Raw genomic sequence first — 43,922 nt, forward strand, 5'->3', positions numbered from 1 at the left:
CAAAGCATTGCCGCAAGATCGGTGGGATTGCTGTCGGTCATTAAAGCCCCGTCGGGAATGGAAATTGGTTGCGGTCTTCTAGCGTTCGCGAACCACATAGGGAAGCGCCGTGAAGCCGCCATCCCCTGCCCGCCAAAAGGTGACTCGATCCGACGCGATTATCGCCCATACCGCCCCGTCGCCTGCCGCCATGGCCGCATCTTCCGCAGAAGGGCCGTCGCGGCCGTTGGGGTGCGAATGGTAATACCCCAGCACAGCCGGGCCGCCGCTACGGGCATTGCGATGGGCATCGACGAGCTGTTGCGGGTCGATCTCGAAATGCCGTTCGGGCTCAGGGTGAACATTGGTCGCGGGGCGGACTTCAGTGATCCGGTCGCCTTCTCCCAGCAGCACGCCGCAGCATTCGCGCGGGTGCGCCGAGGTTGCCTGCGATACCATGGCCTCGACAAGGCGGCTTGAGAGTTCGAGCGTCATCGCCCATGGCGATAGCATGTCTTCGCCGGAAATCCTCACTGGAGTGCTGACTTCGCCCGGAAGGCTCGACAAGGCGTTGGCCGAAGCGTCCGGCCTGTCGCGCGAGAGGATCAAGGCGCTGATCGCCGAAGGCGCGGTCACGATCGGAAAGACCGTGGCGAAATCGGCCTCCGCCAAGGTGCAGGGCGAGGAGAATTGGCGCATTGCCCTGCCCGCTCCGACACCGCTCGACACTCCGGCGCAAGACATTCCGCTGGTGGTCGTCTACGAGGACGACGACCTGCTGGTCGTCGACAAACCCGCCGGAATGGTCGTCCATCCCGCCGCGGGAAACCAGGACGGGACGCTGGTCAACGCGCTGCTCCATCATTGCAGGGGCAGGCTGTCGGGGATCAACGGGATCGAACGGCCCGGCATCGTTCACCGGATCGACAAGGATACCAGCGGCTTGCTGGTGGTGGCCAAGTCCGATGCCGCTCACGAAGGCCTCGCCGCGCAATTTGCCGACCACTCGATCACCCGCCGCTACCTGGCTATTTGCGCCGGACACCCAAACCCGCCCGCCGGGACCGTTTCCAGTAGGATCGGACGCTCCGACAGGGACCGGAAGAAGATGGCGGTGCTGCCCGACACCTCCTCCCGCGGAAAGCACGCGGTGACTCATTACGAGACCCTGCGCCTGCTCGATCACTGCGCACTGATCGAATGCCGGCTCGAAACCGGGCGCACGCACCAGGTCCGCGTTCACTGTGCATCAATCGGTCATGCGCTATTAGGAGACCCTGTCTACGGCCGCACTCCGAAGCCCCTTAGAGGCTTGCTCGACGAGCTGCATTTCGAACGCCAAGCCCTCCATGCAGCACGTCTGGGACTCAGGCATCCTATCAGCGATGAAAGCCTGGATTTCCGCGCCGAAATGCCTGCCGATATGCGGGAACTTATCGACGAAACCGCACGTTGAAATCGACGAAAGACAGATGCATTTTTCCGCAGATTGCGGTATAAGTAACCCAGTGGCCCGATAGACCGGATGCCCATCAGGGGTCCGGCAAACGAGGTCGACGCTAGAAAGGTCAGGAATAAGTGAGCAACACCAAATCTTTGAGCGTTCCGGCGCTCGGCGGGGAGCAGAGCCTCAACCGCTATCTTTCCGAAATCAAGAAGTTCCCGGTGCTGACGCAAGAGCAGGAATACATGCTCGCGAAGCGCTACGAGGAACACGACGATCCCGATGCTGCGGCGCAGCTCGTGACGTCTCACCTGCGACTCGTCTCGAAAATCGCGATGGGTTACCGCGGCTATGGCCTGCCGGTTTCCGATCTCATTTCCGAAGGTAACGTCGGCCTCATGCAGGGCGTGAAGAAGTTCGAAGCCGATCGCGGCTTCCGCCTCGCGACCTATGCGATGTGGTGGATCAAGGCGAGCATCCAGGAATATATCCTGCGCAGCTGGTCGCTCGTGAAAATGGGTACCACTGCCGCGCAGAAGAAGCTGTTCTTCAACCTGCGCCGCATGAAGAAGAACCTCGACGCTTACGAGGATACGGACCTTCATCCCGACGACGTGAACAAGATCGCGACCGATCTCGGCGTGCCCGAGCAGGAAGTGATCAACATGAACCGCCGGATGATGATGGGCGGCGACGGTTCGCTCAACGTCTCCATGCGCAACGGCGAAGAAGGCTCGGGCGAATGGCTCGACTGGCTGACTGATGATCGTCCGCTTCAGGACGAGACGGTGGCCGACGCGGAAGAAAAGGAAGTCCGCCACGAAATGCTCGTGGAAGCGATGGACAGCCTCAACGACCGCGAAAAGCACATTCTCACCGAACGTCGCCTGACGGACAATCCGCAGACGCTCGAGGAATTGAGCCAGGTCTACTCGGTCAGCCGCGAACGCATCCGCCAGATCGAGGTGCGCGCTTTCGAAAAGCTGCAGAAGGCGATGAAGGCCATTGCCGGCGAGAGGCTTCTGCCGGGCGCTGCCTAAATCGCGACCATATGACATCGAAACGGCGCGGGGCTTTCCTCGCGCCGTTTTTTTATCCAAGGGCAATCCATGCGTTTTCTCGTCCGTTTCCTGTTCAAGTTCCTGCTCGGCTTCGTGGCCCTCAGCCTGCTGCTGGTGCTGACGTTCAAGTTCGTACCGGTTCCGGTAACGGCGACCATGGTGATGAACGGTGACGGGATCACCAAGGACTGGGAGCCGCTGTCGAACATCGACCGGAACCTTGTACGGGCAGTTATCGCTGCGGAGGACGGCAAGTTCTGTACGCATGACGGCTTCGACCGCGAGGCTATCGAGAATGCCATCGAACAGAACGCCAAGGGTGGCCGGATTCGCGGCGGGTCGACGATCAGCCAGCAGACCGCGAAAAACGTCTTCCTGTGGCAGGGCGGAGGCTATTTCCGCAAAGGGCTGGAAGCCTGGTTCACCGTCCTGATCGAGAATATCTGGGACAAGCGGCGGATCATGGAAGTCTATCTGAATGTCGCGGAGACGGGCATTGGCACATACGGCGCCGAAGCGGGAGCGCAGCGCTATTTCCGTAAGTCGGCGGCGAGCCTCACGCCCCTCGAAGCGGCACGCATGGCCGCCGCCCTTCCGCTGCCGCAGGAACGCTCGGTGACAAATCCCGGCGGCTGGCTGCGCAGACACGGGAACACGATTTCGGCGCGCATTGGCGTGGTGGCGCGGGACGGGCTCGACAGCTGCATCTACGAATAGCCTCTTTCCGCTGACAGGATATCTCGCTGTAATGTTTGCCTTTCGAGGCCAGTGATGGTCTGAGGGCAGGAAGCAACGCAAGGAAGGCATTGGCAGTTGGGCATAGGCCACAGCCATGATCACGCAGGTGGGCATGACCACGACCATTCCGGGCACGGGCATTCCCATGCACCGAAGGATTTCGGCCGCGCATTCCTGATCGGCATCATCCTCAACACCGGCTTCGTCTTCGTCGAGGCGGTGTACGGATGGATTTCCGGCTCAATGGCGCTGATCGCGGATGCCGGGCACAACCTCTCCGACGTGCTGGCCCTGCTACTGGCCTGGGGCGCCAGCGTCGCTGCCAAGCGTCCTCCGAACGAGCGATTCACTTATGGCTACAAGAGCTCGACCATTCTCGCAGCCCTCGCCAATGCTGCGTTGCTGCTGATCGCGATCGGCGCCATCGCATTCGAAACGGCGCACCGCATTTCCAATCCCCAGCCGGTCCAGGGCATGACCATGGTCATCGTTGCGGGCATCGGCATCGCCATCAATACCGGCACTGCCCTCCTCTTCCTGCGCGGACGGGAGCACGACCTCAACATTCGCGGCGCTTTCCTGCACATGGCAGCGGATGCGTTGGTGAGCCTTGGTGTCGTCCTCGCCGGTATCGCCATTATCTACACTGGCGCACTGTGGATCGATCCGGCGGTCAGCCTCGTCATCGTTGCGGTCATCGCATGGGGCACCTGGGGGCTGCTGAAGGACAGTGTCGCAATGAGCCTTCTGGCGGTGCCGAAAGGCATCTCGGAAAAGTCCGTGCGCACTTACCTCGCCTCGCTCGACGGGGTGGAGGCCGTCCACGATCTGCATATCTGGCCGATGTCGACCACAGAGACCGCGCTTACGGCGCATCTCGTAATGCCAGCCGGCCATCCCGGCGATGAATTCCTCTACGAAGTCGCGGACGAATTGGAACATCACCACCGGATTCAGCACGCAACTATCCAGATTGAGAAAACACGGTCACAGAGATCGAATTTCTGCGCCTAGAAAACCGCAGAATTTAGCCGTTTCTCCGGAACGTCAGTCCTGCCGAGTGCTTGTGTCACTGGACGGGCAGAAAATTCGGAGAGTTTCCTTGCCTATTACTAAGAAAGTCAAAGCCGCTGCTGCAGCATCGGTCCTCGCCATGGGCGGTTTCGCCCTTGCCGCCGGCGCGCCGGCCCTCGCCCATAATCACGGCGCGAAGAAGTCCCAGCCCAATATCGTAGAAGCCGCCATGAGTACCGGCATCCACGAAACGCTGGTCACCGCCGTCGACACTGCAGGTCTTGTTGAGACACTGTCGTCGCCCGGCCCCTACACCGTCTTCGCACCGACCGACGACGCATTCGGCGAGCTGCCGGACGGCACGGTCGAGAGCCTGCTGCTGCCCGAAAACCGCGATACGCTGACCACCATCCTGACCTATCACGTGGTGGCCGGCCGCATCCCGGCAGCGCGCCTGTCGCAGGCCATCCGCCAGTCGGGCGGAAGCTATGAATTCGAGACGCTGGCCGGCGAAACTCTGACCGCCAGCTTCGATGGCAGCGCAATCGTCGTCACCGATGCCGCTGGCCGTGAAGCCGAAGTCATCCAGGCCGACGTGAAGACCACCAACGGCGTCATCCACGTCACGGACAGCGTTTTCCTGCCCGGTTAAGGTCCAGCTCCCGGCACTGCCGTGAGCGTTGTATCCCCTTCGCACATCAGTGCCGACTGTCCCGCCCGGTTCCGCAAAGCGCCGGGCGGGACTTTTATTTGCCCTTGAGCGTCAGCGACCAGTTTCGCGGCGCGGTTGAGGCGACGCCAACAGGCGTTTTCGGCGCATAGGGACTTTCGAGGCTTTCCACCTCTTCCTGGGTCAGGTCGAGCGACATCGCTGACACCGCCGCCGCAATGTGGCCATCCTTGGTCGCCCCGATAATCGGCGCGGTGATCCCGTCGACTGCGAAATGCCATGCGAGCGCCACGGTCGCCCGTGACACGCCGCGCCCCTCGGCGATCTTGCCGACAGCTTCGACGATAGCGCGGTCCGCATCGACATTCTGCGTGTAGAGCATCTTGCCGAAACCATCGGTTTCGCTGCGCACGGTGCTTTCGTCCCAGGCCCTTGCCAGCTTTCCGCGTGCCAGCGGCGACCACGGAATGATCCCGACGCCCTGGTCCCGGCACAGCGGGATCATTTCGCGCTCTTCCTCGCGATAGAGCAGGTTCACGTGGTTCTGCATCGAGATAAAGGGCGTCCACCCGTTTGCGCGCGCCACCTCCTGCGCCTTGGCGAATTGCCATGCCGCCATGGAGGACGCGCCGATGTAGCGCGCCTTGCCCGACTTCACGATATCGTGCAGCGCCTCCATCGTTTCCTCGATCGGCGTGCTCTCGTCCCAGCGATGGATCTGGTAGAGATCGACATAGTCCATCCCCAGCCGGTCCAGGCTGTCATCCATCGCCTGGATCAGGCTTTTGCGCGAAAGCCCGCCGGCATTGGGCGCCTGCCGCCAGGGCAGGAAGGCCTTGGTCGCCACCACGATCTCGTCACGCTTTGCAAATTCGGGCAGCAGCCTGCCGACCACTTCTTCGGACGCACCCATCGAATACATATTGGCCGTGTCGAAGAAATTGATCCCCGCCTCCACCGCCTCGCGGATGAAGGGGCGGCTCTCCCTTTCGGACAGCACCCAGTCGCCGTGCCAGCCCCTGCTGGTGTCGCCATAGCTCATGCAGCCGAGGCACAGGCGGGAGACCTTGAGGCCGGACCGGCCGAGATTGACGTATTCCATGTTCACATCCTTGCCGGGTGACGAAGGCGACAGTGTGTCGCCTTTGCAAATCGGCTCTTAGTGTTTGTTTTCAAACCTATTCTCAAAACGACATCCGGTTGACACCTCGATGCACAGTTTCGTCCGTCCCCACTCATCAGGACTGCCATTTACCGCCCGGGTAGGAAAGGAGAAGCGTCGGCGCGATCAGGCCAGCGACAACCCGCCGTCCACGCTGATCGTCTGGCCGACGACGTAATCGGCAAGCGGCGAGGAGAGGAACAGGGCCACCCCTGCCATGTCCTGCGGCAGCCCCAAGCGTCCCCGCGGCGTGCTCTTGATAGTGGCATCGCGGAACTTCTCGTTGCCGAGGAAAGCATCGTTGATCTTGGTGTGGACATAGCCCGGAGCAATGCCGTTCACGCGAATACCTTCCGCAGCGAAAGCCACGCCCAGGGATTTGACCATGCTGATTGCGGCCGCCTTGCTGGCGCCGTAGGCCGGATTTCCGATCAGTCCTCGATAGCCGCCGATGGAGCTGACGATGAGCAGCGAGCCGCCCGTATCGGCCAGCTTCATGCGCACCGCATTGGCGCAATCGAGCAGGGAGTCGAGATTGACCGCCATCACGGCATCCCACCCTTCGCGGGTGAATTCCTCGCGATTGTAGCGGGCGATGCCCTGGCACAGCACCACCACATCCAGCCGTTCGGGCCATTCGAAGGCATCGACCGCATCGCGGTCGCTGACGTCGAGCGAATGGAAAGTCAGCCCTTCCATCACGCTGCCGTCGGCCTCCGAGTAATCGTCCGCCTTGGCGCGCGTGCCGGTGACGTGGACGTCCGCGCCGTGATCGCGAAAGCCGTGGGCGATACCGTTGCCAATCCCACTTGTCCCTCCGATCACGAGGACGTTCTTGCCTGAAAAATCCAGCGGGTCGGTCATGGTATTCTCCTTAGATCGCGCGGCTGACGACTTCCTTCATGATTTCGTTCGTACCGCCGTAGATGCGCTGAACGCGGGCGTCGCGCCACAGGCGGGCAATGGGATATTCGTTCATGTATCCCGCACCGCCATGCAACTGCAGCGCCTGGTCGCAGCATTCCCATTGAAGGTCGGTATGCCACAGCTTCGCCGCGCTCGCCTCGTCCGTGGTCAGCTTGCCTTCCAGATGGCGCAGGATTGCCCAGTCCAGATGCGCCCAGCCGACCTGCAATTTGGCGGCAAGATCCGCGAGCACGAACTTGGTGTTCTGGAACTCGAATACCTTCCTGCCGAACGCCTTGCGGTCCTTGGTGAAGGCGACGGCCTCGTCGAAGGCGCGCTGGGCACCGGCCTGTGCGCCGACGGCGATGGACAGGCGTTCCTGAGGCAGCTCTTCCATCAGGTGAATGAACCCGCGCCCTTCCCCGCCGAGCAGATTGTCCTTCGGCACTCGGCAATCCTGGAAGAACAATTCGGATGTATCGGCTGCGTGCTGGCCGATCTTGTCGAGATTGCGCCCCCGTTCGAAACCTGGAGTACCGGCATCCACGAGAATTAGCGAAGTGCCCTTGGCGCCCTGGCTTGGATCGGTCTTGGCGACCACGATCACGACATCGGCATTCTGGCCGTTGGTGATGTAGGTTTTTGATCCGTTGATGACCCATTCGTCGCCGTCGAGAACGGCGGTCGTGCGCACGCCCTGCAGATCGCTGCCCGCGCCCGGTTCGGTCATGGCAATGGCGGTGATGATGTCGCCGGACACCATGCCGGGCAGGTATTTCGCCTTCTGCTCGTCCGTGCCGAGCCGCTCGAAATAATTGACCGTGATGTCGTTCTGCAAAGTGAAACCTGCAGATGAGCCGAGGTACGACAGCTCTTCAGCAATGACGCAGTTGAACCCGAAATCGAGGCCGAGGCCGCCATTCTCCTCAGCCACGGTGGGGCAGAGCATGCCAGCCTCGCCCAGCGCCTTCCACGCTTCGCGGCCGACAATGCCCTCTTCCTCGTGCTTGTCGAGGAAGGGGGTCATGTGTTCGGCAAAGACCCTGCGCACCGTGTCGCGAAAGGCCTCGTGGTCTTCGTTATAGGCGAAGCGCTTGGCGGTATCGAGCATGGCGGGCGGCTCCTAGGCGTCGATGAATCCGGCGAGGCGCTGGCGGATGATCTTGTCCGCATCGGCCATGATGCCGTCGATCAGTTCCTTGCAGGTCGGGATGTCGTTGATGAGCCCGGCCACCATGCCGCACGACCACGCGCCCGCGTCCATGTCACCTTCGGTCATGATCCGCGGATAAACGCCGGCGACCTGTTCGATGATGTCCTCGAACTTGAGATCATCGCCCTTCTGCTTCTCGATTTCGAGCAGTTCCTCGACCGCATCGTTGGTCATCACGCGCTCGGTATTGCGCAGCGGGCGCATTACGAGGCGGGTGTCGAGCTCGCTCGCCGCGACGATCGCCTTCTTCACGTTCTCGTGCACCGGCGCTTCCTTGGTGGCGATGAAGCGCGTGCCCATGTTGATGCCGTCGGCGCCCATGGCGAGGCTGGCGACGAGGCTGCGGGCATCGGCCTGGCCGCCGCTGGCGACGAAGGGGATTTCCAGCTCGTCCGCCGCACGCGGGAGCAGGATCATGTTCGGGATGTCGTCTTCGCCCGGGTGGCCGCCGCACTCGAAGCCGTCGACCGACACCGCGTCGCAGCCGATCGACTGGGCTTTCAGGCTGTGGCGCACGCTGGTGCATTTGTGGATCACTTTGACCCCTGCATCCTTGAAGAAGGGCAACACCTGCGCCGGGTTGTTGCCTGCCGTTTCCACGATTTTCACGCCGCCTTCGATGATCGTCCGTACGAGGCCCGGATAGTCGGGTGCATTGACCGTCGGCAGGAAGGTCAGGTTCACGCCGATCGGTTTGTCGGTCATGTCCTTGCAACGCGCGATTTCGTTCGCCAGCTTTTCCGGAGTGCCCTGCGTCAGCGCGGTGATGATACCGAGGCCACCCGCATTGGATACCGCCGCCGCCATTTCCGCAAAGCCGACGTAATGCATGCCGCCCTGGATGATCGGATGCTCGATGCCGAACATTTCGGTGATACGCGTTTTCATGATGGCTGCCTCTCCTGCTGGTTGCTTTTCGCAACCGGTATCGGGGCAATTGTGTCGAGTCTAGCGCTTCGACAGGCGTTGCAGCGCTTCCATCAGTTCGGCTCCGCGTTCCGTAAGGGCAAGGCCGCCGGAAGTTTTCTCGGCCAGCCCCTCATGCTCGAGGTCTTCGCCGGTGGGAGAGCGCATCACACGGCCGTAATTGCCAGAATGATAGATCAACGGCTCTGCTTCGCGCCGTTCGAAGTCGATTACTTCGCCAAGGAAAATGGCGTGGTCGCCGCCCTCGTATTCGAACCGGGCACGACATCCGAAGCGCGCGGCGTAGCCTTCGATCAGCGGGGCGCCCTCCGGCCCGTCTTCGGCGGCGAGTCCGTCAAACTTGTCCTGTCCCGGCTGAGCGAAGCGGTCGGACATCGCCTGTTGGTCTGCGGCGAGCACATGCACGGCCCAGCTCTTCGCTTCGCGGAAGACCGGCAGACTGCCGGAATGCAGCGACAGGCTCCACAGGACCATCGGCGGATCGAGGCTGACCGAGTTGAAACTGTTCGCCGTCAGGCCGATGGGGCGCCCGCCCTCGTCCCGCGTCGTCACGATGGTGACGCCGGTCACGAAGGAGCCGAGAGCGCTGCGGAAAGCCTGCGGGTCGAACATTGCCGGTGAGCGCTAACCCGCGCCGTGGCCAAGGGCAAGGATTACGCCGGAGCGGGGCCGTATTTCTGGACGTATTGGCCGTGACCCGGCATTCTTTCGACCAGCCAGCGGATCGATTTCTCCATCTCGTCGACCTCGCCCGCCATCTGGGTTGCGACATTATCGGCCATTGGGCTGTTGCCGACCATCGAGATGCCTTGGCCCATCATGACTGCCGCCCAGCTGGTGGTAGTAAAAAGCTCGTCTTCTTCGCGAAGCACCTGGCCATTCGCCTTGAATATCTCAACCTTCTCGGTGAGCGTATCCGGCACCTCCATGGTGCGAACATGATCCCAAAAGGGCGAATCGTTCCGGCGTGTCGCGTTGTAGTGCAGGACGAGGAAGTCGCGGATCCGCTCGTATTCCTTGCGCGTGATCCGGTTGTAGGTGCTGATCTGCGCCTCGTTGACCCCGTCCAGCGACAGCAAGGCAATCAGCTTGTTGACGCCCGTGTTGATGAGATGGATCGAGGTCGATTCCAGCGGTTCCATAAAACCCGATGCAAGGCCGATGGAGACGACGTTCTTGTTCCAGAACTTTTTCCGCCGCCCCGTCACAAAACGCAGGAAATTGGGTTCCGCCGTCGGCTTTCCCGCGAGGTTTTTGACCAGAATGTCATGCGCCTCGTCATCCGACATGAATTCACTGCAATAGACGTGGCCATTGCCGTTGCGATGCTGGAGCGGGACCTGCCATTGCCAGCCCGCAGCATGCGCCGTCGCCTTGGTGAAAGGCGGAGGCGGAGACCCGTCGTCGCGATTGCAGGGCAAGGCCACCGCGCGGTCGCACGGCAGCAAATGGGTCCATTCTTCGTATCCCGTCTCGAGAGCCTGCTCGATCAGCAATCCGCGAAAGCCGGAACAATCGACGAAGAAATCGCCCTCGATCGTCTGGCCGCTCTGGAGGGTTACCGACTTAACGAAGCCGCTTTCCGCATGCAGCGAAACATCGTCGACGCGCCCTTCCTGGCGCACGACACCGCGCTTTTCCGCATATTGCCGCAGGAAGCCGGCATAGCGCGTGGCGTCGATGTGATAGGCATAGTTCATCGGCGGCAGGTCATCACGGTTATAATCCTGCGTGCGCGAGAAGCGCCCGAAATAGGCTGCCATCGTCTCGAGATTGAACGCTTGCAAAGGCCTCTTGTCGCCGCGCTGGCGAAGGGCATGCCAGACCTGGTGGAAATTGATGCCACCAAGGTCATATCCGTAATTACCGAAGGGGTGGATGTAGCTTTCGCCGACCTGCCCCCAATTGCTGAACTGGATGCCCAGCTTGAACGTGCCCTGCGTCGCCGAGAGCATTTCGCGCTCGTCGATTTCCAGCGCCTGGTTGAATTCCACGAATGGCGGGATCGTCGCCTCGCCCACACCGACCGTACCTATCTGCTCGGATTCGATGAGAGTGATCTTCAGGTTACGTCCGTCACGGATGCGCGAAAGTGCGGCTGCGGCCATCCAGCCTGCGGTGCCGCCACCCACGATTACGATATGTTCGATAGCCATTAAGACCCCATGCCAGCAAAGGGCAGCTGTTGCCAGTCTGCCACGATTGTTGTGAACGTTCATATTGTATGTTGTGAACGCTAACAAGTAGCGATATATGACAGAATGAATGCAGGATTCGTCCTGACATATCGCTTGGGACCCAGGGAGGATACATGTCTCGCACCAACTCAGCCGCCGCCACGTATGGGCGCCGCATTGCCGCATTGACGACCGCGTCGAGCCTTGCGCTCGTCGCTGCACAGCCTGCTTTCGCGCAGGATGCGGATGAAGATCTCACCGAAGAAAGTGCCGGCGGCACTCCGGAAGAACTCGACGAGCAGAACGTCATCGTCGTCACCGGTATCGCTGCCTCGCTGCGCAGCGCGCAGGACATCAAGGAGCGGGCCGATACCGTCGTCGACGTCATCACGGCTGAAGACATCGGCGCACTGGCCGACCGTTCGGTCGCCGAAGCGCTGCAGCGTGTCCCTGGCGTCAACATCGGTCGCTTCGAGAAGACCTCCGATCCCACCCGTTTCTCTGTTGAAGGCACCGGCGTCATCATCCGCGGTCTGCCCGACAATTTCGGTCGCTCGGAGCTGAACGGTCGTGACATCTTCTCCGCCACCGGCGGTCGCAGCCTGAGCTTCGAAGACGTATCGCCCGAACTCGTCGGCCGCGTCGAAGTCTTCAAGAACGTTACCGCGGACATGATCGAGGGCCAGATTTCGGGTCTCGTCAATCTCGTCACGCGCAAGCCGCTGGACAAGCCCGGCCTGAACGTCGCCGGCTCGATCGAAGCCAACTATGGCGACCTGCGCGAAAAGTGGTCGCCGACCTACAACCTGCTGGTTTCGGACACATTCGACAGCGCGCAGGGCACCTTTGGTGTCCAGCTGAGCTACTCGAACTCGAAGCTCAAGAGCCGCACCGACTCCTCGCAGGCGATCGATCCCTGCTACCGTCCGGCCGACCTGAGCGGCGGATGCCAGCGCGTATTCGACCTCAATTCCGGCGGTTTCGGTGACGAACCGAACTTCCAGCCCAATGAATTCCCGCCCTCCGGCTCCGTCCTGGTGCCGCAGTACGCTGGCGTTCGCACCACCGATCTCGACCGCGACCGCGAAGCGATCTCGGGTGTCGCCCAGTTCGAAACGCTCGACGGCGGCCTCCTGATGACGCTGGAATACCTGCGTTCGGAAACGACTTTCTCGACCGAAGAATTCGCCCTGATCGGCCGCATGGACGATGGCGTTTCCTCGCCGGAACCGCGTTCGGACAGCAACTGGCAGTTCGAAGACGGCAAGTTCGTCAGCGGCATCCTCACCGACAATGTCGGCGATGCCTATGCAACGCCCTTCGGTCTCGGCGGTATTCCGCTCGACAGCCTGCGCTTCCTGCGTGACACCAAGAGCGTCACCCAGGACATCTCGTTCGATATCGACACGATCTTCTCGGATCGCTTTCGCGGTAACTTCGAAGCGCAGTACATCAAGTCTGACCTGACCCGCGATTCCGTATTCGGCGCGATGAGCACCTGGGCCGACATTGATCTGGACCTTTCGGGCGAAACCCCGAACGTCCAGTTCGTCGCACCGCTCGGCGCACCGGCGGACTACTTCAGCTCGGGCTTCTACACTTACTACTGGTTCGGCCTCGACAGCCGCGAAGACAACGATGCCGACATGTTCAGCCTGCGCGGCGACTTCGAGTACGACATCAGCGAAGATGGCTTCTTCAAGAAGGCCCGCTTCGGTGCTCGCTGGGCTGCCCGTGAGCGCACGACGCGGAACACCAACTTCAGCACCTGGGGCAACCTGTCGGCTCCGTGGGCCGGCCGTGGCGGCTGTGCGCCGTGGGGCGAAGGTCCGGGCTGTAACCCGGGCGGCGCCGGAACGATCTCCTATGACTGGGGTCAGCCTGGCTTCACTCCGGGTCGTTTCTACACGGGTCTTCCTGGTCAGGAATTCGCGATTGCCGGCGGTGCGTTCACGGATGAATTCCCGAACTTCTCGCAGCTGCGTTCGCCCTTCGCGGACGGTTTCCAGCGCGGCGAAGTTGCGACCCCGATCCCGGGCGGCGAAGCCTGGTTCTACGGCGGCGACGACTTCCTGCAGGATTACCTCGACGGTACGATCGATGGCCAGTGGGACGAGCTCACGACCTTCTCGCAGACGCCGGAACGCTTCAACCTTGGCGTGAACGGCCGCCAGCGCACGCTGCTCGATGGCCGCGTCGTCCAGTGTGACCCGTTCTGCCCGTCGGAAATTTCCGACGTGGCCGAAACGACTACCGCTGCCTATGCTCGTGTCGATTACGGCATGGACTTCGACAATGGCTGGTCGATCGGCGGTAACATCGGCCTGCGTTATGCCGACACGCTCGTACGTACCGATTCGCTGGTCGCATTCCCCGATCCGGCGCAGTTCGATGCAGTTGATAATGGTGGCAACGGCGACGGCATCGTGCAACCGGACGAAATCTCCGGCTCCTGCCCGGTCCTGCCGCCAGACGCGCCGATCGATCCGGACACGGGTTCCGCATTCGGACCGCAGATCCTCTATTGCGATTTGGAAGGTGCGCGCCTGGCCGAATATGCCTCGCTGTTCACCGGCGAAGTCATACGCGACAACCGCGACATCACCTTCGATCACTGGCTGCCGAGCTTCAATATCAGGCTCGACACCAACACCGGCTTCGTCCTTCGCGGCGCCGTTTCGAAGGGCATCGTCCGTCCCGATCTGAACAACTTCAGCGCAGGCGGGGTCTTCGGTTTCAGTGGCCGTGTCGATAGCGGTCCGCTGCTCTCGATCACCACGGGTAACCGCGGTGTTCGCCCGGTCGAATCGTGGAACTACGATGTGTCGGCAGAATGGTACTTTGCCGAAGTCGGCTCGCTTACGGCTGCCTTCTTCATCAAGGACATCACCGGCCTGATCGACCAGGGTACGGGTCTGCAGACCTACACCGCGGAAAGCGGCACGACGGCTGACGTCATCATCACTGGCCCTGCCAATGATTACGACGGCACGCTCAAGGGCTTCGAACTGGCTTACCAGCACAAGTTCGACTTCCTGCCTGGTCTGCTCGACGGCTTCGGGGTGCAGGCATCCTACACCTACATCGATGCCGGCGACTTCACGAACCCGACGCTGTCGGACATCGGCAACCCGTCGGTCGCCGACGGTGCCTCGCCGCAGAACGTCGGACCGTTCCAGGCACAGCTGCCGTTGCGTGGTTTCTCCGAATCCACCATCAACGGCGTGATCTTCTACGAGAAGGGACCGTTCTCGGCCCGTGCCGCTTACAATTGGCGTAGCGAGTTCCTGGTCACGCCGCGAGACGATCTCTTCCCGTTCTCGCCGACGTTCCAGGAAGCGGGCGGACAGCTGGACGCATCGATCTTCTACACGGTCAACGAGAACCTGAAGATCGGCGTGCAGGGCGTGAACCTGCTCGACGAAGTGACCAAGCTCTCGACCGTGGTCGATTACGACGGCACGCGCTTCATCAGTAACGCCTTCCGTAACGATCGCCGTTACACCTTCCTCGCCAGGTTCAATTTCTAAGAACCGGGGTTGAAGGCAGGAAAACACTACGGGCCCCGGTTGCGAGACCGGGGCCCGTTTGTCTTCCGACTCTTGAAAAAACGCATCCGGACCATTCCAAATCCTGACCGCCAGGATTAGGTTGGCTGTGGACCGGTCGATATCCAATTGACCATTCGGGGGTTTCGTTATGGGCAGGCGCCGTCAGGCCGTGACCATCAAGCACGTGGCAGCAGACGCTGGGGTTTCGCTCCAGACGGTCAGCCGCGTCATAAACAACGAGCCCAATGTGCGGCCCGCGATGAAAGAGCGGGTCCAGGCGAGCATCGACAAGCTCGGCTATGTCCCCTCGATCGCTGCCCAGCGGATGAGCGGTTCGCGGTCCTATCTCATTCTTGCGATCAACGACCGTGACCTGACCATTGCCGACTGGCGTGCGCGCGAAGGCCGCGACTGGGTCGACCAGATGCTGCTTGGCGGGATGCTGACCTGTGCAGAACACGGCTATCGCATGCTCATCGAGTTGGTCGATACGCACAACGACCATGTCGAGCGCGAACTGGGCGCGGCCATCGCGGCCCTGCAGCCAGATGGCGTGATCCTCACCCCGCCCCACTCCGGCAACCCGCTGATCACCGGCCTTCTTGCCGAACGCGGCATACCGTTTGCGCGGATCGGCTCGACCGACCCGGGTCCGGGCATCCCCATGACCATGGGCGATACGCACAACGCACGAATAGCGACCGAGCACCTGCTCGACCTCGGCCACGAAAGGATCGGCTTCATTGCAGGCCCATCCGAATTCAGCCTTTCCGACTGGCGTATCGCCGGCTGGAAGGAAGCCATGTTCGCCGCGAAACTTCCGACCGACGGCCTGTGCGAGCGCGGTGACTTCGGTTTCGACAGCGGGCTTGAAGCGGCACGAAAGCTGCTCTCCCTGCCCCAGCGTCCTACGGCGATCATCGCCAGTAGCGACCAGATGACCTTTGCCAGCATGCAAGTGGCGAAGGAAATGGGCCTGCGCATTCCCGAAGACCTTTCGGTCATCAGTTTCGACAATTCGCCGATCGTGCGGTTTACGCAGCCCCCCCTTACCGCGGTCGACCAGCCGATCGCCGCAACGGCATCGCGGGCGGTCGAATTGCTGATCGACGCCAAGAAGGGCCAGCTCCCTACCGAGCCGGTCCGCGTAAAGGGCGAATTGGTCGTTCGTGGTTCGACCGGCCCTGCTCCCGCCTGACCGGATGGAACTAGGCGACACCCGGCACCGGCAGACCAGCCGCTTCCTGTGGCTCTATGCGCTGGCAGCGGCAGGCGGTGCGGTCGCCTATGTCCCATTCCTAACCCTGCTGCTCCCGGTCCGGGTGGGCGAGCTGGAGGCCACCGATACGATCGGCGCCTTGGCCTATATTGCGTTCGCCGGGGCTATTTCGGCCAGCATTTCGAACATCGCATTCGGCTGGCTCAGCGATATCACGCGCAATCGCCGCGGATGGATTTTGGCCGGGCTTGCCCTTTCATCGGTTTTGCTCGTCAGCGTGCGCAGGACAGACAGCGCGGCCGAGCTACTGGGCGTAATCGTAGTCTGGCAAATCGGCTTAAACATGATGCTCGCCCCTCTTGCGGCCTGGGCAGGTGATTGCGTGCCCGATGAACAGAAGGGCAGGCTTGGCGGCCTGCTGGCATTCGCCCCTGCGCTCGGCGCGCTATCGGGTGCCTTGGTCACCATCCCCGGTGTTGCCGATGCCGATGCCCGCCTGAGCCTCGTCGCAGCCATCGTTGCGATATGCGTGCTTCCCGTCGTGCTTTTCGGAAAGCCGATTGCCATGCCGCACCTGACCGCGGCACCGGCGGCGAGCGAAAGCGACGCGGCAGTCGCCCACAGGCAGCCGAGGAGCACAGTCGCCCGGATGTGGCTGGCGCGACTGCTCGTCCAGATCGCTGAAGCCGCGCTATTCGCCTATTTGCTGGTATGGTTCGCAACGATCGACGCCGATTTCGGCGACAATCGAACAGCCACGGTTTTCACCCTTGTCCTGGGCCTGTCGATACCCTTGGCGATGCTTGCCGGTCGCTGGTCGGATCGCAACGACAGGCCGCTTCTGCCGCTGGCCATCGGATCGGGGATAGGCGCGGCGGGCCTGGTCATCATGGGTATCGCGGATACGCTGTCGAGCGCGATTTTCGGCTATGTCATCTTCGGCCTGGCGACCAGCGTATTCCTGGCTCTGCATTCCAGCCAGACCCTTCGGTTCCTGCCCAAGCCGGCAACGCGCGGGCGCGACCTCGGCATCTTCAACCTGACAAACACCGTTCCCAGCCTCATCATGCCGTGGCTGACGCTGGCACTCGTGCCCCTGTTTGGCTTCGATGCGTTGTTCTTGCTGCTTGCAGGACTGGCGGGCATAGCGACCGTGCTCCTCCTCACAGCCAAGCGTTGAATCTGATGGCTTGATTTTCCTTGAAAGTCGTGTCACTTCTCGCGATTGATAACGTTCTCAATTCAATGAGGGCGCGGAGGGAAAAGATGATCAAGGCGTATTGGACGGCATCGGCGGCGGCCCTTGCCCTGGCCGGTTGCTCGGCAATTCCGGCAGAGGTCGAAACCACCCCGGTGCCAGTTGCCGAAGTCCCAGAAGACGCGCGTGTCGCCGACCTGATTTCCCGGATGAGCGTGGAGCGCAAGGTCGCGCAGCTGATCCAGCCTCAGATCAATTCCTTCACACCCGAAGACATGCGTCGCTATCGTTTCGGTAGCTATCTCAACGGCGGCAATGGCGGCCCTTATGGCGACGAATTCGCCCCGGCTTCCGAATGGCTGCGCTATGCCGACGAGATGTATCTCGCCTCGGTCCAGCCGCAGGAAAATGGCGAACCGATTATCCCGACCATATGGGGCACGGACGCCGTCCACGGCCACACCAATGTCGTTCAGGCCACGATCTTCCCGCACAATATCGGCCTTGGCGCGACCCGCGATGCCGACCTGCTGCGACGGATCGGCCATGCCACGGCAGTCGAGATCGAAGTAACGGGCATCGACTGGAATTTCTCGCCCACCGTGGCCGTCGCGCGCGACGACCGCTGGGGCCGCACATATGAAAGCTATTCGGAAGATCCGAAGATCGTCGCCCCGCTCGGTGCGGCGCTGGTCGAGGGTCTGCAGGGCACCAAGGGCGATCCGGACCGTCTGGGCGCAGGCCATGTCATAGCCACCGCGAAGCATTTCTTCGGCGATGGCGGGACCGATCAAGGTGTCGACCAGGGCGAAGTGAACGGCGACATCGAAGAACTGAAGGCGCTGCACGCCTATCCCTATCCGGCAACGATCGACGCCGGTGTCGAAACGATCATGGCCAGCTTCAATTCGGTCAACGGTCGCAAGATGCACGGCAACGAAGCGCTGCTGACCGATTTCCTGCGCGGCGAACTTGGCTTCGATGGCCTGGTGGTCGGCGACTGGAATGGCCACGGACAGGTTAAGGGCTGCACCAACACCGATTGCCCGCAGTCGCTTCTCGCCGGTCTCGACATCTACATGGTCCCCGACGACTGGAAGGGCCTGCTAGAAACGCTGGTCGCACAGGTCGAAGACGGCACGATCCCGATGGCGCGCCTCGACGAAGCCGTGGGCCGCGTGCTGCGCATGAAAATGCGCGCGGGGCTCCTGGACGAATTCGTAAAGCCTTCCGACCGTCCGAACGCAGGCAATTATGCGCTATTGGGCTCTGCCGAACATCGCGCCATCGCGCGCGAGGCGGTCGCCAAGTCGCAGGTTATCCTGACCAACAACGGCGTCCTTCCCCTAAAGGAAGGGGCGAATGTCCTCGTTGCCGGTAGCGCCGCCGACAGCATCGCGCAGGCTTCGGGCGGCTGGACGCTGACCTGGCAGGGCGGCGGCGACCTTACCAATGCGAACTTCCCGGGCGCGACCTCGATCTGGTCGGGTCTCGAAAGCGCTGTCGAAGCAAGCGGTGGCAACGCCACGCTGTCGCAGGACGGCAGCTACACAGCCAAGCCCGACGTTGCAGTCGTGGTGTTCGGCGAGGAACCATATGCGGAATTCGCAGGCGACCGGAAGCACCTCGGCTTCCCGGACACCGAAGGGCTCGAACTGCTGCGCAAGTTCAAGGCCGAAGGCGTACCGACTGTGGCCGTATTCCTTTCCGGTCGTCCCATGTGGATGAACCGCGAATTGAACATCGCAGATGCCTTCGTGGCATCCTGGCTCCCGGGCGGCGAAGGCGCAGGCATTGCCGACGTACTGACTGGCGCAATGCCCGCGACCGGCAAGCTCGGTTTCAGCTGGCCTGCCACGTGCGACTTCGGTCCGCTCAACGGACCCGACGGGGCGCTGTTTACCGTGGGCTATGGCCGCACGCTGGCAGACACCAGCGCATTGCCGACCCTCGATGAAACCTGCGCCCCGCTCGAACAGGGCGCTGCGAAGGACTGGTATGTCAGCGGTCGCCTGGCCGACGGCGTGCTCGCCAACACGGCAACCGGCAAGCTCGACAATCTGCGCGGATCGGCAGGCGGCATCACCGCCCGCGGGATCGACCGCACTGCTCAGGAAGATGCCCGCGAGCTTACGTTCAACGCAGGCTCCATCCTCGAACTTGTCCAGGGGGACGGCGACGATGGCTATGGCTATCGCATCGTCTACGAAGTCGAAAACCGGCCGCTTGCGCCTTTCTATGTCAAGGTCGGCTCGGGCGAACCGCTCGACATCACGCAGCAACTGGCTGTCGCGGCAGGCAAGGGTTATCGCGAGATGATCATCACTTCGGCCTGCGCAACGGACCTCGGCCCGACGCTGGCACTGGGTTCCGAAGGCGATTTCACGATCAATATCGGATCGGTCGTGCGCGAAGAATTTGCAGAGGGGACCGACTGCTCGTTCTGACGGGCATTCGTATTTGCTTTGCGTGGCGGCTCTGTGCTGGCACACCGACAAGGATAATGGGTCGCGCGGCGTTTGACCGGCGACCATTGGGGAGAAAATTGAATGGCTTTGGCACCTGACGTTGCGTCAAGCACCGATCCCAATCCGATTGAGATCGACGATGACACTCCCCCGGTGGATGCACCGGGGCTGCAATATTTCGTCTTCGGACTGTTTTTTATTTTCGGCGGGATCACGTCGCTTAACGACGTCATTATCCCGAAGCTGAAAGAGCTGTTCACGCTCAGCTGGACCGAAGCGATGCTGGTGCAGTTCTGCTTTTTCGCAGCTTACCTCATCATCGGCATTCCGGGTGCAAAGCTGGTCAAGAAGCTGGGCTACATGCGCGGCGCGGTGGCGGGTCTGTTGACCATGATGTTGGGCTGCCTGCTCTTCATTCCGGCCAGCCAGACAGCGACTTATATCGTCTTCCTTGGCGCGCTGTTCGTCCTCGCCAGCGGGGTCGTGATCGTACAGGTCGTGGCCAATCCGCTGATCTCCTTGCTCGGCCCGCCCAGCACGACGCATAGCCGTCTTACCTTCGCCCAGGCATTCAACTCGCTCGGCACGACCGTCTTCCCGATCGTGGGCGCGGTCGTCATCCTCGGCAGCCTTGCAACCGTGAGCGCCGACGAATTGTCGGGACAGGCGCTGATGGAATATCGCCAGGCCGAGAGCGAAGCGATTTGGCAGGGCTATCTCGGTCTTGCAGCGCTGATCGCGGTCGTGGCCATCGCAGTCTGGCTGTTCCGTAACCGCCTGCCGCACGATTCCAAGATCATGGGTGATGGCGAGCTGGTTACTTGGGGGCGTTACCTCGTCGGCCTCGCGCTGGTCGTTGCCGGCGTCTTCGCGGCGATCCAGATCAACCCCTGGCTCGGCGTTGCGCTGATCCTGGCGGCTCCTGCCGTGTGGCTTTACGACAACCCGCTGCTGACCCGTACGCGCTTCAGCTTCGGCGCGTTGTGCATCTTCCTGTATGTCGGCGCCGAGGTCTCGATCGGGTCGGTCATCATCAATTACCTGTCGCAGGAACGCGTTCTGGGTGAGCCGGAAAGCGTCATCGGCTGGATGATCGGCCTCTACTGGGGCGGCGCGATGGTGGGCCGTTTCATCGGCAGCTATTTCCTGCGCATCTTCAGCCCGGGCAAGATTCTCGCCTTCAATGCGACGGGTTCGATCCTGTTGATCATCATCAGCGCGATGACCTCGGGCGAAGTGGCAGCTTACAGCCTGCTGGCGGTCGGCCTGATGAACTCGATCATGTTTCCGACCATCTTCTCGCTGGCCTGCGAAAAGCTCGGCCCGCGTGCTGCAGACGGATCGGGCATCATCAATGTCGCGATTTTCGGCGGGGCGGTGGTTCCGCTGCTCTACGGTGTGGTAGCCGATGCGACCGGCGGCGACCTGGCCTTCGCCATGATCATCCCGATCGTGTGCTACGCCATCATCGCAGCCTTCGGCATCTTCGCAAGAAGGCCTGCCGTAGCCTGACGCCGGCCATGACCGACACATTCGGGGGTTCGCATGGAGGCTTCGGTCTGCCATGCGGCCCCCGAACTGGTTTCTACTGACGGGATTTCGCATGACCGACGCCGAATTGGCAGCCCACCTCGCCGAATGCGCAGGCAAGATCCTGCTCGAAGTGCGCGCTAGTGGCATGTTCGAAGGCAAGGCACTGGGCAATGCCGGTGACGAGACTGCGAACCAGTTCCTGTGTCACGCCCTGCGCCGCCAGCGCCCCGACGATGGCCTCCTGTCCGAAGAGAGCAAGGACACCAGCGAACGCCTGTCCAAACAGCGGGTGTGGATCGTGGACCCCGTGGACGGCACCCGCGAATATGGAGAAGAGCGTAGCGATTGGGCGGTCCATGTCGCGCTATGCGTGGACGGCAGGCCGGAAGTGGGCGCGGTCGCCCTGCCCGGCCTTGGCAAGGTTCTTTGCACCGGCAAGCCGGGCGAACTGCCCGAAATGGCCGCAAAGCCCCGCATGGTCGTCAGCCGCACGCGCCCTGCAGCGGAGGCGGTTGCTGTCGCAAACGCGATCGGTGCTGAGCTTGTGCCGATGGGATCTGCCGGGGCCAAGGCGATGGCCGTGGTGCGCGGCGAGGCGGAAATCTATCTCCACACCGGCGGCCAGTACGAATGGGACAGCGCGGCCCCTGTCGCGGTCGCCCTCGCTCATGGCCTCCACGCCAGCCGGATCGACGGCAGTCCGCTCGTTTACAACCAGGCCGACACCTACATGCCTGACCTGCTCATCTGCCGCGCGGAATATGCCGAAACCGTGCTTGCCGAAGTGGCGAAGCTTTCCGCCTAGCCCTCGACCTGAGCCAGCAATTGGCGCGCGCGGGAGAGATGCGGACGATCCAGCATCTTGCCGTTATGGCCGATGGTCCCTGCCCCCGGGTTCGCGTCGAATAACGCCACGATTTCGCGTGCCTCGGCGATTTCCTCTGCGCTGGGCGAGAATGCCTCGTTGATGACCGGGACCTGCGCGGGGTGAATCGCCAGCATCCCGCGATAGCCGTCGCGGCGCACTTTCTGCGCGCGGTCCTTCAGACCTTCGAGGTTGCGGAAATCCCCGTCGATGGTCTCGATGGCCGGAATCCCGGCAGCCGCAGCGCCGAGCAGCGTGAGGCTGCGCGCGAGTTCGTAGGTGAAAGTATAGGCGCCGTCCTCGCCAAGGTTCGACATGGCACCGATGGAGTCGGCTAGGTCCTCTGCCCCCCAGGTCATCGCCGCAAGCCGCGGGGCACCGGCATAATCGCCGGTAGTGAACATGGCGGCGGCGACTTCGGTCACCAGCGCGATTACCGGGGTCGAGCCCGGTTCGATCCCGAGCTCCATTTCCAGCGGCGTCATCAGCGCATCGAGCGCCTCCACATCGTGCCGCCCGCGCGATTTGGGCAGCATGATCCCGCCTGGCCTGCCCGGCAGGATTGCGGCGATGTCGTCTGCCGTATGCGGTCCGTCGAGCGGGTTGACCCGCACCCACAGGCGCGTCCGCTCCCCTTCGCTGCGCGCCAGCAGGAAGGCGCGGATGGCCTCGCGCGCAGCGGGTTTGGCATCTTCGGCAACGGCATCCTCGATATCGAAGATGACAATGTCCGCCTCGCCCTCTGCCGCCTTGGTCATCTTGCGCTCGCTATCGCCGGGCGCGAAGAGCCAGGAGCGGAACCGGATGGGAAGCGATGGCTGGTTAGTCACTGGGACAATCCTCTCGTCACGGTAGGCATTCTACAGGCCCAGCTTGATGCCGGCCCATACGGTCCGCGGCACACCGAGATCGATGGAGCCGCCCTGGTTTCGGGTCACGATTTCCTCGTCGAACAGGTTTTCGCCGCGCAGCACCACGGCAAGGCGCCTGGTCACGGGCACCTGCGCGTAAACGCCGAAGGTGGTCGCGGCCGGCAGCAAATCGGTCTCGAGATCGTCCTCGAACTGGTCGCCGGTGTGGCGCAGCGATGCTGCGAGCAGCCAGTCCGTCGCGGGTCGCCAGCTAAGCGTCGCCCCGCCCGCCCAGCGCGGCGTTTGCGCAGGCCGGTTGCCGTCGAAAGCGGCGCCCGCATCGCGTGCCTCGGCATCGGTATAGGCGAGCGAGAGATCGAAGCGCAGCGTGTCGAGGGACAGGCCAGCGGAGACTTCAACGCCGCGCGCCCTGATCTCGTCGATATTCTGGCGCTGGCGGGTGGTGGCATCGAGAGTGACGTTCGCGATCGCCCCTTCGACCTTGTTGTCGAAAACCGTGGCCGACAGTTCCACGCCCTCTGCCGGGGTCAGGTCGAACCCGACCTCCACGCCTTCCAGCCGCTCGTTACGCAGGGAAGCATTGGCATTGGTCGTGACCGGAAACACGACGAAGGGCCGGTAAAGCTCGTTCAGCGTGGGCAGGCGCAGGCCGGTGTACCCCGCTGCACGCAGGCGCAAGGCATCGGAGGCCCTGAACAACACGCCGCCGCGATAAGAATCCTGCCATCCGGAGCGATCCTCGAACCGGTCCGACCGGACCAAGCCACCCGAGGCATCGCGGGCCTCGTAGAAGCCGTCCGAAATCGCAAAGCGGTCAACCCGCGCGCCGCCCGTCAGCGTGATGGGGCCGAGAAGCCATTCATGCTCCACGAAGAAGCCGAGATCGGAATTGGTCCCGCCCGCATTACGGCGTTCGCGCACCGTGCCGCTGAAAGCGCTGATGGCGGTTTCGAACAGCTCGCCATTGGAGCGGCGATAATCGACACCCAGCCGCAGGACCTGATCATCCTGGACCGGCGGACGCACCTCCAGCTTGCCGCCAAGCCCGGTCGAGGGGGTATTGCGCTGGTCGAGGACCGGCACGAACCGCGTCGAGCTTATGACCGTATTGGTGAAATTGCGCGCCTGCACGTATGCGAGCGCTTCATATTGCCAGTCGCCGCGCCCGACGAGGCGAATGCTGGCATCCTGGCCGGAGCTGGAACTGTCCGCGCCATCGAAGCGCAAGGTGCGGCGGTCGTCATAGACAAGGCCGCGCACCTGCAGCTCCGCATCCTCGCCCACGGGAATGACCTCGCGAAGCTGCGTGGACCAGCTGTCGTAAGCCGATTTGGCGCTGGCATCGACACGGTCGGTCTGCGGCGTGGTGAAAAAGCCCGGCCCCCGGTCCCAACGCGCGGAGATCACCCCGAAGCCGTCGGCGAGTTGCGAGGATGCGTGCAGCGCGCTCTCCGTACCGCCGCGATCATTGACCAGGACCTGGCCGCCGAAACCGTCGAGATCGACAGCACCGGCGCTCACCAATTCGATCGTTCCGGCCAGCGCGCCGGCGCCGAACGAACCCGCACCGCCCCCGCGCGTCACCCTGATTTCGCCCAGGCGTTCAGGTGCAATCGCGGTGAAAGGAATGAAGCCGAAAAAGGGATCGGCCATCGGCACGCCGTCGAGCAGCACCAGCGCGCGGCTGGTCGCATTGCCGCCGAGAGCACGCAAGGTCGCACCCTGTGCGCTGGGATTGGAAGAGCGGCTGTCCGAGCGCCGGAATTGCTGGAAGCCTGCGACCGAAGATAGCACGTCCTCTATCCGTCCCGAAGGCGCCGACACGATCTGTTCGCGCTTGATCGTCTGCGTATCGTAGGCCGGACTGGCAGGGGTTTCCTCCAGCCCTTCGCCGGTGACGACGATGACCGGCACCTCGGTATCCTGTGCGATTACAGGCGATGGGGGGGCGGCAGCCGCCACGAAAATTCCGGCGCGTAGCGCGAGAGAAGCTGGAGCGAGCAATTTCATCGGCGGTGCTTTCGGGGACCCTCGCCGGCCGGTCAAGCCAATGCTCTCAGTCTTCTTCGGATTCGAGCACGGCGGCCATGGGCGATGTGCGCGGAAGGCTTTGGAAAGGTTGCTGGTCGTCGGCTGCAACGGGAGGGGATGCGGCCATACGCCAGAGGCCGAACAAGCCACCGAGCAGCGCCAGGGCGCCGATCGCGAAGAACAGGCCCGCCGGACCGGCAACGCTCATCGCGGTCGATCCGATCAGAGGCCCTGCAACCGCGCCTGCCGAATAGGTGAGCACCAAGCCGCTGCTCGCCCCGATACGCTCATCTTCTTCGAGGTGGTCGTTCGTATGTGCGACGCATAGGGGATAAAGGGCGAAGGCGAAGCCGCCGAACATCGCACCAAGCAGGATCGTCCCCTCGTTCGGCAAATCGAGCAGGACAAGGCCCGCACAGATCGCCGCCGCAATCAGGCTGCACCACACGATTACCCTACGACGGTCGAACCGGTCGGACAGCAATCCGAGCGGGTATTGCAGCAGCACGCCGCCCGCGATCACGCTGAAGGTGAAAAAGGCGACCTGCGAAAGGTCCATGCCGATCCGCTGCACGTAAACCGCACCCATGGCGTAGAATGCGCCCAGCATGGCGCCGGTCGTCAGCGTGCCGACGATGCCGAGCGGGGATGCAGTATAGAGGCGCTTCAGCGAGAACGGCACGGTGCGTTCGATATGCGGCTGCTCCATCCGGGTCAGCAGGACCGGCAGCAGCGCAAGGGACAGCAGCACGGCCGAAACCATGAAGGGCAGGTCCGGCGAATTGTCGCCCAGGTTCAGCAGGAACTGGCCCGCTGCCTGCCCGCAATACAGGGCGATCATATAGGCCGCTAGGATCGTGCTGCGGTTATGCGGCTGGGCCTGCTTGTTGAGCCAGCTTTCGAGGCACACGAAGACGCCCGCCATGGCAAAACCGTCCACTAGCCGCAGCGCAATCCACAAATAGGGGAAGTCCACGATCGCATAGGTCAGGCTGCTTGCCGAAAACACAGTCACGAAAGCAGCGAAGGCGCGGATGTGTCCGATACGTGCAATCAGGGCTTCGACCTTGAGCGAACCCCAAGTGAGCCCCGCGAAATAGCCTGTACCCACGATGCCGATCAGCAGCGCCGCCGCGCCCGCCTCTTCCAGCCGGATGGCGATGAGGGTCGAAAGGAAACCGCTTCCCGCCATCAGGATGAAGATGGCGAACAAGAGGGACCGGATCGGAAGGGCCGAAGATAACATCGAATCGCCCCTAACACTCATGGCACATGCTTCAAGGTGCTGCGGAAATCGCAGGTCCGGAACTAGCATAAAAAACGCGGCCCTGCGGGACTTACCGCAAGGCCGCGCAAGGCGGGCCGGCTGGCGTGCGAGAGCCGGCCGATCCGTTTAGAAGCGGTAGGCGACGCCGGCGCTCAGCACCCATGGGTCGAGATCGTGTTCGGTCTGGATGGCAAGCGTGTCGCCTGCGTACCAGCTCGCCGTGGTGCCGACGAAATAGCGCTTCGCATCGACGCTGAAGGCGAGGCCGCTGTCATTGACCGGAAGATCAAAACCGGCCTGCAGCACGAAGCCGAATTCGTCCGACAGATCGGTCTTGGTCACACCCAGCGGCAGGGTCGCTTCGCCGGGGTCCACATCCACCCAGAGGAAATAGGTCGCGCCCGCGCCGACGTAGGGCTTCGCACCGCCGAGATCGAAGTGGTATTTCGCCGTGACGGTGGCCGGGATGAGCTTGGCATCGGACACCAGCTCGGCACCCGTCAGGCCAGAGACGGCGTCGACATCGTGCTGCGTCATGCAGCAGATCGTCTCCAGCGAGAAATTGGGCGAGACGAAATACTCGATCGCGAGCGTCGGCACGACATTGTCGTTGGCCTCGGTCTGCGTCCCGGCAGGCAGGCCGACGATATCGGTTTTCACCTCGGTGATCTTGCCATCGGGAAGCACGGCTGTGCCTAACAGCTTCACCTGGATGGCGCCCTTGGCGTCCTGTGCCTGCGCCTGGGCGGGGATGGCAAGCATCGCGAGCCCCGCGACGGTTCCGGCAAGCAGTTTCTTCATTTCGCATTCCTTGGCGCGATGCAGCGGCCACCCCATGCGGCCCAGGTTGTTGCATCGCGTGGCAAGGCAACTGCACCAGCTTTCCATGGTGCTCCTTGATCTGGATCAATGAGATACGCTTTTCGCCGCGCGATAGGGCGTGCATGCACACTTGCACCGACGCCTTCGACTGCTTCGTAAGCCGCGTTCTGCCCAAGCGCACAGGGCCGGAGACCGTGCGCCTGTTCCGCACGCTGGGTTCGCACGTCCACCTTAAAGCGGACCGTCAGCTCCACTACCCCGACGACGAGCCGACCCTCGTCTTCCTGTGCGACGGTGCGACGAAACTGGTCGCCCATGCCTCGGACCATCGCGAACAGGTGCTCGCCTTCCATTTCACCGGAGACCTGCTGACGCTGCCCGCCCATGGCGCGCACAGCTACACGCTCGAAGCACTGGTCGAGTGCGACCTCATGACTTTCCCCTACGCACAGTTCCTGCAAGCTGCCGAAAAGCACCAGCAGGTCCTCACCCAATTGCTGGAGCGCAGCACCGTCTCGCTGCAGCGCAGCCGAGAGAAGACCCTCACGCTGGGGCGCAAGTCGGCGCTCGAACGCGTGTCCAGCTTCCTGCTCTCCATGGCAGAGCGGATCGGACGCGGTGAAGGGTCCGAGGTGAAGCTGGACCTGCCCATGTCGCGCAGGGATATCGCCGACAGCCTCGGCCTCACCATAGAGACCGTCAGCCGCCAGTTCACCTTGCTGCGAGACCAGGGACTGATCCGGACGCAGGGCCGCTCCGGAGTGACGTTACTACGCGTCGACGAACTCGATCGCCGCGCAGGCCACCTCAGGGTCGCGGCGTGAAAAATCCATCAAATTTGATCCACATCAATGCCGGATCCCGGTGGCCACGTTAGGCGCGCAGGGATTGCACGGGAGGTAATATGCAAGCGGAAACCGCATTAGGCCGCACAATGCTGTGGTTTGTCCTGTTCCTGGTCTCGATCGTGGTCGTCGCCACGGCGGCCGACGGGGGCTTTGCCGCTCACGCGGTAATCGTGGCGCTGGTGTGCTTCGTCCTGATGTGGATGAGCGCATCGCGATACGATCCCGCGAGCAAGCTCAACAGCTTCTTCAAGATGCCCGACACGCCGTCGAAATATGACGACGACCCCATTCGCTGGGGCGTGCTGGCGACCATGTTCTGGGGCATTGCGGGCCTTGCCGCGGGCCTCTTCATCGCCTTGCAGCTGGCCTTCCCGCAGCTCAATTTCGAGCCCTATTTCAATTTCGGCAGGGTTCGCCCGCTTCATACCAGCGCCGTGATCTTCGCATTCGGCGGCAATGCCCTGATCGCAACGAGCTTCTATGTCGTCCAGCGCACCTGCCGCGCGCAGCTGGCCTTCCCCGGCCTCGCCCGCTTCGTATTCTGGGGCTACCAGCTGTTCATCGTGCTGGCTGCGACGGGTTACCTGCTCGGCGTCACGCAATCGCGCGAATATGCAGAGCCCGAATGGTATGTCGACCTGTGGCTGACCATCGTGTGGGTGGCCTATTTCATCGTCTTTGTCGGCACCATCGTGCGCCGCCGCGAACCGCATATCTACGTCGCGAACTGGTTCTACCTCGCCTTCATCGTGACCGTTGCGATGCTCCACATCGTCAACAACCTCGCCATGCCGGTGAGCCTGCTCGGCGCGAAGAGCTATAGCGCCTTTGCCGGCGTGCAGGATGCGCTGACGCAGTGGTGGTACGGCCATAACGCGGTCGGGTTCTTCCTGACGGCGGGCTTCCTGGCGATGATGTACTACTTCGTGCCGAAACAGGCCGAACGCCCGGTCTACAGCTACCGGCTGTCGATCATCCACTTCTGGTCGCTGATCTTCCTCTATATCTGGGCGGGTCCGCACCACCTGCACTATACCGCGCTGCCCGACTGGGCGCAGACGCTGGGCATGGTGTTCTCGATCATGCTGTGGATGCCCAGCTGGGGCGGCATGATCAACGGCCTGATGACCCTCAACGGGGCATGGGACAAGATCCGCACCGACCCGATCATCCGCATGATGGTCATGGCGCTCGCCTTCTACGGGATGAGCACGTTCGAAGGGCCGATGCTCTCGATCAAGAGCGTGAACAGCCTGTCGCACTATACCGACTGGACCATCGGCCACGTCCACTCCGGCGCGCTGGGATGGAACGGCATGATCACCTTCGCCTGCGTTTACTTCCTCGTGCCGCGCCTGTGGGGCCGGGAGCGGATGTATTCGCTGCGGATGATCAACTGGCACTTCTGGCTCGCGACGCTCGGCATCGTTTTCTACGCTGCCACCATGTGGGTTGCCGGGATCCAGCAGGGCCTGATGTGGCGCGAATACGGACCCGACGGATACCTCGTATGGTCCTTTGCAGACAGTGTCGCAGCGATGTTCCCGATGTACGTGCTGCGCGCTTTCGGCGGCCTGCTCTACCTCTCGGGCGCCTTCGTGATGACCTACAACATCTGGATGACGCTGGCCGGGAAGCTGCGCGACGAAGCGCCGATGCGCGACGCCGCCTACGACGCGGAGAAAGACCGTCCGATCGTCGACACTCCCACCAGCGCCGTTCCGGCCGAATAAGGGCTGACTGCCATGACCATGACCGAACGCCACAAGAAACTCGAACGCAATATCACGCTGCTGGCGGTGTGCACGCTGATCACGGTTGCAATCGGCGGCCTGGTACAGATCACCCCGCTCTTCTACCTCGACAACACCATCGAGAAAGTCGACGGGATGCGGCCCTATACCCCACTGGAACAGGCCGGGCGCGACATCTACATCCGCGAAGGCTGCTATGTCTGCCATAGCCAGATGATCCGCCCGTTCCGCGACGAGGTGGAACGCTACGGCGCATACAGCCTCGCTGCGGAAAGCATGTACGACCACCCCTTCCAGTGGGGCTCGAAGCGGACCGGGCCCGACCTTGCCCGCGTCGGGGGTCGCTATTCGGATGAATGGCACGTCCAGCACCTCATCAACCCGCAGGCCGTGGTGCCTGAAAGCGTCATGCCGCAATACGGTTTCCTCGCCGGAACCGAGCTTGCCGTGGGCGATCCTTCCGCGACCCTCACCGCGCTCAGCCGCGTCGGCGTGCCCTACTCGCAGGAAGACATCGACAACGCCCTGATGGACCTGTTCCTGCAGGCCGATCCGGATGCGGAAGGCGATTTGGAAGACTTCCAGCGCCGCTATCCCAAGGCGCAGGTGCGCGATTACGACGGCGATCCCTCGCGCATCACGGAGATGGATGCGCTGGTCGCCTATCTCCAGATGCTGGGCACGCTGGTCGATGTCGACAGCGCCGCCGCGCAGCAGGAACTCGCGCAGGAGAAAGGCCGATGACCTCCTACGAAAGCCTGCGCCACTTCGCCGACAGCTATGCGCTGATCGCCACCGTCGCGCTCTTCCTCCTGCTGTGCCTGTGGCCGTTCCGCCCTGGAGCAGGAAAGCGCAACGAAGAGGCAGCCAATTCGATCTTTGAAGGAAACGACGATGGCGAATAAGCGCATCGACCAGCCCACCGGCACCGAAACCGTCGGCCACGAATGGGACGGCATCGAAGAACTGAACACCCCGCTGCCGCGCTGGTGGCTGTGGACCTTCTACCTCACGATCATCTTCGCCATCGGCTATGTCATCGCATACCCGGCCTGGCCTATGATCGACCGGGCGACCGCGGGCATGCTCGGCTGGTCCAGCCGCGGCGCGCTGGCTCAGGAGATGACCGCCGCCGACCGCGCACAGCAGAGCTTCCGCGAACAGCTTGCCGCGATCGACGTGGTGAAGCTGCGCGACAATCCGGAACTCATGCAGCGCGCCGTCGCGGGCGGCGCAGCGGCGTTCAAGGTGAACTGTTCGCAATGCCACGGATCGGGCGCGGCGGGGAGCCAGACATTGGGCTATCCCAACCTCAACGATGACGACTGGCTGTGGGGCGGCGATCTTGCGGCGATCCACTATTCGATCGACCGCGGCATTCGCCAGCCGGACGATAACGAGGAGCGCCAGAGCGTGATGCCATCGTTCGACGGCGCTTTCGACAGCGCGCAGCTCGATGCAGTGACGCAGCACGTCCTGTCGCTGAGCGGCAATGCGGATGCCAGCGCGGCAGGCGCGCAGATCTACGGCGATAATTGCGCGGCCTGCCACGGTCCAGCCGGACAGGGCGACCGTGCGCAAGGCGCGCCGCGTCTCAACGACCAGATCTGGCTTCGTGGCGGAACTGCGGCGGACATCAAGCGCCAGATCCTCAATCCCAGGATGGGCGCAATGCCCGCATGGGGCGAGAGGCTGGACCCGGTGACGGTCAAGATGCTGACAGCCTATGTCTATTCGCTCGGGGGAGGCGAAGAGGCGCAAGCGGAGATTTCCGACAGCGCCGAGCCCCAACCCGAAGCGGAAGCCGGAAACGATGGGCAACCCTGACACTCCGGACGATGCGAAACGCGACTGGGCGGTGACCGTCGAGGACGGCATCGCCAAGTCGAACGAGCCTGTGTCCAGCGCCGTTGCCGATCCGGCAGCGACCACGCGCCGCCACGAACCGCACGAACCGCCGCGCGAGACGCTTCCGGAAAAGCTCTACGAGGCCCGCAAGTCGATCCACAACAAGCGTATCGACGGGCCTTTCAGGCGCTTCAAATGGTTCGTGATGCTCGTCACGCTGGGGATCTATTACGTCACCCCCTGGCTGCGGTGGGAACGCGGACCCTACGCACCCGACCAGGCCGTGCTTGTCGATCTCGCCAATCGCCGCTTCTACATGTTCGGCATCGAGATCTGGCCGCACGAATTCTATTTCGTCGCGGGCTTGCTGATCATGGCGGGCATCGGGCTGTTCGTGATTACGAGCGCCGTTGGCCGCGCCTGGTGCGGCTATGCCTGCCCGCAGACGGTCTGGACCGACCTGTTCCAGCACATCGACCGCTTTGTCGACGGCGACCGCAATGCGCGCATCCGGCTGGAGAACGCGCCGTGGACCTGGGGCAAGGTGTTCCGTCGCGGCTTCAAATGGTCGATCTACCTCGCCATCGGCTTCGTGACCGGCGGGGCGTGGATCCTCTATTTCGCAGACGCGCCTACACTTTTCCGCGACTTCTTCGCGCTGGAAGCGGCGCCGGTGGCGTACGCTACCGTGGCGATCCTGACGCTGACCACCGTCACCTTGGGCGGCTTCATGCGCGAACAGGTCTGCATCTACATGTGCCCATGGCCGCGCATCCAGACCGCGATGATGGATGAGAAATCGCTGATGGTCACCTACAAGGACTGGCGCGGCGAACCACGCGGCAGCGTGAAGAAAGCCGCGAAGAACCCCGGTCAGTTCGGTGATTGCATCGACTGCACGCAATGCGTCCAGGTTTGCCCGACGGGCATCGATATCCGCGAAGGCCCGCAAATCGGCTGTATTACCTGCGCCCTATGCATCGACGCCTGCGACAAGGTCATGAAGGATATCGGCAGGCCGCGCGGCCTGATCGATTATGCCACGCTGGAGGATTGCGAGCGTGAAGCCGCAGGCGAAGCACCGAAACCGGCATGGCGCTACCTTCTTCGCCCGAGGACGATGGTCTATTTCACAATCTGGGCAGGCATCGGCGCGGCCTTGTTGTTCGCGCTGGGTGTGCGCACGCATACGGAAATGACCGTCGCGCCCGACCGCAACCCGCCTTTCATGCTGATGAGCGACGGATCGATCCGCAATTCCTTCACGCTGAAAATCCGCAACATGGAAAGCCGTCCGCGCGACATGGAAATCGCGCTTGAGGGGCTGGAAGGCGGCGTCATGTGGACCGATGCCATCGGCCGGGACGAGGCAGCCGCCACGCAGACCGTCACGGTCGCTGCCGACCAGGTTCGTACCATCAGGGCCTATGTGATGGCTCCTCACGACGCAAAGTCACAGGACTTTGCCTTCACCGTCACCTCGCTCGACGAACAGCGCGAAAGCGACCATGTCGAGACCCGCTTCGATGCACCGGAGACCCCATGATGCAGAAGGAATTCACAGGCAGGAAGATGGCCGCGATCCTCGTGGCAGGCTTTGGCGTGGTAGTGGCGGTCAACTTCACCATGGCTGCCATCGCCTCGGGCAGCTTCAGCGGCGTCGTAGTCGAGAACTCCTATGTCGCCAGCCAGAAGTTCAACGGCTGGCTCGACCAGGCAGAGCGGCAGGAAGCGCTGGGGTGGAATGCCGAGGCCAGCCGCTTGGGCGACCGCCTGGCGCTCGACCTCGAGAACGTGCCCGCCAGCGCAACGATATACGCACAGGTGCGCCGCCCGCTCGGCCAGGCCGACACGCGCGAGCTTACCTTCGTGCAAACCGGCGAAGCGCGAATTCTGTCGAGCGAAGCCCTGCCCGCAGGTCGCTGGATCGTGCGCGTTTCGATCGAACGGGGCGATGACCGCTGGGTTTCGGAGGAGCAGATCGGGTGACCGCGCCGTTCCGCCAGCAAGATCTCGAGGATAGCGCGCTCGTCGACACGCGCCTGACCGTCCCGGGTATGCGCTGTGCAGGATGCATTGCCAAGATCGAGCGCGGCCTTGCCGAGATCGAGGGTATCGACGCCGCCCGCGTGAACTTCTCGGCCAAGCGCGTCGCGGTGCGGCACAGCCCGCGGCTGGATCAGGGAGATCTGGTCGAGGCGCTGCGCCACCTTGGCTTCGAAGCGCAGGCCCTCGCCGAAAATCCGCTCGGCAGTAACGACAAGGAAAGCAGGGCCCTGCTCCGTGCGCTCGCGGTCGCCGGGTTCGGCATGATGAATATCATGCTGCTGTCGGTCAGCGTCTGGTCGGGCGCGGGCGGTGTCACCCGCGACCTGTTCCACTGGTTGTCGGCAATCATCGCGCTGCCAGTCGTCGCCTATTCGGGCCGCACCTTCTTTGCCTCTGCCTGGATGGCGCTGCGCTACGGACGCACGAACATGGACGTGCCGATTTCGATCGGCGTACTGCTTGCGACCGGGCTGAGCGTGTACGAAACCTTTGCGGGCGAAGGGCACGCCTATTTCGACAGCGCCGTCATGCTGCTGTTCTTCCTGCTCGCGGGACGGGCGCTGGATGCGACCATGCGTACCAAGACCCGCGCAGGCATCGGCGCGCTGCTTTCCAAGATGGGCAAAAGCGCGCGCGTTCTCGGCCCCGATGGCGGCACTTCCGAAATCAAGGCGGAAAACCTCCAGCCGGGGATGGTGATGGTCGTCGCTTCCGGCGATGCACTGGCCGCCGATGGGGTGATCGAGAAAGGGCGCGGGTCGCTCGACAACTCGATGCTGACCGGGGAGAGTGATCCGGAACCCGTCGAGACCGGATCCGTCGTTCACGCAGGTGCTATCGCCCTGTCCGGGCCGATGGAAGTGCGCGTCACCGCAGCATCTTCCGATACGGTGATCGCCGAGATCGCCCGCCTCATGGACGAAGCGGGCCAGAGCCGCAGCCGCTATACCCGCATCGCGGACCGCGCATCGCGGCTGTATGCGCCCGCCGTCCATTCGCTCGCACTGCTGGCATTCCTTGGCTGGATGCTGGCTGGCGCAGGCTGGTATCAGTCGCTGGTCATTGCGATTGCTGTCCTCATCATCACATGCCCCTGCGCAATGGGGCTCGCGGTCCCTGCGGCACAGGTCGTGACCTCCGGCGCGCTCATCAAGCGTGGCCTGCTGGTAAAGGACGGTAGCGCGCTCGAACGCCTCGCAGAGGTGGACATCGCGATCTTCGACAAGACCGGCACGCTGACGCTCGGCGAACCGCAGGCCGACCTTTCCCCTCTCGGCGAGAAGCAGCGGCAGGTCGCCCTGGCGCTTGCGCAGACCAGCCGTCACCCGCTTAGCCGCAGCCTCGCGGATGCCCTGAAAAGCGAGGGCACGCGGCCCGCACAGGTCGAGGACATCGCCGAGGTCGAAGGGCAGGGTCTCGCGGGCACGTGGCAAGGGACGCCCGTTTCGCTTGGTCGCCCGGACGAAGAGACCACCGGCATGGCCTCCCTCCTTCGCATCGGCCCTGAAGAAACGATCATCACCTTCGCGGATGGCCTGCGCGCCGATGCGAAGGAAGCACTCGCTAAACTCGCGGAACAGGGCATCTTGAGCCGCATCCTATCGGGGGATCGCCAGGGAGCGGTCGAAGCGGTCGCGAAGGCTCTCGATGTCCCGGCCACCGCCTTGGCCAAGCCCCAGGACAAGCTCGCCCTGCTCGAAGACCTGCGGTCGAAGGGGCAAAAGGTCCTGATGGTGGGAGACGGCATCAATGACGGTCCGGCCCTAGCCGCGGCCCATGCCTCGATCGCGCCCGGCACTGCCAGCGACGTCAGTCAGCAGGCGGCGGATGCGGTTTTTACCGGCAAGGCGCTGATGCCTGTCGCTCTCGCTATCTCCCACGCGCGGAGGTGCATGGCGATCGTGCGCCAGAACTTCGGCCTTGCTGTAGTCTACAACATCTGCGCCGTGCCGCTCGCCCTCGCCGCGATCGTGACCCCGCTGATTGCGGCCATCGCCATGTCCGGCAGTTCGCTGATCGTGGTGGGCAATTCGCTGAGACTGGCGAGGGTCAAGGAATGAGCGGCCTTCTAGTCCTCATCCCCATTGCGCTTGGCCTTGGCCTATTAGGCCTGGCGATGTTCTTCTGGGCCATGCGCGACGGCCAGTTCGAAGACCTCGACGGGGCCGCGCAGCGCATCCTCATCGACGACGAGGATGAAGAAGAATGAACGGGACGGGGATCGGCTTGCTCGCATTGGTGCCTGCGATTGTCGGCCCCCTGCCCGAGCAGCAGCGGATTATCTCCGCGATCATTTGCGGCAATGGCGATACCGTCACTATCGACATCCCGGTGCAGCCGAGGAAGTCTCCCCTGACCCAGCCGTGTCATGCAAAAGGCTGCCGCGGCGCATCCCGCAAGCACAATTTGATCTGACGCAAAGACGGGCCGTCCGCGCATCGGCAATCGGGCGCTATGTGGACCTATTACCCCGACCTGCTCGCAACGCCCGTGCCGCGTTACACGAGCTATCCGACCGCCGCCGATTTCGGCGAGCTTCCCGCTAATGCTTATCGCGAGGCACTGGAAAGTGTGCATGGCGATGTGTCGCTTTACCTCCACATCCCGTTCTGCGAGCAGATCTGCTTCTATTGCGGGTGCAACACCGGCAGGGCCAACCGGCAGCATCGTCTGGCGAGCTATCTCGATGCCCTTCAAACCGAAATCGCCACAGTCGCCGCCTTGCTGCCAAGCGATGCGCACGTTCGGCGCATTTCCTTCGGCGGGGGCAGCCCCAATGCCATTGCGCCGGCCGATATGCTGGGCCTCCTCGACGCGCTGTCCCGGCATTTCCATCTCGATGCCCCGATCCTTTCGACAGAGCTCGACCCTCGAACGATGTCGCAGGACTGGGCCGACGCCATCGGACAGGCGGGATTCGATATGGCGAGCCTCGGAGTCCAGACATTCGCCGCGCATTGCCAGAAAGCCATCGGCCGCGTCCAGGATGAAGACCTGATCCTGAGGTCGGTCGACTGGTTGAGGCAAGCCGGTGTCGGCTCGATAAACTTCGACCTCATGTACGGTCTCCCAGGCCAGAGCGAAGACGATCTGCTCGACAGCCTGCAACGCACGCGCGCGCTCGGAGCCGACCGGATTGCGCTGTTCGGCTATGCCCACGTCCCGCATATCGTGCCCAGGCAGCGCGCAATACCCGCGTCGCAACTTCCCGATCAGGAAGCGCGCTTCGCCATGGCCGATCTCGGCTATCGCTACCTTTGCACGCATGGCTACACACCTGTCGGCTTCGATCATTTCGCCAAACCGGGCGCCGATCCGATGGCGACAGCTGCGCTAGCGGGTACGCTGCGTCGCAATTTCCAGGGGTTCACCGACGACCAGGCCGCCAATCTCATCGGATTGGGCGCCTCCGCAATCTCGTCCTTTCCGGGACTGCTCGCGCAGAACGAGAAGAATTCAGGCAGGTATCGGATGCGTGCATCCCAGGGGCTGCTGAGTGCCGAGCGCGGTATCAGGCGAAGTGCACACGACCGGTATCGTGGGAGCGTGATCGAAGCATTGCTGTGTCACGGGCGTGCCCGGATCGGCGCAAGGCTGATGGCGCAGGTCCGCTGCGAAATCGCACCCTTCCTGGAGCGCGGCCTCGCGTCATTCGACAATGAATGGCTGACGATCCTGCCCGAGGGCCTGCCCTACGCACGCACGATCGCTGCCCTATTCGATACCTATCGCGCCGTTTCGATGCGCCAGTTCAGCTCTGCCGTCTGACCCAAATCGGTCCATGGGCCTGCACTCAGGGTTAATTGGCTTGCAAGCACACCTTCTATTAACCATCGTGTTGCAGCGTGCGCAGTGAAGAGCGCCAATTTGGTGCATCCGACTGTTTGAAATGATTAGGAATTCCGGAACAGCCGCGTTCCGCAGACCGTTCTTATGGGCATGAGCCGCTTGAAATCCATACGAGGAAATTCCGCTTTTTCAGCGGCCTGCGCGCTCGTCTGCCTGCTCGCGGCGTCCCCTGCGGCAAGCAACAGCCCCCAGGTTTCCGTCCAGAATCCATCGGCCCTGAGGTTCGGCACGTTTGCCGTGCCGAATTCAGGCTTCCGTGAGGTGTCCCCAAGGGGCGGAATTTCCAGCGGCGGTATCTTCGCTCTCGATGATACAGGTGTCGGCCCTGCCCGGTTCGTCGTACAATACGACCGTGGCAATAATGGCCGACGCGAACTCAATCTCGTCATCGAGATCGTGTTTTCTGCACCTTCGACCTACGCCCAGGGCGGCATTACGGCGCGCCTGTCGCGTTACCAGATCGACCTTCCCGGTTATGGTGCGGTGCGTCCGGGTCAGGTTATCCGGATCGAAATGCCCAATTGCAGGCAACGCGTCTGTTCGCGCGCTTTCAATCTTGGCGGACGGATCGACGTCGATCGCAATTTCGGCGGCGGGCTGGTGGAAATACCGATAGTCGTCGACGCAGCCGTCATTTCGGTCCGATGATCGGCCGAAGACATCTCTCCCTCATCGCGTTATCTCTTTTCTTAACGAACGTGACGGCACCTTTCACGCCTGCTTCGGCGCAGGATAGGGCGCAGGCGAGCGGCTCTGCGGCGGCGACTGTGGTCTCGCCGATCACCGTCCGTGAGGTCGAGCCGCTTCGCTTCGGAACCGTCGCTACTGGCGACACCGGCGGCACATTGACGCTCTCGCCAGCTGACGGATCAACGAACGTGACGGGCTCCTTGCGGAGTATCTGTCCGTCTGGTTCCAGTTGCACGGCAAGCCCGGGCATCTTCGATGTACGCGGCGAAGCGGGGCGAAGCTACCGCGTGACTGCTCCTGCCCAGGCCCTGGCAACCAGAGCCGGAGGGGGTGGAACGCTGAACGTTACCTCCATCACGATTGCGACCCAAAGCGTGCCGGGGCCAGGAACGCGAGGCACGCTGGACGATAGCGGAAACGACCGGTTCAAGGTGGGCGGAACGGTGCAGGTGGCGCCCGATTCGAATGCCGGCACCTACGTCGCAGAGATGGACATGGTAGTTTCTTATGACTAACCAGCGGTAAATATTCCCCGTAAGACCACGTAGTTCCGCGTTTTCGAGGCGGTAAGCTTTCCTTAAAACCTAGGTCCTATCCCCTAGTGCTGCACCGGCAATAGCTGGGCGCGCTATTGTACGAACCAGGGGACACCTAATGAAGAAGATCATCCTCGCGGCTACCGCAGTCGCATTCGCAACTCCTGCGATGGCTGCTCCGGGCGACACCGCCACGGATTCGGGTACCGCAACCGCTGAAATCGTCGCTCCGATCACCATCACTCACGATGCTGGCGCTGCTCTCGATTTCGGTATCGTAATTCCCGGCACCACTGCAGGCACTGTCGTCGTGACGCAGGCCGGCGGTGGCTCGGTCACCGGCGATGCACTGTTCGTTTCGGGCAGCTCCAACGCAGCCGACAGCTTCACGGTCACTGGCGATGCCAGCCGTGCTTACAACATCGTGACCACTGGCGGTTCGGTTGCTTCGGGCACCAACACCATGTCGTTCACCACTGATGCTCCGGCATCGAGCACGCTTTCGGCAACTGGCACGGACAGCTTCTCGGTCGGCGGCACCCTGAGCGTGGGCGCCAACCAGGCTGCTGGTGTGTACACCGGAACCTACTCGGCAACGGTAACCTACAACTAATCGGATCGGGCAGTTGCCGGCACGATGTCGGCAACTGCCCACCGATCTTCCTGACCGATGAGCCGGCACATGATCAGGACATACCTCGTAGGGCTCATGGCCCTGCTAGCCGGCCTTCTGGCTCCTCAGGCACACGCGCAGTCGACCGATACCATGTCGGTAACCGGCGCTTCCAAGGTGCGTGTGGTAGAGCCTATCTCGATCGTGAACATTTCCGATCTCCGGTTCGGCGCATTGATGCGACCCGCGACCAACGGGATCGTCGAAGTTGCTGCCGATGGCGCGGTGACCACCAATCTCGACCTGTCCACATTTCCCAACGGAAGGGCCCCTGCCCGCTTTACCGTGCTGGGCGAGGCGCAGCGACGCTTTATCATCTTCCTGCCAAACCGCATCGATATCACCAATGGCACCTCTACCATGCTGGTCGATCGCTTCCGGACTAACCTAGACCGGGGTTTCGGCCGCTTCGATGCCGTGGGTAGCTACGACCTCTACATTGGCGGAAGACTGCATGTCGACGCGAACCAGGAACCGGGCAGTTATTCGGGGACTTTCGACGTCGCCGTTCTTTATCTGTAAATTAACCATGCCTAGGATATGACCCGGACTGGGCCCAGCGCCCATGTTTTCAAGGGCAAAGCAATGAAATCCGGGTCGAATTTCGCAAAATCCAAACTGGCTGCCGCGGCGATGGTTGTGGCAAGCACATTGGCGCTCGGCTCCGGGACATCCGTTGCACAGGATGCGGCTGCGCAAGCTGCACCTAGCCCGCCTGCCGGATCGGTCAGCGGATTGGGTGATGTGAACCTGTTTCCCAAGCGCGTAGTGATCGATGGCCGCCGCGCAATCGCCACTGTCGGCCTCTACAACAAGGCAGTCGATCCGGGCGATTACGAAATCAAGATCGTCGATATGGCCATGACGCCGCAGGGCCAGCTGATCTCCTTCGACAATGGTCTCGATGAAGAAACCAAGGCCAAGGTACGCACGGCCAGCCAGATGCTGCGCTATTCACCGAGGCGCGTGCGCCTGGCGTCGACCGAATCCCAGTTGATCCGGGTGATGGCCCGTGGATCCAGCGACTTGCCCGATGGCGAGTACCGTTCCCACTTCATGGTCACCTCGGTGCCCGATGCGGAAGGCTTCAGCATCGAGGACGCGACCGGCGCGCAGCAGGCCGATGGCATCGGCGTCACGATCCGTCCGCGCTTCGGCATCGCGATCCCGGTGATCGTCCGCGTGGGCGAAACCACGCTCGATGTCAGCATTACCGGTTCTACCTTGCTGACCGCACGCGACGGCACCCAGGCAGTCGGGTTTATCCTCAATCGCTCCGGCACGCGTTCGGCATTCGGTGACGTCATCATCAAGGCCGCTGGTTCGGCAGAGCCTATTGCCGTTTCGCGCGGTGTCGGCATCTATCCCGAGATCGATGCCCGGGAAGTCATCGTTCCGATCAATCCGGAAACCGATCCTGCCCTGCTTACCTCCGGTGCGCGCCTGCAGATCGAATTCGTGGACGATGATTTCGCCCCGGGTAGCAAACTTGCCGAGCATAGCTTCGTAGTGCCGTGAACAGACGGGTTATCGTTGGTGGTGCCGGTACCGCTTGCCTGATTACGGCGGCGGTGGGTTTCGGCCTTTGGCCGACCCAGGACCAGCAACGCACCAGATTACCCCAGCCGAAAAAGCAGGCTGCGGACACGGACAAACCTGCCGTAAGCCTCCGCAAGCCACTGCCCGCCCCCACTTTCGATCCGGCAGTTTCGAAGACTCGGAAAGCCGTTCCTCCGCGCTCAAGCCTGCTTGGCAGCGCAAGCACGCTGCCCTCAGTTGCAAGCAGTCCTGAAGCCAAGGGAGGCGGCGCGCCCAAGGCGTCAGTGCCAAGCGCCGCTACGGAGCTGGCGGAGCTGGCGCTACCCGGGCCGATCGAGCGGTATCAGCCCCTCGTCCCGCCCGGCGCAGGGCAATCACTCGCCGAAACGAAAGCATCCTCCCCAACCGAGGCAAGCGACGATCAGCTAATGGCTCGCGTCGTTTCGGTCGGAACCGCGACCGTTGGCGAACCTGCCGAGTCCGCCGAATCCTTTGCTGCGTCCGAACCCGAGCCGATTTTTCTGGGTTCGCGCAACCAACCCGTGCTCGAAATCCAGGCCGCGCCGCTTGAACTGACAGCCTCGCTTGCTCCGCTCACCCTCGAACCCTTGCCGCAATTCGAGCCCGCTACGGCCATACTCGCCCAGCAGGGCGGGATCGGAGAAACTGCCAACCCGGTCGCGGATAATATAGTCACGCCGCCCTCTGCCGAGATGCCTCGTGAATCTGGCGATGGCTTTGCTTCCATTGCAGAGACCCAAGTCACCAGCGGGGAGGTCGTTGGCGAAGAGGGGCTGATCATCGGGTCTGATGCTCTTGTCCAGACAACTGCCGGTGACAGCAGCGCACCCGCGTCCACCTTTGGAGCGGCTGCGGAAGAATACCTGTCGGTAGCGCCGCTGCAGGAACCCGCGAGCCCGAGCATTTCGGGTTCGCCCCGCACTGCCGCGGTGTCGGGGATTGTTGCAACGCCTGTTACTGCCGATCCCGTCGCAGGCACAGATGCGGCGCAACTTTCCCCGCGGCCTGAACCGACCACGGCCACCTTCCCAATCGGAATGGAAGCTATTGCCGCGGCGACGCCAGCCTCCGGAACCGAAAAGTTCGAGCGGGTTGTGGCGGAGGCGGACCAAACCGCGCCTCGGCCGCAAGTTGCAGAATTGTCTGCAGCCAATGTCGCCTCTTATGCGCCGCTTACGGCTGCGCTGGTCAAACGGCCCGTAGCCGTGACAGGAAGTGCGCCGGGCACCTCGGGCCTAGCGGATCCCACGGCGACATCTCCGATCCTTGATGGCGGGCCTGCTGTAACCGACAATTCTTTCGCGTCGGCGCCGGGTCTTGGAGGCAATCTGGGTGATGATGGCCCCCTCATCTCATACCAGGACGAGCTCATCCTCGAAGTTCGGGTGAACAACGCCAAGGAAAGCGACACGATCATCGGGTACGGCACCCGCTCGGGGCTGTACCTTCCCCTCGGCAGTATCGCGCGCATCTTGGACCTGGCAGTAACCGTTACCGACGAAGGTCGCTATGCGCATGGCTGGATCCTGAGCGAAGACCGTACTCTCATCATCGATCTGCGAGAGGGCACCATTCAGGCCGGCGACCAGACCATCGAGATCGAAGGCGTCCTGGCCGCGGACTTCGATGGCGAGATGTTCCTCCGGCTGGACCAGTTCGAACGACTGTTCCCGATCGAGGTTGAACCAGATCTCAGGACCCAGTCGGTCTACATTACCACTCTGGAACGCTTCCCTTTCGAGGAACGGTCTGCGCGCGAAGCGAGACGCGCGAGGTTGGAAGCACGGCAGGATAATCCCAAGGCGAAGGAATTCGAACGCGTCGACCTCGCATACGAGCCGATTTCCTTTCCGACCGCCGACATCGAACTGCGCGCGGTTTCGGACCGGACCTTCGGGACTCGTGCGGAGGCCGATGTCTTCCTTGCCGGCGATCTCGCTTTTCTTACTGCCGAAAGCTACCTGAGCGGCGATACCGTGAACGGCCTTACCGCTTCGCTCTTCAGGGTCGGCAGGATGGATCCGGACGCCGACTTGCTGGGGCCGCTGGAAGCAACATCCTTCGGTGTCGGTGACATCAACTCAACGACCATGCCGCTCGGATTGCGCAGCGTCGCCGGGCGAGGCTTCACAGTCACCAACGCGCCTTCAGACGTCGGGTCGGTATTCGACCAGATTGATCTGCGCGGTATCCTGCCCGCCGGCTACGAGGTCGAACTCTATCGGAACGATATCCTCATCGGCTCGACCAGTGAGTCCTCTAACGGTCAGTACGAATTTCTGCAAGTACCCGTGGATTTCGGTCTCAATGTCTTCCGCCTCGTTTTCTTCGGCCCGCAAGGCCAGCGAAGCGAAAAGGTCGAGCGTATCACGGTCGGCGATGGCCGCCTTGCCAAGGGGAAACTGGTCTACAGCCTCGATGCGACCCAAAGAGATCGGAACCTGTTGGGTGTGAAGCCGCCGAACTTTTTCGAGCCTCGCGATTATGGAGCCTGGCGCACGTCGGGGCAGCTCTCATACGGCCTGACCTCCGATATCACGACTATTCTCGGCGGCGCCTGGTTCGAGCGCGAAGGGGAGCAGCGCTGGCTCGGCACCGCAGGCATTCGCACCGGCTTCGATGGGGTTGCAGTACGCGCCGATGCGGGAATAGCCGATGGCGGGGCTTATGCGATTAGCGGCGGGTTGGGTGGTCGGTTCGGGCGATCTGCCATTACGGTCAATCACACGGAATACAGCGGCGAGTTTCCTGATGAGACCGTAGCTCTGGGCACCGAATTCCTGCGCCGCGCCACGGAAGTCGACTTGAACACTACGATCGGTTTCGGCGGTGAAGGAGCCAATCTGTCGGTGCCGGTAAGCGCGCGCTTCCGCGCATATGAAACCGTCGACGGCCGCAATACACTTGCCGCCGGGGTGCGCGCCTCGACGCGCGCAGCGGGATTTCTCGTATCAAACAGCATGGAATTTTCGCGGATCAGCGGCGCGGGACTGCAAGC

At 62.6% G+C, this 43,922-nt stretch carries 40 protein-coding genes (2 of these 40 cut by a window edge); 28 read left to right on the top strand and 12 right to left on the bottom strand.

The genetic code is table 11. The features are described 5' to 3' along the window. Nucleotides 1-41, bottom strand: partial view of a histidine phosphotransferase family protein gene (locus tag GRI34_RS07955; RefSeq protein WP_160595470.1) — the beginning only. Its footprint begins 619 nt before the window's first position; the window shows 41 of its 660 coding nt (coding positions 1-41); the start codon lies at nt 39-41; its stop codon lies off the left edge, out of view. 37 nt (nt 42-78) lie between these two features. Further along, entirely contained in the window at nt 79-474 is a 396-nt protein-coding gene (locus tag GRI34_RS07960; RefSeq protein WP_160595471.1) for a Mov34/MPN/PAD-1 family protein, read from the bottom strand. A gap of 16 nt (nt 475-490) precedes the next feature. Between GRI34_RS07960 and GRI34_RS07965 the strand changes: the two genes are divergently transcribed. The 5 genes from GRI34_RS07965 (at nt 491) to GRI34_RS07985 (ending at nt 4,888) form a co-directional block, all read left to right on the top strand. Continuing rightward, a complete protein-coding gene (locus tag GRI34_RS07965; RefSeq protein ID WP_160595472.1) occupies nt 491-1,435 on the top strand; it encodes an RluA family pseudouridine synthase in 945 nt (314 codons plus the stop codon). Nucleotides 1,436-1,557: 122 nt separating this feature from the next. Beyond that, the gene (rpoH, locus tag GRI34_RS07970) at nt 1,558-2,463 is read left to right on the top strand and encodes an RNA polymerase sigma factor RpoH (protein ID WP_177201865.1); all 906 of its coding nucleotides are present in this window, start codon (nt 1,558-1,560) and stop codon (nt 2,461-2,463) included. A 69-nt stretch (nt 2,464-2,532) separates the two neighbouring features. Then, nucleotides 2,533-3,201 carry a monofunctional biosynthetic peptidoglycan transglycosylase gene (gene mtgA, locus GRI34_RS07975; protein WP_090480543.1) on the top strand — a complete coding sequence of 223 codons (669 nt, stop codon included), beginning with the start codon at nt 2,533-2,535 and terminating at the stop codon, nt 3,199-3,201. A gap of 96 nt (nt 3,202-3,297) precedes the next feature. Next, on the top strand, nt 3,298-4,236 hold the full coding sequence (locus GRI34_RS07980) for a cation diffusion facilitator family transporter (protein ID WP_160595473.1): 939 nt from the start codon (nt 3,298-3,300) through the stop codon (nt 4,234-4,236). A gap of 88 nt (nt 4,237-4,324) precedes the next feature. After that, a complete protein-coding gene (locus GRI34_RS07985; protein ID WP_160595474.1) occupies nt 4,325-4,888 on the top strand; it encodes a fasciclin domain-containing protein in 564 nt (187 codons plus the stop codon). Nucleotides 4,889-4,982: 94 nt separating this feature from the next. Here the strand turns inward: GRI34_RS07985 and GRI34_RS07990 are convergent, their stop codons facing one another. The 6 genes from GRI34_RS07990 to GRI34_RS08015 form a co-directional block, all read right to left on the bottom strand. Then, nucleotides 4,983-6,008 (bottom strand): aldo/keto reductase, encoded by a 1,026-nt coding sequence (locus tag GRI34_RS07990; RefSeq protein ID WP_160595475.1) that lies wholly within the window; start codon nt 6,006-6,008, stop codon nt 4,983-4,985. A 186-nt stretch (nt 6,009-6,194) separates the two neighbouring features. After that, nucleotides 6,195-6,932 carry an SDR family NAD(P)-dependent oxidoreductase gene (locus tag GRI34_RS07995; RefSeq protein ID WP_160595476.1) on the bottom strand — a complete coding sequence of 246 codons (738 nt, stop codon included), beginning with the start codon at nt 6,930-6,932 and terminating at the stop codon, nt 6,195-6,197. A 10-nt stretch (nt 6,933-6,942) separates the two neighbouring features. Further along, on the bottom strand, nt 6,943-8,085 hold the full coding sequence (locus GRI34_RS08000; RefSeq protein ID WP_160595477.1) for an acyl-CoA dehydrogenase family protein: 1,143 nt from the start codon (nt 8,083-8,085) through the stop codon (nt 6,943-6,945). A 12-nt stretch (nt 8,086-8,097) separates the two neighbouring features. Continuing rightward, nucleotides 8,098-9,075, bottom strand: a complete 978-nt coding sequence (locus GRI34_RS08005; RefSeq protein WP_090480527.1) for an NAD(P)H-dependent flavin oxidoreductase — start codon at nt 9,073-9,075, stop codon at nt 8,098-8,100. A gap of 60 nt (nt 9,076-9,135) precedes the next feature. Further along, nucleotides 9,136-9,726 carry a flavin reductase family protein gene (locus GRI34_RS08010; RefSeq protein ID WP_160595478.1) on the bottom strand — a complete coding sequence of 197 codons (591 nt, stop codon included), beginning with the start codon at nt 9,724-9,726 and terminating at the stop codon, nt 9,136-9,138. A 41-nt stretch (nt 9,727-9,767) separates the two neighbouring features. After that, nucleotides 9,768-11,270 (bottom strand): tryptophan halogenase family protein, encoded by a 1,503-nt coding sequence (locus tag GRI34_RS08015; protein WP_160595479.1) that lies wholly within the window; start codon nt 11,268-11,270, stop codon nt 9,768-9,770. Between the two features lie 155 nt (nt 11,271-11,425). On the opposite strand from GRI34_RS08015, the gene GRI34_RS08020 reads away from it, so the two are divergent. From GRI34_RS08020 to GRI34_RS08045, 6 genes are all read left to right on the top strand, one after another. Further along, nucleotides 11,426-14,821 carry a TonB-dependent receptor gene (locus GRI34_RS08020; protein WP_160595480.1) on the top strand — a complete coding sequence of 1,132 codons (3,396 nt, stop codon included), beginning with the start codon at nt 11,426-11,428 and terminating at the stop codon, nt 14,819-14,821. Between the two features lie 169 nt (nt 14,822-14,990). After that, the gene (locus GRI34_RS08025; RefSeq protein ID WP_160595481.1) at nt 14,991-16,040 is read left to right on the top strand and encodes a LacI family DNA-binding transcriptional regulator; all 1,050 of its coding nucleotides are present in this window, start codon (nt 14,991-14,993) and stop codon (nt 16,038-16,040) included. 4 nt (nt 16,041-16,044) lie between these two features. Further along, nucleotides 16,045-17,241: an MFS transporter gene (locus GRI34_RS08030; RefSeq protein ID WP_160595482.1), complete on the top strand. Its 1,197-nt coding sequence runs from the start codon at nt 16,045-16,047 to the stop codon at nt 17,239-17,241. Between the two features lie 86 nt (nt 17,242-17,327). Beyond that, a complete protein-coding gene (locus tag GRI34_RS08035) occupies nt 17,328-19,706 on the top strand; it encodes a glycoside hydrolase family 3 protein (RefSeq protein WP_199800136.1) in 2,379 nt (792 codons plus the stop codon). A 102-nt stretch (nt 19,707-19,808) separates the two neighbouring features. After that, complete coding sequence (locus GRI34_RS08040) at nt 19,809-21,239, top strand: sugar MFS transporter (RefSeq protein WP_160595483.1); 1,431 nt, start codon at nt 19,809-19,811, stop codon at nt 21,237-21,239. A gap of 91 nt (nt 21,240-21,330) precedes the next feature. Further along, the gene (locus tag GRI34_RS08045) at nt 21,331-22,065 is read left to right on the top strand and encodes a 3'(2'),5'-bisphosphate nucleotidase CysQ (protein ID WP_160595484.1); all 735 of its coding nucleotides are present in this window, start codon (nt 21,331-21,333) and stop codon (nt 22,063-22,065) included. Here the strand turns inward: GRI34_RS08045 and GRI34_RS08050 are convergent. The 4 genes from GRI34_RS08050 to GRI34_RS08065 all read right to left on the bottom strand — a co-directional run bounded on the left by GRI34_RS08050 (nt 22,062) and on the right by GRI34_RS08065 (nt 27,096). Further along, the gene (locus tag GRI34_RS08050) at nt 22,062-22,964 is read right to left on the bottom strand and encodes an HpcH/HpaI aldolase/citrate lyase family protein (RefSeq protein WP_407692141.1); all 903 of its coding nucleotides are present in this window, start codon (nt 22,962-22,964) and stop codon (nt 22,062-22,064) included. The two genes, GRI34_RS08045 and GRI34_RS08050, sit on opposite strands and share 4 nt — an antisense overlap. Nucleotides 22,965-22,985: 21 nt before the next feature. Beyond that, nucleotides 22,986-25,007, bottom strand: coding sequence for a TonB-dependent receptor (locus tag GRI34_RS08055; RefSeq protein ID WP_160595486.1), 2,022 nt, complete (start codon nt 25,005-25,007; stop codon nt 22,986-22,988). Nucleotides 25,008-25,053: 46 nt separating this feature from the next. Further along, nucleotides 25,054-26,274: an MFS transporter gene (locus tag GRI34_RS08060; protein WP_160595487.1), complete on the bottom strand. Its 1,221-nt coding sequence runs from the start codon at nt 26,272-26,274 to the stop codon at nt 25,054-25,056. A 147-nt stretch (nt 26,275-26,421) separates the two neighbouring features. Continuing rightward, the gene (locus GRI34_RS08065; protein WP_160596450.1) at nt 26,422-27,096 is read right to left on the bottom strand and encodes an OmpW/AlkL family protein; all 675 of its coding nucleotides are present in this window, start codon (nt 27,094-27,096) and stop codon (nt 26,422-26,424) included. Nucleotides 27,097-27,239: 143 nt separating this feature from the next. Between GRI34_RS08065 and GRI34_RS08070 the strand changes: the two genes are divergently transcribed. The 17 genes from GRI34_RS08070 to GRI34_RS13420 all read left to right on the top strand — a co-directional run. Then, nucleotides 27,240-27,941, top strand: a complete 702-nt coding sequence (locus GRI34_RS08070) for a helix-turn-helix domain-containing protein (protein ID WP_160595488.1) — start codon at nt 27,240-27,242, stop codon at nt 27,939-27,941. A gap of 110 nt (nt 27,942-28,051) precedes the next feature. Next, complete coding sequence (gene ccoN / locus GRI34_RS08075) at nt 28,052-29,698, top strand: cytochrome-c oxidase, cbb3-type subunit I (protein WP_160595489.1); 1,647 nt, start codon at nt 28,052-28,054, stop codon at nt 29,696-29,698. 12 nt (nt 29,699-29,710) lie between these two features. Further along, nucleotides 29,711-30,463, top strand: coding sequence for a cytochrome-c oxidase, cbb3-type subunit II (ccoO, locus tag GRI34_RS08080; protein WP_160595490.1), 753 nt, complete (start codon nt 29,711-29,713; stop codon nt 30,461-30,463). After that, a complete protein-coding gene (locus tag GRI34_RS08085) occupies nt 30,460-30,624 on the top strand; it encodes a cbb3-type cytochrome c oxidase subunit 3 (RefSeq protein ID WP_090480486.1) in 165 nt (54 codons plus the stop codon). Before ccoO ends, GRI34_RS08085 begins: the two co-directional genes overlap by 4 nt. After that, a complete protein-coding gene (gene ccoP / locus GRI34_RS08090; RefSeq protein ID WP_160595491.1) occupies nt 30,614-31,546 on the top strand; it encodes a cytochrome-c oxidase, cbb3-type subunit III in 933 nt (310 codons plus the stop codon). Before GRI34_RS08085 ends, ccoP begins: the two co-directional genes overlap by 11 nt. Next, complete coding sequence (gene ccoG / locus GRI34_RS08095) at nt 31,533-33,113, top strand: cytochrome c oxidase accessory protein CcoG (RefSeq protein WP_160595492.1); 1,581 nt, start codon at nt 31,533-31,535, stop codon at nt 33,111-33,113. Before ccoP ends, ccoG begins: the two co-directional genes overlap by 14 nt. Continuing rightward, on the top strand, nt 33,110-33,556 hold the full coding sequence (locus GRI34_RS08100; RefSeq protein ID WP_234028178.1) for a FixH family protein: 447 nt from the start codon (nt 33,110-33,112) through the stop codon (nt 33,554-33,556). The genes ccoG and GRI34_RS08100 overlap by 4 nt, the downstream gene beginning before the upstream one ends. Next, on the top strand, nt 33,553-35,676 hold the full coding sequence (locus GRI34_RS08105) for a heavy metal translocating P-type ATPase (RefSeq protein ID WP_325065201.1): 2,124 nt from the start codon (nt 33,553-33,555) through the stop codon (nt 35,674-35,676). Before GRI34_RS08100 ends, GRI34_RS08105 begins: the two co-directional genes overlap by 4 nt. Beyond that, nucleotides 35,673-35,825, top strand: a complete 153-nt coding sequence (ccoS, locus tag GRI34_RS08110; RefSeq protein ID WP_160595493.1) for a cbb3-type cytochrome oxidase assembly protein CcoS — start codon at nt 35,673-35,675, stop codon at nt 35,823-35,825. The genes GRI34_RS08105 and ccoS overlap by 4 nt, the downstream gene beginning before the upstream one ends. Continuing rightward, nucleotides 35,822-36,031 carry a hypothetical protein gene (locus tag GRI34_RS08115; RefSeq protein ID WP_160595494.1) on the top strand — a complete coding sequence of 70 codons (210 nt, stop codon included), beginning with the start codon at nt 35,822-35,824 and terminating at the stop codon, nt 36,029-36,031. Before ccoS ends, GRI34_RS08115 begins: the two co-directional genes overlap by 4 nt. Nucleotides 36,032-36,070: 39 nt before the next feature. Beyond that, a complete protein-coding gene (gene hemN / locus GRI34_RS08120; protein WP_160595495.1) occupies nt 36,071-37,384 on the top strand; it encodes an oxygen-independent coproporphyrinogen III oxidase in 1,314 nt (437 codons plus the stop codon). Between the two features lie 171 nt (nt 37,385-37,555). Next, nucleotides 37,556-38,113: a DUF4402 domain-containing protein gene (locus GRI34_RS08125; RefSeq protein WP_160595496.1), complete on the top strand. Its 558-nt coding sequence runs from the start codon at nt 37,556-37,558 to the stop codon at nt 38,111-38,113. Between the two features lie 50 nt (nt 38,114-38,163). Next, nucleotides 38,164-38,670, top strand: a complete 507-nt coding sequence (locus GRI34_RS08130) for a DUF4402 domain-containing protein (protein WP_160595497.1) — start codon at nt 38,164-38,166, stop codon at nt 38,668-38,670. Between the two features lie 139 nt (nt 38,671-38,809). After that, nucleotides 38,810-39,304 carry a DUF4402 domain-containing protein gene (locus GRI34_RS08135; protein WP_160595498.1) on the top strand — a complete coding sequence of 165 codons (495 nt, stop codon included), beginning with the start codon at nt 38,810-38,812 and terminating at the stop codon, nt 39,302-39,304. 69 nt (nt 39,305-39,373) lie between these two features. Further along, nucleotides 39,374-39,886, top strand: coding sequence for a DUF4402 domain-containing protein (locus GRI34_RS08140; protein ID WP_160595499.1), 513 nt, complete (start codon nt 39,374-39,376; stop codon nt 39,884-39,886). A gap of 63 nt (nt 39,887-39,949) precedes the next feature. Beyond that, nucleotides 39,950-40,882 carry a fimbrial biogenesis chaperone gene (locus tag GRI34_RS08145; protein WP_160595500.1) on the top strand — a complete coding sequence of 311 codons (933 nt, stop codon included), beginning with the start codon at nt 39,950-39,952 and terminating at the stop codon, nt 40,880-40,882. Beyond that, nucleotides 40,879-43,922: the 5' portion of an SdrD B-like domain-containing protein gene (locus GRI34_RS13420; protein ID WP_160595501.1), read on the top strand. Its footprint extends 961 nt past the window's final position; 3,044 of the gene's 4,005 nt are visible here — the first part of the coding sequence; it begins with the start codon at nt 40,879-40,881; the stop codon falls past the right edge of the window. Before GRI34_RS08145 ends, GRI34_RS13420 begins: the two co-directional genes overlap by 4 nt.

This window comes from Qipengyuania aquimaris, from assembly GCF_009827445.1.
Taxonomy (GTDB): domain Bacteria; phylum Pseudomonadota; class Alphaproteobacteria; order Sphingomonadales; family Sphingomonadaceae; genus Qipengyuania; species Qipengyuania aquimaris.

Excerpts from the sequence above, each read along its gene's own strand:
- GRI34_RS07960 (WP_160595471.1), bottom strand. The coding sequence starts at position 474 with ATGACGCTCGAACTCTCAAGCCGCCTTGTCGAGGCCATGGTATCGCAG.
- GRI34_RS07965 (WP_160595472.1), top strand. The coding sequence starts at position 491 with ATGTCTTCGCCGGAAATCCTCACTGGAGTGCTGACTTCGCCCGGAAGG.
- mtgA (WP_090480543.1), top strand. The coding sequence starts at position 2,533 with ATGCGTTTTCTCGTCCGTTTCCTGTTCAAGTTCCTGCTCGGCTTCGTG.
- GRI34_RS07990 (WP_160595475.1), bottom strand. The coding sequence starts at position 6,008 with ATGGAATACGTCAATCTCGGCCGGTCCGGCCTCAAGGTCTCCCGCCTG.
- GRI34_RS07995 (WP_160595476.1), bottom strand. The coding sequence starts at position 6,932 with ATGACCGACCCGCTGGATTTTTCAGGCAAGAACGTCCTCGTGATCGGA.
- GRI34_RS08000 (WP_160595477.1), bottom strand. The coding sequence starts at position 8,085 with ATGCTCGATACCGCCAAGCGCTTCGCCTATAACGAAGACCACGAGGCC.
- GRI34_RS08005 (WP_090480527.1), bottom strand. The coding sequence starts at position 9,075 with ATGAAAACGCGTATCACCGAAATGTTCGGCATCGAGCATCCGATCATC.
- GRI34_RS08010 (WP_160595478.1), bottom strand. The coding sequence starts at position 9,726 with ATGTTCGACCCGCAGGCTTTCCGCAGCGCTCTCGGCTCCTTCGTGACC.
- GRI34_RS08015 (WP_160595479.1), bottom strand. The coding sequence starts at position 11,270 with ATGGCTATCGAACATATCGTAATCGTGGGTGGCGGCACCGCAGGCTGG.
- GRI34_RS08020 (WP_160595480.1), top strand. The coding sequence starts at position 11,426 with ATGTCTCGCACCAACTCAGCCGCCGCCACGTATGGGCGCCGCATTGCC.
- GRI34_RS08025 (WP_160595481.1), top strand. The coding sequence starts at position 14,991 with ATGGGCAGGCGCCGTCAGGCCGTGACCATCAAGCACGTGGCAGCAGAC.
- GRI34_RS08030 (WP_160595482.1), top strand. The coding sequence starts at position 16,045 with ATGGAACTAGGCGACACCCGGCACCGGCAGACCAGCCGCTTCCTGTGG.
- GRI34_RS08035 (WP_199800136.1), top strand. The coding sequence starts at position 17,328 with ATGATCAAGGCGTATTGGACGGCATCGGCGGCGGCCCTTGCCCTGGCC.
- GRI34_RS08040 (WP_160595483.1), top strand. The coding sequence starts at position 19,809 with ATGGCTTTGGCACCTGACGTTGCGTCAAGCACCGATCCCAATCCGATT.
- GRI34_RS08045 (WP_160595484.1), top strand. The coding sequence starts at position 21,331 with ATGACCGACGCCGAATTGGCAGCCCACCTCGCCGAATGCGCAGGCAAG.
- GRI34_RS08055 (WP_160595486.1), bottom strand. The coding sequence starts at position 25,007 with ATGAAATTGCTCGCTCCAGCTTCTCTCGCGCTACGCGCCGGAATTTTC.
- GRI34_RS08060 (WP_160595487.1), bottom strand. The coding sequence starts at position 26,274 with ATGTTATCTTCGGCCCTTCCGATCCGGTCCCTCTTGTTCGCCATCTTC.
- GRI34_RS08065 (WP_160596450.1), bottom strand. The coding sequence starts at position 27,096 with ATGAAGAAACTGCTTGCCGGAACCGTCGCGGGGCTCGCGATGCTTGCC.
- GRI34_RS08070 (WP_160595488.1), top strand. The coding sequence starts at position 27,240 with ATGCACACTTGCACCGACGCCTTCGACTGCTTCGTAAGCCGCGTTCTG.
- ccoN (WP_160595489.1), top strand. The coding sequence starts at position 28,052 with ATGCTGTGGTTTGTCCTGTTCCTGGTCTCGATCGTGGTCGTCGCCACG.
- ccoO (WP_160595490.1), top strand. The coding sequence starts at position 29,711 with ATGACCATGACCGAACGCCACAAGAAACTCGAACGCAATATCACGCTG.
- GRI34_RS08085 (WP_090480486.1), top strand. The coding sequence starts at position 30,460 with ATGACCTCCTACGAAAGCCTGCGCCACTTCGCCGACAGCTATGCGCTG.
- ccoP (WP_160595491.1), top strand. The coding sequence starts at position 30,614 with ATGGCGAATAAGCGCATCGACCAGCCCACCGGCACCGAAACCGTCGGC.
- ccoG (WP_160595492.1), top strand. The coding sequence starts at position 31,533 with ATGGGCAACCCTGACACTCCGGACGATGCGAAACGCGACTGGGCGGTG.
- GRI34_RS08100 (WP_234028178.1), top strand. The coding sequence starts at position 33,110 with ATGATGCAGAAGGAATTCACAGGCAGGAAGATGGCCGCGATCCTCGTG.
- ccoS (WP_160595493.1), top strand. The coding sequence starts at position 35,673 with ATGAGCGGCCTTCTAGTCCTCATCCCCATTGCGCTTGGCCTTGGCCTA.
- GRI34_RS08115 (WP_160595494.1), top strand. The coding sequence starts at position 35,822 with ATGAACGGGACGGGGATCGGCTTGCTCGCATTGGTGCCTGCGATTGTC.
- hemN (WP_160595495.1), top strand. The coding sequence starts at position 36,071 with ATGTGGACCTATTACCCCGACCTGCTCGCAACGCCCGTGCCGCGTTAC.
- GRI34_RS08125 (WP_160595496.1), top strand. The coding sequence starts at position 37,556 with ATGAGCCGCTTGAAATCCATACGAGGAAATTCCGCTTTTTCAGCGGCC.
- GRI34_RS08135 (WP_160595498.1), top strand. The coding sequence starts at position 38,810 with ATGAAGAAGATCATCCTCGCGGCTACCGCAGTCGCATTCGCAACTCCT.
- GRI34_RS08140 (WP_160595499.1), top strand. The coding sequence starts at position 39,374 with ATGATCAGGACATACCTCGTAGGGCTCATGGCCCTGCTAGCCGGCCTT.
- GRI34_RS08145 (WP_160595500.1), top strand. The coding sequence starts at position 39,950 with ATGAAATCCGGGTCGAATTTCGCAAAATCCAAACTGGCTGCCGCGGCG.